Genomic DNA, 57,671 nt, shown 5'->3' on the forward strand with positions numbered 1-57,671 from the left:
ACCTTCGTTCCGTTCAGCCCGTTCCCGTAGTAACCGGAAGACCGAATTAAGTATCCACCCTGCGCCAGGAAGTCGATATCGGGTTGTCGACCCTCCACCAATGCCTCGATGATGTGATCGAAGAACCGAGAGCTACGATTACCTCGCGTCCAGATCAGTACGTTCTCGGGAGAAGCGCGCCCCTTCCGCACGCTCGGCAGCTCCTCAAACTGCCAGTCAACGAACTCTCGATCGGGGTTCCCCTCACAAAGAAACCCCCACATGTCCCAGGTGTCTGCAGTGATCCGATCTGTCTTTTCCTCCTCACTTATCTTTTGGGAGAAAATAGGGAAGGAGAATTCGTGAGAGGGAGTTGTGATGCTATATTGGGCCCTCCCATTGCCTTGCTCGTCCAAAGATATCTTACGGAGGTCAATTTCCCACTGCTCGTCCACCATCCGTCTTGTCAGAATGCGTGTAAAACTTAGAGGTGTTTGTTGGAGAGCGCCCAGACGTTCAGGTTGCATCAGATCCGATGGATCTCGCAACGAGTCCATCTGGTACGGTCGTTTGTCTCGAACCATCAAAAACGACTATGCTATCGAGTACCTAATAGTTTTTGCTCAAGGTTCCTCGATCAGTTAGCGTCAACGACACACTATGACCTACGAAGCACCGAACGCAGCGATGTGCGTTCAGCAATCAGGGTGGAGTCGTTCAACCACTCACCTCCCGTAGCCTTCTCTCCGCCCAGGCTATTCGCTGATAACGAACAAGAATTGCTATCGAGTATGGGAGGATCGTAGCGGATACACTCGAAACCCTTCTTGATCCAAACCTCCAAATTTGCCTGCCAGAACTGACCACATCCCTGTGTATGGCTCCCCCACCTCGTGGGTCGTGTCAACATTGATCTCGACCAGAACGAATACCCACGTTCAATCATCGACCAACTATTACACCCATAAGCCCGTCATAGTATATTACCATGTAAGAATAAATAGCCAACATGACCAGATTCGATAACAGCGAACATTTTTGGCATCGATCTCGGAAGGTTATATCCTGCATCACCCGAACCCCATTTGACTGTGCTAACGACAAGCACACCACCAGAATTCAAGTTCGATTTGAGGTGACGTTCGCTCACACCGAATTAAGTAATAATTCTGCGTCCGTCTTGTGAAGGCAAAATCAATAGCAGTGCTCAACGACCTGCTGTAGAAGTAAGAGCTATCCGCACAGGTGAGTGCCAGTCCTAATCTCAAAGAGGGCAGACACGCGCTATCAGTGCCGAGAATGAGCTGAGAGACAGTCTTGGATACGAAACGACCGTCGAGAAACTAGTCCCTCGAACAATCTCTGGGATGGGGTTTGAAACGCAACAGGCACAGCGGCCTGCTCTCTTCAGTTGAAGGCCGGATAGGATTTGGTATTTAGCCGACTCATGTGTTCATGTTGAAGGGGTCGGACACCTCTCCATCCAAGTCCATCCAGACGCTCTTCGTCTGGAGGTATTCGTCTAAACCTTCTTTGCCCTGTTCTCGCCCGAGACCACTGGCCTTGTACCCGCCGAGGGGAGCGCGATACGACATCACGCGATATTCATTTATACAGACTGTGCCGGCTTCGATCTCGTCACCCAACCTGTGTGCACGGCGCATATCCTCTGTCCAAACGCCGGCAGCGAGGCCATAGTCGGTATCGTTCGCCATCTGGATAGCCTCTTCCTCATCGGAGAACTTGATGACGGATGCAACGGGCCCAAAGATTTCCTCCTGGGCGACTTGCATCTCGTTATTGACCCCTGTGAGGATCGTCGGCTGGATGAAAAGGTCACCAGAGAGGTCGTCGGGTTGATCACCTCCAAACACGATCTCGGCCCCCTCCGAAGTTCCGATATCGATGTACTTTCTGATCTTGTCCCATTGTTCGGGGAACGCAACCGGCCCCATTTCAGTTTCACGATCGAGAGGATCGCCAAGTTCGATGTCATTCGCGCGGGTAACGAAGCGATCGATGAATTCGTCGTAAATCTCCTCGGCTACGAGGACACGCGAGCCCGCGACGCACGTTTGTCCCGTTGCAGCGAAAATCCCCTTAATGACGCCATTGACGGCGTTTTCTAAATTGGCGTCCGGGAAAACGATATTCGGGCTCTTCCCTCCGAGTTCGAGTGAGACAGGAATGAGGTTTTCTCCGGCCGCCTTCCCGATCTGCCGACCAACCGCTGTGCTCCCCGTAAAGGAGAGTTTGTCTACATCCTCGTGGTTGGTCAACGCCTGTCCTGCCTCCGCAGCACCCGGGACGACGTTATACACGCCTTTGGGAAGGTCCGTCTCGTCGTAGATGAGTTCAGCGAATCGGAGGGCACTGACGGGTGTGTGCTCACTGGGTTTGTGAACGAACGTGTTCCCCGCGGCAAGTGCGGGCGCGAGCTTCAGTGTCAGTAACAATAGAGGAGAGTTCCATGGCGTGATCGCACCCACGACACCGTAAGGCTCCTTTTGAGTATAGTTGAACATCTCACCGCCCTTGTTCTCGACCGGAATGACTTTGCCTTCGAGCGTATCGCAGAGACTCCCGTTGTACCGATACCACTCGCTTAGGCTCTCGATCTGCCCCTCCATCTCACGAATGAGTTTCCCGTTCTGGAGCGTCTCTAGTTGCCCCAACTCCTCGTAGTGCTCATCGAGGACATCGGCTATCTGGTAAAGGATCTCCCGTCGCTTACTTGGAAGAGTGGCCTTCCATCCGTTCTCGTACGCTCGACGTGCTGCCCTTACGGCGTCGTCTACGTCCTCTTCTCTAGCTCGAGGAACGGTAGCCCACTGTTCGCCGGTGTACGGGAAGGTCACCCCGATCCGATCATCAGTAGCGGGCTCTCGGTACTCGCCATCGATCATCACGTCGTAGTGTGTTTCGCTATTCAGCACTGCTCGTGCTTCGTCCATACAGGATAACTCTCACCTCTATACCTTTAATAATACCGGTGAGCCTATTTTAAACGCAATTTCCTCGACGAACTCGTTCGCTCTGAGAGCGTCCGAAGGCGGATGTGCAAGCTGGAGAAGAGGGCTGCAGATGAATTGCTTGCGTACGCATCTCCGACAGTTCCCGACTTTCGAGCACGAGTAAATCGCGTTTATACCGTCACGTGTTCCAACGCATACACTCAACCGATAGTATTTTGTGGATCTGTTCACCAGTCTAAACTGGCATGGACCAAACGCTTAGCGGCATTATTTCGCCAGTGTTAACACCGATCAAAGATGGTTCTGTGGCGATCGAACGTGTCTCTGACTCAGTCGAGTTTTCGCGATCATGTGGTTGTCACGGGCTCATTGCCGCGGGGACCGGTGTCCAGGAGACGGTATCGCTAACAGTCGACGAACGGAAGGAACTAATCTCGGCAACTATCGAAGCGGCCCCCAACCGACCAGTCCTGGCTGGCATTTCCCATCCATCTCAGGACGTCGCGATAGAACTCGCAACGTATGCGAAGAGTGCCGATGCAAATGGTATCCTCGCGATGCCTCCGTGGGGGCTTGCTCCAGACGACGACACCGTGGTGTCGTACTACGAGGCAATCGTTGAGTCGACGGACCTTCCAGTCCTTCTTTACAATAATCCGACAGTTACTGTAGACCTTTCACGCGAAACGATGCGGCGCATCGCGCGCCTCGAGAACGTAGCCTATGTGAAAGAAACATCTCGAAACTGGAAGAAACTTGCGTGGCTCATCGAAAACGTGGACAATGCTGGTCTGGCATCGGTATTCGGTACGATGGACGTTCTCCTGCCAGTATTGGAGGCGGGCGGTCACGGTGCGGTGATTCCAGCACCAGCTAGCACGCCAGCGATGCGAGTCTACGAAGCGTTCCAGGACGGGGACCGGGAGGCTGCCCTGGAGGCTCAGCGTGCGTTCGTCGACTTTCCACCAGCCGAGGTGAGTACTGGTCTGATGCCCGCAGTAAAGGCCGCTGCAAATCTCTCTGATGTCCCGCTGGGTCCGCCTCGGCCACCCTACCGACCAGTCTCAGAGAATGGGCGGATGGCGATACAGCGGTGGCTCGCGCGCGAGGACATCCCATCAATGTAGGGAATCTCCAGTCGACGGGATATCGCTCTTGTGACAGCCCTCTCCGAATGGACACCCACTTCGACCAGATCGCAACGATCTGCAGCTTTCCATCGATACCGCCTGGAACATCTTTTTTCCATCTCGACATTTCTATACCTCGAACCAACCCTCGCTCGGAAGTTCTCAAAGGTGGAAGTATCGTCCTCGACTAAACTGAGCTTTCGCGCGCATCGCACTCGCTACTGCCAGTACCAGTAGATTAACATACGTCGTTGAATATCGATCAGTTATGGACTCAGATGCTGGTAGCATCATTACCGTAGACGGTCGAATTGACCCTAACGCGCTCGGCGTGACAATGACGCACGAGCACCTGTTCTCCGACCTCTCGGTCACGTCGAGCAAGATCAGTTTTGAATCCCCCGTAAACAGAAAACGGTCGAAGGAATCGCTCTCACTCGAGAATCGGTGGTTCGTTCAACAGGGCGGCGGATTCCACATGGCTCCCGATCAATTGTTCCTCGACTCACTGGAGGATGCCATCGAGGAAGTTGTGAAATATTATCGACGGGGCGGCGACACCGTCGTCGACGTCACGCCGAAATACTTTGGACGCGATCCGGATGCAGTACGGGCCGTGATGCGGGAGACCGGTGTGAACATCGTCCACGGCACTGCGTACTACACAGAGGCCAGCCATCCGCCGGATATGACGGAAAAAACCATCGATGAGGTGCGGTCAGAGTTCGTCGATGACATTCGAAATGGGATTGGCTCATCCGACGTTAGAGCGGGGATTATCGGCGAACTTGGCGTGTCAGGAGAGATCCACGAGGACGAGGAGAAGGTCTTGCGGGCAGGCGCGAGAGCTGCACTCGATACGGGTGCAACGGTCACCGTACATCCGAACGGGAAGAGCCACCGACGTGACGGGACGTATCCTTCGTCGAGGTGGGGGTTAGAGATTCTGGACATTCTCGAGGATGAAGGGTTATCGGCTGAACGCGTCGTGATCGATCACATGGATCGTGCTTTCTTCGAAGGGACTGGATTAGAATACCAAAAGGAACTCGCCGAACGAGGTGCATTCATCGAATACGACGAATGGGGAATGGAGGAGCACTTTACCGTTGACTGGATCGACCGGGACTATGCACGCCCGTCAAATCTTCACCGAGTCGAGTGGGTCACGGAACTTGTGAACGACGGATACGCGTCCAATATTCTCTTTTCTCACGACAGACACCGAAAATCTCAGTTGGCCAAGTACGGTGGCAGAGGGTATTTCCACATCCTCAACGATGTGATTCCGTTGCTTTTGATCGATGAGCCTGGTCGCGAATTTGGAATCACGGAGGCCGACGTTGAGCAGATACTGATCGAGAATCCTAAGCGTATGCTAACCTTTGCTGAGCCAGAGTCCTGACGAAGGAGCAGTCCTATCTTCAATCGAAGGGTGCCTTTAGACACCCTGCTGCATCTGGCTGGTGAACGTCCTTTAACTATCAACCACTATGAACAAACCGCTCAGGTGATCACGGTTGATAGGGTATGATGTGAACGATTCGTTTGACAAAATCTAATGCACCGATGGGTGTGTAGAGCTTATTCCACCCAGACAGTTTTCCGATTGACGAACTCCTTGATGCCAGCCTCCGAAAGTTCGCGACCGTACCCGGAGTCTTTCACACCGCCGAAGGGAACGCGCGGGTCAGATTTTGTGAGTTGGTTGATATATGTACAACCGGCGTCAATGCTCGCAGCGATTTGCTCGCCGCGGTCCCGGTCTTCGGTCCAGATTGAGGCCCCGAGACCGAATCGACTCTCGTTGGCCTGCTTGATGGCATCCTGCTCGTTTTCGACCCTGAACACCGACGCAACGGGCCCGAACAACTCTTCGCTGTCGGCTGGGCACCCGGAAGGCACGTCGGACAGGATCGTCGGCGGATAGAACGCGCCATCGCCATCCAGCGGTGAGCCGCCCGTGAGTAGCGTCGCGCCCGCGTCGATACTCTTCTCAACCTGCTCGTGGAGCTCTTCCATCAGGCCTTGGCGGGCCTGTGGTCCTACGTCGGTGTCTTCGTCCATTGGGTTACCAACAGTGAGTGACTCCACTTCAGAAATAAGCTTGTCAAGGTACTCTTCGTAGACCCCCTCATGGACAATGAATCGCTTCGCTGCGATACAGGACTGACCCCCATTCATGTTTCGAGCCCAAGCACCGGTTTCGGCTGCGGCATCGAGATCAGCGTCGTCAAGAACGATGAAGGGGTCGCTTCCGCCGAGCTCCAGTACCGTTTTCTTGAGATGCTCACCAGAGGTGGATGCGACCGCCCGGCCCGCTGGACCGCTACCAGTGAGCGTCGCAGCCCGGATGCGATTATCTTCTAGTACGTCGTCCACGAGTTCCGACGAGATGAGAAGGGACTGGAAGACGTCCGCTGGGTAACCCGCCTCGCGAAACACGTCCTCGATCGCCAGTGCGCAGCCAGGAACATTCGAGGCATGTTTGAGCAGTCCCACGTTGCCGGCAGTGAGGCTCGGTGCAGCGAATCGGAACACCTGCCAGAAGGGGTAGTTCCACGGCATGACCGCCAAGACCGGACCGAGCGGATCGTACCGGGACTTCACCGTCGTCCCAGGTGGGCTTGGGTGACTGTCTTCAGCGAGGTACACGCTCGAAAACTCGGCGTAGTGGTCACAGACCCACGCGCACTTCTCGATCTCTCCGGTCGCCTGCGAGATCGGTTTGCCCATCTCGCGAGTCATCAGTTCCCCCAGTTCGCGCTTTCGGTTCCGAAGCACATCGCCCGCTTTGGTAAGGAGTTCCTCTCGTTCGCGCAACGGCGTCTCCCGCCATTCTTCGAACGCGCTCGTGGCCCGCGAGATAGCGGTTTCGACGTCGCCAGCGGTGTCCTCCTCATGCGTATCTATCCGCTCATTAGTCGCTGGATTAATCACGTCCATAAGGTGGAGTGTTCTGGCTGGATTCTTTAAGATTCACATAGCGTCCAATGTTGCTCGAGTCCGGTGATAACAATAAGGCTCGGGCCAAGTCAGCCGTGAGGGCGGACTTGTCAAGCAGTTTGGGCAGCATTTGAGCCCTATCACAAAGGCGGTAGCGAGAGTATACGAGATGAACATGAAGATAACCGTCATCGAGTGACACGTTTGGGACAGTCGCAGCGAGCGAAACCAGATGGTTTCATTTGTCATCCTACCTAAACCCACTACGCCGAAACACAAGGGGTTTATCGAGAGTCCTCGCAGTTGAGAGTGTGTTCCAGACGCGCGACCACGTCATCCAAATCGATCTTTCGGCGCGAACGGTTCATCGTGAGCGCGTCCCGGATCGGTGGCGACGGCATTTCCTTGGCGGGAAAGGACTTGGGGCTAGATACCTGTACGAGGAACTCGAGGCAAACACGGATCCTCTCGGACCTGACAACGTACTCGGCGTCATGCTCGGGCCACTCTCTGGATATCTTCCCGGTGAAACGCGATACGCCGCGATTACGAAATCCCCCCTCACCGGTGGATTCCTCGATTCGTACGTCGGCGGTCAATTCCCCGCTCGCCTCGCGGGTACCCTCCGAGACTGTCTCGGGCTCCTCGTGACAGGATGTTCCGACTCGCCGATCACGATTCAGATTGACAATGACGGTGTTGAAATAGCCGCAGCCCGCAATCTCGCCGGTTCGGATACCGAAGCCGTCGCGGAGACGTTTCCCGACGCCGCGACCGCGTGTATCGGCCCAGCGGGCGAATCGATGGCCCGATACGCATCGATTGCTTCCGATGGCGGCGATCACCACGCCGGTCGCGGCGGCGCAGGTGCCGTCATGGGCGCGAAGAATCTGAAGGCGATCATTGTCCGTGGTGATCCAATTCAGCCAAAGGGTGACCTCGAGCAACTCCGCCGAGAGTACGCCCGAACGTACCGGGACCACGACACCGGCCGCTGGCTCCGTGCAGGAGCGACGATCGAGAGTCTCGACTTCGCTGACGAAACCGGTCTACTCGCGACGCGGGGTTGGCAGGAAACGGCGTTCGATGGAAGCGACGCGATTGGCGTCGAAGCCGCCAGAGAGGCCGCACTCGAGCGGGAGTACCCCGACAGTGATACTCCTGGCGGCTTCCGAGTCCAGATTGACGACGGCGACACCGTTCCGCGAGGCGGGACGGCGATGACACTGGGCGCCGGACTCGGGATCGACGATTTCGAGGCCGTCGCGGCACTGGGCGCGCTCTGTGACCGCCTCGGAATGGACGTCATCAGCGCCGGAAACGCCGTCGCGTGGGCGATTCGCGCCACCGAGGCGGGCCACGTCGACCTCGAGGTGGGCTTCGGCGATGCCGACGCCACTAGAGAACTGATCAAACGGATCGCAGACCGGGAGGGACCGGTTGCGAACGCATTAGCCGACGGTGTCGCCGTAGCCGCGGACAAATACGGCGGCGAGGAACTCATCCCAACAGTGAAATCGATGGCGCTGCCATTGTACGATCCTCGCCGGGCCGGTAGTATGGCGCTGGCATACGCAACGAGTGACCGGGGAGCATGTCATCGTCGCGCACGTCCGTTCGAGAGGGAAGTCTTCGACGAGGAGTGGACGCTCCAGACACAAATCAGGACCGTCGTTACCGCACAGAACACCCGTTCGGTACTCTGGAGTCTCCCGACGGACGACTTCATCGGCGACGTGTTTGACGATCTCGGCGCCGAGTGGCTAGCCGAGATCGGCCGACAGTACGAGCCGAGCGACCTCTACCGACTCGGCGAACGGGTCTGGACGCTCGTCCGACTGTTCAACGTTCGCGAGGGGTTCGACAGCACAGACGATACACTCCCGGCTTCCGTTCGAGAGCCGGTTTCGGCAAATCGGGAGAGAGACGACTACGTCGATCCGGACGACTTCGAGCGGGCGCTTGAAGGGTACTACGCGGCCAGGGGTTGGGGAACGAACGGTCGGCCGCTCGTCGAGACGCTCGAGCGACTCGAGCTCGACAATGTCGTCGACGGCGAGACGCCGATCGATGAGCGACCTGTGGGCGTGAGGGCAACGAATTCCGGACAGGGTCAACGCGACGAGTGAGCCGTCGCGATTTCGAGTCACAGAAGCATGTAACCGACCGAATCACCGGAGCTGCATCTGTTCGGCTCGTTCGACCGCGAGATTGGTGATTTCGTCGACGGAGCTGTCCGACCGGTCCGCGAGAACTCTGAGCAGCATTCCGAGCTGGATCGCTGCCATCTCTCTCAACTCCTCAGCGTCCTCTGTGTCGTTGCCGAAGTAATACTCGTGGTTCCCGTCCTTATGGATGAGCCCGGAATACACCGATACTAGATCGTCGCTGGCAACTGCGTCAGCCGTTTGCTCTCGAAGTTCTTCGAAATGGGGATCTGACATCACTCGAGGAGAGGAACCGGCGCGTTCTCAACGCTTCGATACGGTGTCCTGGTATCCGAATCAGTTTCCTCTCACCCCATGCCCATCAAGTCAGAATCTGTATAACGTAGACTTCGAGAACCAACCGATGACACATCCAGTCGTCGTCTCCATCGTCGTGCTCGTGAATTAGTTCCTCATGTAATGGCGACCCGAAAACTTGAATTCACCATTAGCGCCCATGCTCTAAGCGATGGACTCCGCGCCACGTTCAAGTTGATAGCATGTGAGTCTATTCGATAGTACCCCATAGTACGATGGTCGGGAATTTTTTAATACCCACAGTCCAAAGAACGGGTATTGATGACAGAAGGTGCCGTCGGGCGAACGCCCATTATTCGTATTTCGGCAGCCCTGACAGCAGGCCGTGGTGATCGTCTCTGCGACGCTGCCCGAAACGCTGCCGATTCGTTGCCGGTCGTCCGAACAGGACCGACCGGCATTCAGGAACTCAATCCATTAGTGTTGGCAACCGACGGCGGACGGACCGCCCTCTTCTTCTCGCCGTCTCAATCTACCGTCCATGAACTCACCGTCGAACTCGAGACAAACGGCCTTCCAACGGTAGACGCCGACGCCGTCGTCGACCACGAACCCGATGTTCGAACACTTCCGATTCCGGAGACCGGCCCGTTGTCGGTCGGGCATCGGCGCGTTCTCGGCCCGTGTGGTTGGATCGATCCGCTCGTACCGACCGATTACCCGCTTTATTCAACCGAGCTAGACGCGGACACGGTCGCTGAGATCGGGGTACTCGGCCGTGGGCGGGGTGATGCCGTCGCGGACGCACCAGCCGCCGAAGCGTGGGAACAGGCCCGCGAAACGGACGGCGACCCCGTCGTCGTCGTCAACGCGAACGAGACCGATACCCGACAGCGGGCCGATCGGACGCTTCTCGCCGCCGCCCCAATCGCGGTCCTGGACGGCGTTGCGGCGGTCGCAGCGTACGTCGGAGCCGATGATGCGGTACTCTATCTGAACGAGGATGAAACAGAACTCCAGCGACACGTACGTCGCGCCGTGAAGGCGGCTTCGGACAGTCTGGCGATCGTCCCGGATATCGTCGCCGGTCCCAACGAGTACCGCGCCGGCGCACCAACAGCTGCACTGGAGGCGATGGAAGGCGCGGATCGAATCGAACCACGGATCCAGCCGCCTGCGCCGGCTATATATGGACTCTACGGCCGACCGACAGTCGTTCATACACCTCGAACGTTCGCCCAGGTTCGAGAGGCGATTCGGATCCCGAAGCGCATCAACGAGGACGAGCCGGAGCCAGGAACACGACTCGTGACCGTCACCGGTGACGTCGGCGCTCCGGCGACTATCGAACTGGATTCAAACGATACACTCGCGAAGACCCGCGACGCCGTTTCGTTAACCGGGTCGTTCAAGATGGCGTGTGTTGGCGGCGTCTTCGGCGGCATCACCACCGATTTGGATATCTCATCTACCGCACAGTCGCTCACCGCCGCGAGTCTCGGAACGGACAGCGTCGTCGAGCTGTTGAGCGATGACCGCTGTGCGGTCGCAACCGCCGGCGAGCGGGCGCGGTTCGCCTCGGAAGTGAACAGTGGCCGATGCGTTCCAGGACGAGAGGGAACGAAACAGCTCACGGAGTTGCTTCGAGAGATCTATCGGGGGTCGTTCCGGTGCGACGACATTCGGGAACTGGGTCGGGTTATGCGTCGTTCGAGCAACTGTCGGATCGGCGCCGACGCACCGCGTCCCGTGATAACGGCGATGGACGAGTTCGAACCGGAGTTCCGACGACACGCTGACGGCCACTGTCCAAGTGGGACGTGTACCGAGAAATTATGAGCATAGACCAACCGCTTCCACGAGTACCAGCCATTGACGACCAGCAGGAGCAGACACCGGCCACAGCGACGTTCGAGACTGGGACCGCGAACGATCCGCCCGTCGGGACGACCGGTGAAGAGTCTACGACGGTGACAGTCAACGGGACGTCGGTATCCGTCCCGCCTGGTTCGACCGTGATCGATGCGTTGCAGGTCGTCGACAACGAGACGGTTGCCGTCGAACCTGGGGCCGACGGCGTCGAGAGTGGTACCGATGTCCCCGCACTGTGTTACTACGACCGGGAGGGAGATGCGAGCGACGAGATCGGACCGCGAAGCGAGTGTCGCACCTGCATGGTCGAGACGGAAAAGCACGGCCTCGTCCCCTCTTGTTCGTTTCCCGCGGAGGACGGCTTGACGATCAGGACCGACACGCCCGATGCCGAGGAGAGCCGCAGCGTCAATCTCGACCTCGTTCTCTCGAACCACAACCTCCGTTGTACGACCTGCAACGGAAACGGCCGCTGTGAGCTACAGGACACTGCGATCAGCGAGGACGTCAACCACCCACGCTACGGCGTGTTCGGGGACCGTGACGAGTACGAACCGATCGATGATACCTCGTCGTTCATCCAGATTGACCGCAACAAGTGCATCCTCTGTAACCGATGCGTCGAGGGCTGTAACGATGTGCAAGTCGAGGGCGTACTCCGGATCGAGGGCCACGGCGAGGACACCCGGATCGGCTTTCAGTCGGATGCGGAGACGATGATTGACTCGGACTGTGTCTCCTGTGGTCACTGTGCGACGGTCTGCCCGACCGGCGCGCTCACCGAGAAGGGGATCGGCGGCGCCGGGACACTTCCGTTACCCGGATTCACGCACCGGAATTCCATCGGAACGGTCATCGAAACCGATACGGCGGAGACACTGGACGATACGACCGCACCTAACCGATCGCCCGACCCCGGGAGCATCGCTGCTCCTACCGAGACGTCCAGCCTCGGCGACACGACAGCAGCGAGAGTCGCTCGCTTTATGGAGACCGCCAGGAATCGTGCCACGGAACTGGCGAGCGAGTACGGCCGAAAGGCGATACTCGTCGGCGAACACACTGCCGAGAGCATTGCGACGAACACGCTGTCCGAAGGGCGTCTCTTCGATATCGCGGATTTGGTCAGCGACGTCCGCCTCGACACCGTCGACTCCGAAGAGACGACGTGTGGCTTTTGTGCGGTCGGCTGTCGGTTCGAGATGTTGGGGAAAGACGGCGACACCATCGGCGTCGAGCCGGTCGGCGAGCCGTCTGCTGCACCCGCTAACAACTTCTCGACATGCGTGAAAGGGAAGTTCGGCCACGAATTTGCGAACAGCGATCGACGACTCACGGAACCGCTCGTCCGAACCGCGTCCGGCGAGTTCGAATCCGTCTCATGGGACGAGGCGATCGAGTACGTCGCCGAGAATCTCCGCGAGGTTCAGGACAACCACGGCGTGGACGCGGTCGGGTGCCTCGCGTCGTCAAAGGGGACGAACGAGGAGGCCTACCTCGTTCAGAAGTTCGCCCGACAGGTCCTGGGGACGAAGAACATCGATAACTGCGCCCGTCTCTGTCACTCCTCGACGGTCGCTGCACTCCAGCAGACAGTAGGCTATGGCGCGATGACCAATCGCATCAATGAGGACATCGGCAAAGCCGACGCCTACCTTATCACCGGGTCAAACACGACCGAGTCTCACCCAGTGCTAGCAACGCGTATTAAGCAGAACGTCCGAAACGGGGCCGATCTGGTGGTATTCGACCCGCGAAAGGTCGGCATCGCTGAACACGCAGATCAGTACACTCGGACCAGGCCGGGCTACGACGTGGCCTGGATTAACGGGCTGATCCGATATATCATTAAACACGACCTACACGACAAGGCCTTCATCGAGCACAACACCAGACACTTCGACGACCTTCGTGAGAAGGTCCAGCCGTATACGCCGAAGCAGGTCGAAAACGTAGCTGGCGTTCGGGCGGACGAACTGCGGTCGGCCGCAGAGACGCTCGCCGAAGCAGATACCGTCGTCTTTGGATGGGCTATGGGAATGACGCAGTCCAGCCACGGTACGCAGAATGTCCTCGCGCTTGCGAACCTTGCACTCGTGCTGGGGCAAGTCGGGAAGCCGGGAGCCGGCCTCTCCCCATTTCGCGGCCAGAATAACGTGCAGGGCGGTGGCGGCGACATGGGGACGCTCCCAGGGAGCCTACCCGGCTATCAGGATCCCACTGATGACGAAGTCCAGAAGAAATTTGCAGACATCTGGGGAGACCGTCCACCTGCCGAGCCAGGTCTCACGGTACCTGAAATGTTGGCCGAAGCTCACAACGGAAACCTGCGGGGTATGTACATTGTCGGTGAAAACCCCGCCCTCTCCGAACCGGACATCAAGCACGCCGGGGAGGCCCTCAAAGCGCTTGACTTCCTCGTCGTGCAGGATATCTTCCTGACTGAGACGGCAGAATACGCCGACGTGGTCCTCCCCGCAGCGACGTCGCCAGAGAAACACGGGACGTTTACAAACACGGAACGGCGTATCCAGCGCGTTCGTCCTACAGCCAAGCCTCCCGGAAACGCACGCCAGGATTGGGCGATCACTCAAGAGCTGGCGAATAGACTGGGATATGACTGGAACTACGACCATCCCGAAGAAATAATGGACGAGATCAGCACTCTCACGCCGATTTACGGCGGCATCAGCTATGATCGGCTTGAGGAAGGAGATCAGCATGGGCTTCAGTGGCCTTGTTTCTCTGAGGACCATCCAGGAACGCCATATCTATACGATTACGAGAATGGGAACTTCAACTTCGATGATGGGCTCGCTCGCTTTGTCCCGGCTGATAGTGGTCAACCCGGTGAGATTCCTGACGAGGAGTATCCTCTTACACTCACGTCTGGTCGAGTGCTCTACCACTGGCATACGGGACAGCTCACCCGTCGCGTTGAAGGGCTTATGAGCCATGTCGGCGAGAGCTTTGTAGAGATTTCTCCCGAGCTAGCCTCCGAGATGAGTGCTGATGATGGAGACTACATTCGCGTGGAGTCCCGCCGGGGCGAGATCGTGGTCAAAGCACAAGTGACTGACCGCGTCGACGCGGGGACGCTATTCATCCCGATGCATTTCGCGGCAGGCGCGGTCAATAAACTTACACAGGAGACGTTCGACCCCCAATCAGGGATCCCGGAGTACAAAGTCTCGAGCGTCCGTGTTGAGTTACTCGGTCCGGAGACCGATGCGGACTTGCTGCAAACGCCGGATATCGGAGCGGGCAACGACTAAATCCGTTTCTTGCGGGCGGCTTACTGCACTTATCGTTTGCTCATCATCGAACGCCCTTACCAGGCAATTTGACACTGAGTACGTCGGCTGGAGACCGTGTCTAAGTCCCCTTACGCTCACGAGAATAGAGTTCTTGTATGATCTCAGAACTCACGGGTTTTTGAGGACGGCGAAGCCGCCCTAGCCGATATTAATAGTATTTTTGTCATGGTTGGAAATAGTTAGGAGTGTATATATGGGACAATACTGCCGGGTCAAATCTAGTTTTCGATGTCCAACCTTTGAACAGTGAGGAACCAATCCAGTCGTCGTATTGCTGTGTCGAGTTGCCTGAAACACGATATCTCTAATGCTTTGTTTCTTGTTGATAAAAACAGGCATTTACCGTTCTACATTCCTCATTACGGACAAGCGGACAGATTGGCACTGTCGACCGAAACCTGATCGAAACGGTGGTTCACATCTCCATAAATCGAGTCGACCGCTCCGAATCTCGTGGATTGGTAGTCGGAGAAACGGTATATATGTCTTGGTCGTGTCCCGCATTACTATTATCTAGGACGGGTTCAACAATCCATTGGTTGACAAATATCACTGGAAGGATTAAACTTGACAGTACTCTCATTAAGAAATTAAAGGCAAACAGAAATACCATCTGGTTATCTTCTGACACCGACCAAAACCATATCGAAAATTGCCATAACTGTTAGTATTCTTCACTCTTTTAGAGGGCGTATGGGCTCCAACTCAACGAGAGGGCGTACAGTCAAGTCAGACGAGACTCTGTTCGCTCTGATCAAAGAGATAAGGGAAGCAGACGGTATTAGAGTAACCGAGCTGGCGAACAATATGGATTTAGCGAAGAGTTCAGTCCACAACCATCTGTCGACGATGAGAGCCCATGGATTCGTCGTGAAACGGAATGGACAGTATCACCTTGGGTTGGAGTTTTTTAGTTACGGTCAGTACACCCGGACTGAGCGAGACGTATATTCGGCTGCTTTATCAGTACTTGACGATTTAGCGGCAGAGACAGGTGAAACAACCTGGCTGACGACTCATGAGAACGGTCGGTTAATGTACCTGGATGGGCGGGACCCTAATGCAGAGATCAATATTAACGCACTTATAGGATCGTGGGAACACATGCACGTCAATTCGGGTGGAAAGGTGATACTTGCACATCTTCCAGAAGAAGAAGTGGACAATATCATCGAACGTCATGGTCTTCCAGAAATGACTGAGAAGACAATCACTGACCGTGAAACCCTCAACAAGGAACTCAAACACATTCGCGAGAGAGGGTATGCTTTGAATCTTGGTGAAGGCGTCCGTGAGATGAACGCAGTGGCGGTTCCTCTCATTTCTCAGGATCGTGTTGAGGGTGCACTTGCAGTGGCAGGACCAACTTATCGAGTAAGTCGAGAGCGATGTGAGGGGGAGTTATTTGAGCGATTACGGGCTGCTGCAGACGATATTGGACTTAGCCTTATTTATTAACCATTTGTTTTTAGTATAGAAGGTAGGAGTGGAGTGTGATCATATTGATAGAAACCAGGTAGAATATCCGTTTAGCAGGAAATATCTAGCGATGATGATTAGAATACAATGGCACTGTCTAGTTCTGAACCTCCTCAAATGGCACCCCAAACTAACTCCACGACCTGCTCATTCCTCAAACTGGCCTAACTAGACACTGCCACTTCACGAATCACCGAAGCGAATCAGAAAGGAGGCGCGGGGAAAACAACGGACGTCATCCACACTGTCAGTGCACTTGCCGTGCGAAGACACACCCTACTCCTCGTCAACATTGACTATCATGGTGGGCTCACATGCTCGCAACACTAACATATTAACGTAATGGTGGTTTGGGTGGAATTCGCGACTCAAGGGAGAGCGCTGCAGCGAGTGTCTCGAACACAGCATGTGCTTCACGGGTCATTCTATCGCTCAGGTACTGCTTGACCGTGAGCCGAGCTCTGACGGTGGTCCCAGCAACACTGCCGATTATATCTATGCCCCACTTCTCGTCACATTCTTGATGGTCGTCTTACCGGTAGTTAGTGATTCCCGTAGACAGTAACGGTCCGTTCATCGGCGTCCTCAGCGGTTTCGACGCGAACCGGGAACTCGACTCCTGCTGGACTGGATACGTCTCGTACAGTTGCGTGTGGGGATGCTGTATGATTGGTATTGGATTCAGGGTGTACTTCGGCCAATATCGGTTACTCCGTCGCAGTCATCGACTCGTATCCGGGTTCCGACGTCGCCGACGCGGCGGTTCGGGACGAAAAAGCCTCGTCTAATAGCGTGCGTAACGATTTCGCCAGTGTGACCGACTGGAACGACGGTGTCGAGGTTGGCTGAATCGCGAACTCGAGACGAACGTTCGGTTCCTGCGGAAGATACTCCAGCGTCTCCGGCCGTCGCATCATACTTGACCCGTTCATGTAATCTCCGTACCAGCCGGTGAGCGTCGCGTTTGGGAGTCCCTTCTCAGTGATGGTTTCAATCGTGTCGTCGTCAGTTCCCACCCCACCGATGAGTGCGAGTTCGACTCGGTCGCGACAGTCGGCAGGAAGGGTCGAAGAAACGTACTGCATCAGTGGGGCGATATCTTCGTAGACGGCGACCCCGTTCCGCTCGAAAATTTCTCGTATGCGGTCTGCGACCGGATTGAGTGCGGTCGCAATTGTCGATCGATCCCCGCTTTGTAACGCCTGCTTGATCGGTGTCGGATCGACTTCTATCGTTTCGATTGTTCCATTGTATCGAGCCGCTAGTCCACGAATCATGCGCTTCAGCACCGGATTTGGTGTAACGGTCGCCACCCAGTGTGCATTTTCGGGTACGTGGATGTCCACTAATCGTGCGACTACGTAGTCGACGTTCTCCCGAACATCGTCTTCGTGCCAGAAAATCTCCTTAATACGCCCAGTTGTCCCTGACGACTGGCTTCGTACGAGGTCACCTTTCCCGTACTCTTCTGGTACTAACTTGTATGGATCAATCGACCGAAGGAGGTCGTCGTCCAGGTAGTCGAAGTTCGATCGCAGATCCGCCCACGTCTGTAGATCGGCATAGTCGATTCCCAGATCTCGCTGGAGCCGACGATGATACGGAGCCGTTTCGCCGTGGAAGACGATTCGCTCGCGAATCTCGTCCGGAATCAGCTCTCCTCCCCCGACTGTCTCTGTCGACTGCGGTGTTCGGTCACGTATTGTCATAATCACTGATGGCTTGGGCTGGAGCTGATTCAACTCGGAGATGCGTTCCGCCCTTGGTTACGCGCATCGTTAGTTGGACCGTGCGCACCTCGTCGGGATAGGGCGGCAGTTCGACTACCGCGTTCGAATTGAGGTCGGAAACGGACCCATCATCACGACCGGCGAGTGCGAGTTTGAAGCCGTACTCGCCAGCATCGAACTCCGCCGGTAACGTGTGCGTGAGGAGAACCGACGCGTCGCTCTCATCGAGTCGGCGATAAAACTCGTCGCGGGGGCACTCCCCGGGGAACGTATCCGACGGGAAGGGTGCGAACGATGGCACGGCTCCGTCGATGGCACACGTCTCGGGAAGCGCTGATGCATGTGCGACGTGATCGTGTGCGTCTGCGGCAGCTGCCAGTGCATCCGGGATGTCCTGGTTTCCAGCGAGGAAGTAGACGTCCGTCTCGAACGTGCCGAAGTACTCGTCGTATCGTTCCCGTGCGACTCGTCGAACGTCACGTCGGTCGACGAGGCTGCGGATCGACTCGAGGATGGGTTCGGTTGCGCCCGTCTCGTACGCCCGCTCGACCGTCGGCGCGAACTGGGCCACCACCGATCCGTCCGGATCGCGCCCAGGTGGCGGAGCGAACCGAAGCAAATCACCGAGGCAAATCACGCTGTCGTACGCGCCGTCGACATCGACCGGGACTTCCTGCGGTGACGCGAGCACGAGGTATCGATGCTGATCGCGTGCCGTGGGGCTCGAGGTGGTGACCGGTTGCATCGAATCCGGTACGGGCTCACCCATAGGGTCCCTCCCGGCGGTCGTCGAGGCGGCGCGGCTTTCCGGGGCCGACGTCGAGGTCGTCGACGATACGGATTCCGAGTCGCGTCGACCCCATCTCGATTGTGTCACGGAGGTGGCTATTCGTCTCGAGCAACTGCCGTCCGAGTTCCGAACCGATCGATTCGGGATCGGCACCTTCGGTTGAAGGGGGAGACACCTCGTCGACTACTTCTCCAACGGAGGACCGGTCTGCACTTTTGATCAGCAGGGTAACCACGTCCTGACCGGTTTCCTCGTCGTAGTCGACGCGGACCTGATACTCCCGGACGATCGATCGGAGCGTCGAGTGGGCGTAGATCTCTCGTTCGAACACCTGCGGCGTCAGGTTGATCGCGCCAGCGACGAACTCCTGGCCCCGGCGACGTGGTGGATCGATCGTTACCCCGCCGGAAATGTCGCACCCGCACGACCCGTCGTCCGCGTACGCTCGCGTCACGTCACCGATCGCGTACCGAACGAGCGGCATCGCCGACTCGTCGCCCGGTTCGAGGAGGTTCGTGACGGCTAACCGCCCACGCTCGCCCTCCGGAACCGGATTCCCTTCCTCGTCGACGACCTCCACGTAGACGGAGTCATGGAGAACGTGCAACCGGCCGCTCTCCGGACACTCGTACGCGAACGCGCCGGCTTCGGTGCAACCGACATATTCGACGACACGGGCGTCAAAGACCTCGCGCAGGTGTTGTTTCCGACACTCGGTAACCGGATCGCCGACTACCGTTATCAGTTCGACACCGAACTCGGATGGGTCGTATCCTTCCGCTCGCAACCGACTCCCCTTCGCATCGATGTGACTCGCGAGTCCGTGGAGGACGGTTGGCCGATACCTGGACAGCAAGTCTGCCTCTCGATCGGGTGGGTACGGCGTATTCGCGATCGGGATCGTCGTGCAACCGAGTCGTTCGAAGCCGCCTTCGCTCCCGAAACACGAGATATTCAGTCCGACGAACGGACAGTAGTTGGCGACGACGTCGTCCGTCGTGACACCGAAGTGTTCGAACCCTCGCCGAACGTCCTCGAAGATCCGATCGACTTCATCGAAACTTTTGAAGATCACCTTTGGTTGACCAGTGGTCCCGGACGTGTGGAACGGGCGTCGGACCGTTGCATTCGGATTTCGGAACCGGTGGGTTTCGGTTGCCGGTGGCTGGTTCTCGAGGACATCCTCCGCATCAACAACCGGCAGTTCCGCCATGTCTGCAGGTGATTTGATGTCGCCCGGTGTGACGTCTGTCTCGTCGAACAACTCACGATAGAATCGAGAATGCCGGTAGGCGTAATCGACAGTGGTACCGAGTTGGTCGGAGATGAAACCCCGATCACTCAGTCCGGTTGTGGTGTTGTCTATCTCTTGACTCATCTGTGCCACCCCCCGTGTCACACAGTACCATAGGGGAGTAGAAAGTTACACCTGCTGAACAGAATACGCCCCCATTCAGTGTACGGGGAACTACCCTCCATCAGAACTCGAGCGACTCCGCCTGTGCTCGATAGGCCTCGAACTCGTCTTCCGCCCACTCGTGAACGGCTTCGGAATCGGTCTCGACCAGCGCTCGAGGCATTCCCCGATCGTCCGTCACGCCGAACTGGACGTACTGATCGAGCAATCCCAGGTAGTAGGGAACTGACTCATCATACTCGTACAGTTCGAGTGCGTCGTGGTCCAGTATGGCCTCGACTCGTTCGGCGTACTCCGGGCGCGTCCGAAGCGTCTCCGCAACATCTCGAGTGACGATTAACTCGAACTGTGCTCCCCCGTGGACGGTCGCCTCAACCGCAGCATCCCACGCGTCGAGGCCCGTCATCTGAATGACGCCACGAGCGTACGTGGAGGATTTGAGTCGATCGACGTGGTAGGTCACCCAGTCGGTCGGATTCGTCGGATCGGCCTCGATGATCGTCGCGGTAGCTAGCAAGTAGGGATCGAGGTCGAACGAATCCCGCGGGATCCATTTGAGGAACGGGCGCAGTTTCCGTTCGACCTCCATCGAGTCCGTGAGCGGCGCCACCTCGTCGATCACCAGTTCGCCGAGCGGCGTGATCGCGTACGTCGGATGCGAGTTGTCGATCCAGTCGCGCTCCTTGAGCGCCTCTACATTGCGTTGAATCGTTACTCGTGACACGTCGAATCGCTCGGTCAGTTCGCGTTTGCTCAGTTCCCCTTCCTCGCGTAAGTGTTCGAGAATCTGTACTCGAACCGGCGACTGTGTCAGAAAATTAATATCCTCGACCATCCTGTCACGAGTTACCATCTGTCACGACCCCCTCCGGTCAGCATATCACCGACATCATAGTTCAATCTAATCGTTCGATAGTGGAGTTTCAGGCCAGGCTACCTTGTTCCGCCCGGTGAATCACTCCTCGTCGGCTTCCGGACGCTTCGCTGGCTCACTGGCCGAACACAGTGACCGTTCGACTATCGGAATCGTCGTCACTCTGGACCGTTACCACAAACTCGACGTCTTGCTGGACGGGGTACGTCTCGTACCCCAGCGAAATCGACTGCGTCTCACCAGAGGTGACGGTCACGGAGCGGGAAGCCACCTGCTCGTCGCCAGCGATGAGCCGGAGGCTTTGCTCGGCGTCGGCGTCGCCCGTATTTTCGACCTGGACGGTCACTTCGAGGTACTCGCCGGCGTCGACGGGAGCATTAGTGTCGGTAATCGTTACGTCGAGCTGGCCGGAGCCGGGTGACTCTTCCGCGGATTCGCCCGCGACGACCTCGACGGTGATTGCGGCCTCGTCGTCGTCGGTGACGACGTACACGGGGAACGAGACGTCTTGCTGGACGGGATACGTCTCGTAGCCCAGGCTGATTTTTTGGCTCGAACCGGGGTCGAGTGTCACCGTTTCCGAGTCGAACAGTTCGCGACTGTCACCGACGAGGAACTGGACGTCCTGCGTGACCGCTTCGTCACCGGTGTTGGTTACCGCGGCGGTAAGTTCGAATCGCTCGCCGGCCGCAACCGGATCGTTCGTTCCCGTGATTTCGACCTCGAGGGCTTCCGAGTCGCCCCCATCGTACTCGTCGGCCGGCTCGGTTTCGACACGTACGGGCTCGTCGTGACCGAAGTCCTCGAGATCGAGCACCCAGACGAGGCGCTCGTCCTCGGTCTCGGGCGTCCACCTGACGGTGAACTCGTGTGTGCCCGGTTCGAGTGCGCCAGCGGGTTCGTCGGCGGTCGACCCCTCGACGAACTCGCCCCCGGTCGCGAACTCGACGTCGTGGGGGTTCTCGTAGCGAAAGGTAACGTCGAACGCGTTACCAGCGTCGCCCCCATCCGCTGCGGTCTCGACGTCGGCGACGCTCAGTGTCGGTCGTTCCGGTCGAATCTCGTCGCGACACTCGTCGATATTGGGATTCTCGATCCGACCTTCCTCAAACAGTGGCTCCGTTCCTGACGGGGTCCACACCCCGGTGATCATCGTCCCGAACACCTCGCGCGGGCCAATTTCGTAGACGATCCGATCATCGGATTCCTCGATCGGTTCGTCGGAGGGGGGATCTCCTGTCACCTCCAGCACGATCGTGCCGGTAAACGGGGCGTCGGGACCATGCCCGTCGCCAACCGCGATCCCGTATTCGTGCCAGGTTGCAACACCGGAGGGGGCGTACCCGCTTTGTCTGGCATTGAAGTGATCGCCGTCTTCGAACGTGCCTGTCACCTCGACACGCGTGCAGGCGGGGAACTCGACTTCGAAGTCGGCCTCCCGGCCCTCGAGCGAAATGAACGCGTAATCGTATGGTGGCCTGGAGTAGTACAGCCAGTCTGCGTGGCCACCCGATTCGACGAATTCGTACGTCTCTGTCCCGGTTGAATCGTGGTGTGGAATCGCCACCAGATCTCGACTCGAATCGAGTAGTTCGTCCAGTTCGATCTCAACGTTGTCATGGGATCCGGGTTCGAGATACTCTGAGGCACCGACAACAGTTCGGCTCATCGATTCATGCTGGAGGTTCCACTCCTCTGCTGGCGGCGATAGCATGCTGTCCTCGCTCCCGTCATAAACCGTGACGAACCCTCCGTGAGAGAGTGACACAGAATCGACGGTTACTGTCTCGCCGTCGGAGGTTTGATCGGCGAACGAAATGCTGGCTTCCGGTCGTTCTCCCGTGTCGTGTTCGATACATCCTTCGATGGATTTCTCGATCGGATTCTCCACGGTGTGATCGATTTCGTCAGACGTGGACATCGGGTCTATGTCAGTGTCTTCAGAAAGTCGCACGTAATCGATATAGAACAGCGTCTCGCTCGCGTGGTGATCGTATACATCGATGCTCGTCGTACCGTCGTCAGAGAGAAGATCACTCCCGTAGAGGTAGTTTGATGCATCTGTTGCACCGGACAGATAGGACGCCTCGAGGTGGACGCCTTCAAAGTCTCCGGTGATCTCCACCTCTGTACAACTGTGGAACTCGACACCGTGCTCTGCTGCCTCGTCGACGGTCACTCGCGTCGAGTCCTCGTCATCGGCCCCGCGGACCACCACGTCAAACTCACCACTCTCGTCGATCTCGTGCGACAAGGTGACCGTCTCTGTCTCTCCGGAGTCGAGTTCGACCGTCGTTTCGTCGATCCCGGTCTTGTCTCCCACGTCCAGGACGACCTCCTCGGTGGCCCCCGTGTCCCCGGCGTTTTCGATCTCGGCGGTTACGTCGAGCGTGTCTCCCGTCTCGATCGGAGCAGTGGTGTCACTGATCTCGACGGTGAACGTCGACGAATCCGGCCGTGGTGGCTCGACCGGGAGATCGATGGCAGCAGCGTCGGTGACGAGGGCTTCTGCTTCGGGGATCGCCGAGTCGCCGCCGTCGTGGGCGGCGATGGCCGTCGTGTAGGTCACGGTATCGTCGGGCTCGACGGTGACCTCCTGGACCATGAGGTCGACCCTGTCCGCCGGCTGGCCGTTTGTGACGGCGTGGCGCGGTCCCGTCGCGCCCTCGAGGAGTGCATATGTGGCCGCGTGGTCGTCGTCGAAGACGGTCACGAACGGCAGGTCACCGCCGATATCGAACGTCTGCCACCTCCGAACGCCGTCGAACGAGTGTGTCCCGGTTTCGCTGACGTGGAATCGATATTCGCCCGACTGCCCGGCGAGATCGACCCCTCGCACGAGCATGGCACCGTCGTGGACGTGGCCCGGTGGTTGGTCGAACTGGACGGCGTCCGAGCCGAGGTTCGTCCACTCGGTCTCGACGATCGCGGCGTCTGTTTCCGCCGTCAGCGCGGCCGTGTGGGTCATGCGGAACGGCACGTCGTCGATCGTATACTCACGAACGACGCTGTATGCCACCACGTCGTCACCATCCTCGACGATCTCGAACGCCCGGGTGGAGTCGAACTGGAGGTGGCCGTCGGGCGTCCGGGGTCTGAACTGCCAGGGGCCGGCGAGGACATCCGACCCGGTACGGCCGAGCGCCGAAATGAACGTTCGTGACTCAAGATCCTCGTCGTTCATCTGGAACCAGACCCGTCCGTTCGACAGCCAGACGTCGTCGGTGCCGTCGCCGGTACGATCCTCCATTCTGATCTCGAGGTCACGGGATTCGAGCACCTCGACGGTGGTCGATTCCTCGTCGTCGCCGGTTCCTATCGTGATCTCAACCTCACCAGTATCCTCGGAACCCGTCTCGTATGTCAGTTCGATCGTCGTCTCTTCGCCACTCTCGAGTTCAACCTCCTCGGAAGTCGATTCTTGCCCGTCGACTTCGAGTGTGACGTCTCTGATTCCGTCTTCGTCACCTTCGTTCGTCACGACGGCAGTTACCTCGAGCACGTCACCCACTTCGACCGGGTCGTTCGTCTCCACGTGCTCGATCACGAACTCCGCCGCCCGGTCTGGTTCGGTCACCGTCACCGTCGTTTCCGCGGTGTCTGTCTCGACGCCGTTGTCGACCTCGACGGAGACGATATATTCACCGGCTTCCTCGAACTCCCATCCGACCGTCGGCTCGACGGTCTCGATGTCGATCTCGCCGTCACCGGTTATGTCCCAGTGATAAATCAGGTCCAAATCGTTCGGGTCCTCGGTCCCGCTCGCGTCGAGTAGTACTTCTTCACCGATGGCCGCCTCGTCGGGTTCGGCTTCGAGATCCGCTTCCGGTGGCTCGACCGGTTCGGGCTCAAGTTCGACCGAGACGTTCTCCGTCTCGCCGGCGGTCACGGTTGCCGTGAGTTCCTCGGGTTCGTGGTCTGGGGCATCGACGACGAGGTCGTAGGTACCTTCCTCGAGGTTGACTGTGAGGGGCGTCTGACCTTCGACCTCACCGTTGATCTCGACGGTCGCGTTCAAGGGCTCCGACTCAACGTGAAGCTGTCCGACGTCCGTCCCGACGACTTCAATCGTTTCGTTCCGCTGATCCTCGTCGAGGCGCGTCTGCAGTTCGTCCCGGTCGGATTCGAGCCAGACTGCGCTCCCGAGGTCGTACAGTCCCTCGGGTGCTCCTTCCTCAACAATCCACTCCAGTTCGACCTCTGCAGTCTCCCCGGGCTCAAGCGTCACCGTAGTGCCGGTCGTCCCATTGTTGTCATACGTTTCGCCGTCGGGATCTACAGCGCCGTAACCGACGAAGAAGGTGTGTTCCTGCTCTCCGGTATTGTTGACTACCGCTGTCGACTCGACCGCCTCGCCCGAAGCCACTTCGCCCTCGGAGACGTCGACAAATTCGACGGTTGCGTCGACTTCTATCTCGTGTTCGTACTCGAAGACAAGTTCGTCGTGCACATCATCGTCAGTGGATATGTCGGCGGTGTACGACGCGAGTTCAATCGTTATCATCCAATTTCCGGTTTCTACGTCGTCAGCCGGCGGCGGAAACAGCGGAACGTGATACGAAGAATCGTGCCAATCTTCTGGGACGATCACAGGACCGAATCCAACGTTCCCTGTGTCGAAAAAGATACTGTGCTCCACCGTCTGCACGGTTCCGGATTCGTGTACGGCCGTCACACTGACGACGAACTCGGCGGGCTGTGGACCCGTGTTCGAAATCCCCAGATCTGCTTGGATGTCTTCACCAGTTCGGTGGATGTCTGGATCGAAGTGCTCCGGTCCGTATTCATCGTAGAGTATACCCGAAAGGCTCGCATTATTGGGGTCGTAGATCGCGCCATCAAATTGTTCATGACTTTCTGCGATGTTGTCGTCAATCCATGTGTCCAGCTCCTCCCAGCGGTTCTGTTGCATCGGTATATCTGACCCGAACAGATAATCCGATCCTGGGATGAGATTCGCGCGGTCGGTATCTCGAAACGTATAGATGTTGCCCTCGTACTCTGCCCAGGCCATCGCATCCGTCAGAAGTATGATCTCGTAATCCCCTTCTTCGGGGTTCCAGACTACATCGTTTCCGATAGGATCAGCGTACCAACTATACCGATATATTCTCTCGTGAATTTCTGTCGAGGTATAACTCGGGAACAAGTACTGTGCTTGATACAAATGTCGAGCGTCGAACTCATTGGGTGGTTCAGTGAGTTTCTCACCATCTGAACTCCCGGAATACGGCTCGAAGAAGTTGGAATGAGCACCCTCAGCGGGATATATGTGGATACGCTCACCGGTTTTGGGAACCTGCTCCCACGGTCGTATTTCACCACCCTTATGTTGCTGAGAGGCAACATATTGTGGTCCCGATTCGTCCAACAAGATGAAAACCGGTTCTTGGTCACCGGTGTGTGCTGCTACCCTGTCTGATAAAGTACCACGGACGTCAGAGGGCTTCGGATCGTGCACGTAAACCATCCAATAGCCGATAGCGACGTACTCTTCGTCGTCATACGTGACATTGGAATGTACGCTTGTGTAGACAGTTTCCGGATAGACTTCGGGGTCCTGAAACTCCTTTAGCGTTTCAATATCGAAAGTCCCGGGATCAATATCCCCACCGCTGTCAACAAGATCTAGTAATGACGGGTTCTCAGTGGGGGAGATTACGCCGTTCAATTCAGAATTTTCTAAATAACCTTCATATCGCGTAGGGAAGAACTCCTCGTCTGAATGGAAGTGAAGAATCGGCGCGTACTGCTCCGCTAATTCCATCACGTCGGCGTCGAGATCGACGATTTCTTTATTTGTAGCGGTGATGGTCTCAGTCTCTCCGATCAACGTCGATTCGTTGTCCTGTTCTGCTTCAACCCTGACGACGTATTCGCCCGCTTCTCGAACCGTAAGCGTCGTGTGTTCCCCGCTCTCGTGAAGGAGTTCTCCAGCATCGTCACCCTTCGCGATCGTCCACTCGTACTCGAGACCATCTTGGGGAGCCTCAACGCGCATCGCGACTTTGGAACCGGTATAGGTCTCCTCGTGACCAACTTCGATATCGATGTCCAACGTCACTTCATCCTCATCATAGACGGTGATGCAGTCCGCCGGCGACTGGTCAGCAGTGGGTGTCCAGTCCTCTTCGATGTACGAGTCGACTTGGGAATCGATACAGTACTCACCGAGTTCCTCGGGGACGAACGAGAACGGGTCGCGGACGGTCAACCCATCGGTCGTTTCGACTACCTGATCATCTTCGTCGTACACGGTAACATCAATCTGATTGTCGTACCAGTCGGCGTTGACGACCCGCGGTGTTAGCGTCAACTCCTCACCCGCTACGGGGAGATCGCGCTCGTGTTCGACGTCGAAGCCCTCAACATATGGCATATTCCGCTCGAGATCCACGACCAGTGTCTCACCTCCGGCAGCCGTCTGTTCGCTGCTGTGCCAGAACTCGTCGCCGACGTACGCTTCGACGCGATACGCGCCTGCAGGGACCATCTCCCACTCGACTACCCCCTCCTCGTCCGTCACTTTCCGCTGGTCCGTCACCTTTGGTTCATCCCAATCTTCTTCGTACAGGATTACCTCCGCGTCGGCTACCGGCTCTCCGTCCTCGTCGACGACCGTGAACTCGAGGTCGATCACCTCGTCCGGATCGCGGGGATCGAACTCGACCTCGGTCGTCCTGTTTTCTTCGACCGTCACGTCCGTCTCGACTGGTTCGACGTCGTACCCCTCCCGCGGCTCGATCGCGACAGTCCGCTCGCCCGCATCGACGAGTGCCTGTCCTTTCCGGTTCAACTCCACATCTTCGCCGTCGACCAGCACTCGATACTCGTACAGCGGTACCGTCTCGCCGGCCTCGTCGAGGACTTCGATTTCGAGAACCCCGGTGTCTTCGGGTACGATCTGTGCAGAGACGTCCCTCGTACTCCCGCTTTGGACCGTGATCGGTTCGAACTCGGTCGTTCCATAGCCATCCGCGTGGATGACGAGGTCGTGCTCGCCGGGCTCGAGTTCGAATCTGGCCCGTCCGTCCTCACCGGTCTCGGCCGTCTCGTCGCCCAACTGAACCGTCGCGCCTTCGATCGGTTCGCCGACGAACTCGTAGCCCTCGATCGTGCCCTCGTCCGAGACGGTAACAAATACCGTCCCCGGTTCGGGGTCGTCCGTCCGGAACGTTTCGACCTCGCCTGTATCGGTCCCGACCGACGTTTCGGCGATCGCCTGAAACTCGTACGTCGTCCCCGGCTCGAGCCCGTCGACGTCGTAATCGAAGACATCCGCGAACCCGCTGGCGCCGCCTCGTTGGGTCGTCTGCCAGTCGTCCGCACCTTCCGGTCTGTATCTGAACCAGACTTCCACACCGTCGTCGCTACCTTTGTCTTCCAATGCTCCGACTAGCGTCGCGCTTTTCTCATCGACGGATTCCGCCGATCCGGTGGAGACTGTGGGCGGCTCTGGTTCCTCGACGGTGACGATCCAGGCGACCTCCGCACTCTGTCCGGATTCATCGTAGACGACCGCGCCGATGTTATATGCGCCGAGGTCGTCGAACGTTCGACGCCACGAAACGCTGTCGGAACTACCGCTCGCCGAGGTTCTCTCGATGAATTCTCCGTCGACGTACCAGTCAACTCGGTCAAGCTCTCCGTCGGGGGCCTCGATGTCGGCGGTGAACGTCACCTCCTCCCCCTGGTCGACCGTCGGCCGTTGTTCGGGGTTGGTAATTTCGATCGTCGGCGAATTTTGCTCTCTTACTTCGATTCTAATCGATGCACGTCCTGCCACATCTGCCCCATTGATAGCCGATACTATCACCTCGTAATCCCCTGGATTAGTAGGTCGGAACGATGTAACGGGCCGACTGAGGTGTAACAACTGGTCGTCACTCGAATTGGGCGACCCCTGGGCTACTGTCCACTCATACTCGATATCTTCCTCAGGGTCTTCTACGCCAAAAACCACGGTAGCACCGACTTCAGTGATGTCTTCTCTTCGAGGGGGCTCTATATTGATATCATGCGCACCAAATTCTGTACCAAGGGCGGCACTGAATCCGCGCATGAAAATGCCCTTAGTAAAACCGATCCATTCAGAGATCGTTGCCGCCAATCCCCCTCCAACGGCGAGAAACTTGCGACGCCGCATAGATGAAACTGTGCTGAGAGATTACTTAGTCACATCCAGTGCCCGTCTAACACCCCTTGTTCATCAGACAAGGGGTGTTCTGGCGACGCGTACAGCGGCTCGCTCGAAGGCAACCGCCAGGTGTTTTGCACAGACTGGTTTGGAGATACCTCGCCGGTCACGCTGGGACGCACCCCACCGTTGCTACCCGGGAAGATCTGGAGACGCTCTCGATGACCTGCCTTCGGACGTGGATCCTCGCTCATCGCGTTTCGACCTCCATCGAACGTCACCGACACACCCCTAAAGGCTCCCCATCGTCGTGCGTATTGCCGGTAGGGCGAGAACCGCGTTCGAGACACCCCCTGTCTGATGAGCGGGGGATGTCTCTCGTTCAGCGAATGTAATTAACTGGACCAGTCGCGGCAGTATCGACCGGGCGACACCAGGGCCATTCCGTCGCCAGTTCCATGAGTACGGGCGGACGAGGAACGCGGTGTGACGGCGCATGACGACCGGAGGGGCCCGTGGGAGACGACTACACCACGACAGGGGCAACCAACGATGCTCATCATTACAATCAGTGACACCCGACGACGATACCTGAAGGGGATCGCGGCGACAGCAGCGGCGGCGACGGGCCTGTTTGACATAACCGCTTCACCGACCGGGGCCCAGGAGACCAGAGGTGGGCCGATCATCCTCCTCGGACTCGATTCCGAACTGACTCCCGCCAGTCCGGATCACGGAACGCCGCAGGAACACGCGGACATGGTCGAGGCGCTGCTCGGGGACGTCACCAACGAGAACGACGGCATCCTCGTCATCGGGGCCAAGTCCGAGGCCACCGCCCAACGGTACTGGGGCGCGGTTGGCGAGGCGGTAGACGAGGACGTCACCTTCGTCAATGGCGCTGAAGACATTGCGAACGCGACCTTCGACGGGTACGCGATGGTCGGCGTTGCGAGCAGTGATTATCAGCTCGAACCGATCAGAGAGTGGGGCGATCCACCAGAGGGACTCACCGATGAAGAAAACGAGGTGCTCGTCGAACGGGGGGAGGACCTCGCGGAGTTCGTCAACTCGGGCGGGGGACTGTTAGGGAACACCCAGGATGGAATGACCACTCCCTATGGATACGTCGACCCCCTCGGCGAGTTCGAGATCGTCGTCGGCACCGACGGAGAGGGATATGTGGACATTGAGGTATCGGACGAGGGTGAAGCCATCGGACTCACGCAAGAAGGTATGAGTGGATGGTGCTGCTGGCACGACGTCTTCCCGGAATTTCCTGACTTCTTCGATGTGCTCATTTACAATCGAGAAGTCGGCTCAGAAGGCGAAAATGAGGCCGCTGCCGTCGGTGGAGTCGTCATCATCCCTGTCGAGGTGGCGATCAGTATCGATGGACCCGACGAAACTGAGATCGGGGCGTCAGAAGGATTCGATGTCCGTCTACAGAACATTGGGGACGAAGAGACACCCGAAACCGTTCACGTCGAGTTCACGCTCACTCGAGAGGACGGGATCGAAGACGGTGATGTGATACTTGAGTACTCCGACGAGGACGACGAGTGGATTGCCATCGAACTACGTGAGGATAACGGGTCACTATCGGGAACCTACGGACCAGCCAATGGGTTTTCGCTGCCGGAGGACTACGACGAGACGATCGAGATTCGCTCTACCTTCGAGGTGGCCGACGACTTCACCGTCGAAATCGATGTCAGAGGGGTTGGCGCTGAGGGGGAACATTACGCGAACGTAAGTACGACAGTGACAGTAACCGCAGAAGTTGAAAGGCCAGGTGGTGAGATGAGGAACTGGCCGGACAGTTGTGAGGAGATTTCAGAAGAAGAGGGATCTGTCTTGTCGGTGGATGGCTCGCATTACCAAGGGATACTATCGCCGGACAGTCAAGATGCCATACAACTAGATATGGATGACGGCGAATTCGCCGCAGTAACAGCGCGATTTGAGATGTCTGAGGAGTTGCAACTACGCGATGACGGTGATGCCTCTATCTCAACTATTGACGGGGACCCGATTGACCAGCTCGAAAGTGTCGAACAACGCACTTATCGTGGCGACCGAATCGGGTATAGATTTTATGAAAGTGGCGACTACGAATTCCTGCTTTTCTCAGAAGTAGACATTCCATGCATAGAACTATCCACGGCAGACGATAGTGCGGGATCGTGGTCGCTTGCGCTCGCGGCGGGAATCGATGAACCGCCAACGATTGACGAAACCCGACCGTTGAGCGCAAAGACAACTGAGACCCGTGGACGCGGTAAATAATCAAGCATCAATATTTACGACCAGCCAAAGCTCGCTCCCTGAGCCAAATTAAGTTTCTCAACGAGAATCGACCTCTGGTGAACTTTGTCACGTCAAACAGTTCGGCACAATCATACACTGGGGTTATCTCTTCCCACTATCCATTTTAACACCAGGTTCAAATGTGGCGTATGTTCATCGTCTATTGGTTGGCCGTAAATACTCGGCACAGCTTCGAACTGCATCGCTCGGAACTCCGTTGATGACTGTTTTGAAATCAGCCCTTACGACACGCCGACTCGAGCGCTAGTGGCCCAGAACGGATTTTTCGTGTGATGGTTCTGATAGCATACAGGGTGTGTACGGACTACAGGCCCCGAACAGTGTGCAGCAAGTGATCTTACCAATATCGAGGTCCAAGCAGACACAAGGAACTCGAGCGAGCGGAGGAATTTCCTCCTTTCAAAGGCGGCAACTGGTGGGTCACACAATGAAGTACGAGAAAGACACCTGCCCGGAGGCGATCGATGTGGAGCAAGCCAATGACAATGAAGGGGACGAACATCGAGACGATGCAATTCGGTCACGACGATCCTTTCTCGGTCATGGCGCACTGCTTTTCACCGGAGGATCGCTCGCGGGACGAAGACGGCCTATAAACAATTCGAGGGCGACAACCAGGGTCGAATCCCTTCTCCCATTTGCCGAAGAGTTGAGTGATACAGACACGTTCGCAGATTCGTTAGGGCTGGTTGTCGGGTCGACACAGGACGATGCGATCATTACCCCGGACCGACGAACTGGCGACCTGAATCTGCACACCGCTGCCGAGGGCGCATATTGGGAACGTGGGATCGGCGGATCCGCCAGTGCGGGCCGGTTATTACTCGCTACGGAGTGGACCGCTCCTCACGCCGGGCCGGTTACCGTCTCATCGGAGTATACGTTCACCGGGAACGTTCGTCAACTCCGGGATTCCACTCAGTTCCGGAACGCAGTCAACAAAGTCGAGTTATACGCACGATTGGCTGTTCGAGATTTGACGACCAACGAGGTCAAAACCGAAGAAGCCGTCATGGTGGATCGCGTCACCCCGGAATTGAATGCCCTCGCTCACGACGGGCTCGTCGCTTATCTCGAGGCGCTAATCGGTGAAGTGATACCGTTTCCGTTCGCGGATACCCTCGTCACAGAGACGATAGTCGAACGCCCGGATACGGACATAGACGAACCGATCACCGGCGATGGTTCCCTCTCAGTAGTGTTTTCTGCCGATCAAGGCCATACCTACGAGATCCAACAGTGGTTCGAGGGATACACGGCAGTGGTCTGCATTGGCGGGACTCCCGTTGAAGCAAGCCTATCTTTCGAGCCGACCGTCCAGGATGTGTATCTCGAAGAGGGCGACCGAGAGGGGTGGCTCGACGTCTCGATTCTCGAGACGAACGACCCGCTTCCGGCCGGCGACCCCCTCGAACTGACCGTCGAAGTGATAAACGCGGGGAGTCAGCGAGTCACCCGAGACGTGCAGTTACTGGTTGGCTCGGATCGCGAGGTGATGGAGACACGGACGACGGAATTCGGCCCGGAAGAGACACGAACGCTTACGATAGGCTATGACACCTACCCAGTTCAACAGGATGTCGAGTTCCCCGTGTACGTCGTGACTGGCGACGACGAAGACGGACGCATGGTCGAGGTCTTCGCGGGCGGTGCCAGGCAAATCGACGTGGAAATCGTCGACGCAAACGACCCCGTGAGCGGCGGTGAGTTCCTCGAAGTGACCGCCCGAGTCCACAACACGAGCGATCGACAGGCCACCGAGGAGGTTCAGTTCCTGGTCGGTGGCGACCGAGAGTTGATGGAGACACAATCGGTGGATCTCGACCCTAGCGAGACCCGAACACTGACGATGGGATACGAGTCCTACCCGGTCCAGCAACCCGTCACCTTCCCCCTGTACGTCGCGAGCGGTGGCGACGAGGATCGACGCATCGTCGAAGTAACCGCCGCCAACGACTGACCAGCCCTTTGCTCATGACTGACCAGAAGGCACCGCCACGATGGCCTATCGAGGGTCGTGAACCCCACCCAGATCGTCTCTCGACTTCTCGTACTCGGCCTCGGGGGTGGATGCAGTCGACGAGGCGGCGCGTCCTCGGCCAAATCGCTGGCGTCGTGAGCGGTGCGGGCGTCGTCGGCTGCATGGATGGGGTGGAAGGTGCCCCTACCGACACAGAAACAGCGCCTGAGGCGGACGGTGGCCCGGGTACCGCGATCGCCGGTCTCCCGCTCGTCGACGCCCACACACATCTTATCCCGACTGAAACGCTAGGTCGAGAGCCTCTCGATGCAACACAGTTGGTGGCATGGATGAATCGACACGGCATCGATCGGGCCGTCGTTCTGGCGCTGGATTCCCCTGAGTCGTATCCCGTGATCGCACCGAGCTGGTGGGTGCTCGAGGAAGTCGCAGCCCATCCCAACCGACTGATCCCGTTCTGTACGGTCGACCCACGGACGATCGTGTACGGGGAAGACGTCCTCGAGGAACGGATCGAGCGAAGCGTTGAACACGGGGCTCGAGGATTCGGCGAGCTGAAACCCGGCCTGCGGGTCGACGATCCGCGCCTCGAGTTGATCTACGAGTTCTGTGCCGAATACGGCCTTCCGATCCTCTTTCACGCTGACGACAAGGCCATGCTGGATGACGTCGGCTTTCCACGCCTCGAGCAAATCTTCGCGTCGTATCCCGACGTCGACTTCATCGGGCACGCGATGGGGTGGTGGGCGCATATCTCTACGGACGTCACCGCCGCCGACCTTGGCGGCTATCCGACGCGACCGGTCGACCCGGGCGGTCGAGTTCCAGAATTGCTGGCGGCCTACGACAACGTGTACGGGGACCTCTCCGGTCGATCCGGCTGGAACGCACTGATTCGCGACGAGACGTATGCCCAGGAGTTTCTCGAACGACACCACGACAACCTGGTCTTCGGAAGCGATTACCTCTTTCCCGGTCACGAAGTACCGAACGTCCAGTTGTTCGATCGATTCAGTCTCGAGCGCGACGCCTGGGCCGACATCCGGTATCGAACTCTCGAGTCCCTGCTTCGCTAAGACGCACGAACCCAGAGCCACGCAACCAGGTGGAATACGGAAGCCAATCAGAAACATGAACCGGTCACAGTCCCCGTGGACGTCGCGCCGACACGTTCTCCGGGCCGGGATTGGAGCAGGGGCGTGCGGGCTGGTGGGTTGTCAGCGATTCATCCGACGAGGCTCCGACTCTGAGATCGACGGGGACGCAGGTGACACAGTGGCCACTGGCGAGGGCGACTGGCCGGCATTTCAGGCCGACGCCGCGAACACCGGCCACAATCAGGTCGCGACCGGCCCGACCGACACAGCCGAGGAGCGCTGGCGTTTCGAAATCGGCGGCTACGTGGGCGGGCCGGTAGTGGCCGGTGGCATCGTCTACTTCAGCTCAACCGACGGCACCGTGTACGCGCTGGACGCCGCGAGTGGAGCGTCGGTGTGGGAGGAGCCTCTCGAAACGGAGGGCGGGATATTCGGGAGTCCGTTACTCGCTAATAGCACGGTCTACGTGGGTGCTCGTGGTGAGGCCGACGTGTACGCGCTGGACGCAGCCACCGGCGCGGTTAACTGGGACATCGAGATAGCGGGAAGCGTATACGGCAGTCCGGCAGTGACCGACGGAACCGTATACGTCTGCGCGATGGGGTATAGCGAACTCCTGGACATCAACGTCTACGCGCTGGACGCGGCGACGGGCGACCCGATCTGGGAGACGCCGTTCCAGGTGGAAGACTCGATACTAAGTACCCCAGCGGTGGCCGATAGCACCCTCTTCGTCGCGTCGACCGATTCCCGTGTGTATGCGCTCGACGCAACGAGCGGCGAACCGGTGTGGGACGACCCCTTCGAGGCGGGAGACGAGGTGAACAGTAGCCCGGCGGTCGTCGACGATATCGTCTATGTCGGGAGTAACGATAGCCACGTCTACGCACTGGACGCCGCGAGCGGCGACCCGGTCTGGGAGATTCCCTTCGAGACGGGAAATGCAGTGCTCGGGAGTCCGGCAGTGGCCGATGGCACCGTTTATGTCGGGAGTAACGACAGCCACATCTACGCACTGGACGCGGCGAGCGGCGACCCGGTCTGGGAGACCCCGTTCCAGACAGCGGACAGGGTACCCGGAAGCCCAGTGGTAGTCGATGAAGTCGTCTACGCCGGGAGTACGGATACGAACGTGTACGCGCTAGATGCGGCGACGGGAAACTCTGTCTGGGAAGCCCCATTCAAGACCAAGGGTGCTGTGGCCAGCAGTCCAGCGGTCGCGAACCGCACCCTCTATGTCGGGAGCTGGGATGGAAACGTGTACGCGATCGAGTGACCGCGCAGGCGAGCATTTAGCCGTGTCTGATCAATAGTCCCGATACCATTTTGATGAAGAACAGATCAAAACCGACAGCGAGAAAAAGTGGTTGTACGCCGCAATCAATACAAAATCGAGGCTATTACTCGAAACCGACGTGTAGTGTCGCTACGGGACTGACCCGTCGCGACGCTCCTATACCGATTCACCGAGAAACACAATCTCGACGAGACAAAGTTTCTAGTCAATATTGACAACCGCGTGTCCACGACCGCGAGGAGGGCACAGATGACCGCTCTCGACGGGATCACCGTCGTTACTGAACCGAGTCGCGAGTACCTCAACCAGCGACAGCTGGTGGATTATCGCTCGAAGCGCGAGAGCGGTCTCACGTGGCTGCTGACGTTCGAAAAAGCCCCGGATCAGGTCGAAGGGTACGCCCGGACGACCGTGACCGTGAGCATATCGACGTCGCTGGACGGATTCGATGCCAGGCCGAACGACAGCCCGGAAAATGCGCCGAGAGACAGCGGTGAGGGGCTTCACGAGTGGATCTACGACTGGAGAGCTGGCGCGCGCAGTACGACCTCGAGAGAGGTGAGACGAACGACGACGACAAGATCGTCACGGAGCTGAGCGAGAACGTGGGTGCGGTCGTGATGGGACGGCAGATGTTCAGCAACGACGACGATCCGTGGGGTGACGAGCCGTTCGAGGGCCCTGGGGTTCGGATCCGCCATTTGGCGTGCCGGTATTCGTCCTCACGCGCCACCCTCACGACCCGCTCGAGATAATTACTGACGGCGACGTCGATCCGCCCCTAATATATAATATGAGATATGGAAACATCTATCAGCCACTATTTGGTTGAACAACCTGACACATGTTCGATGAAACGGCATGGACGAGCGAGGAACAGGAGACGAAACGCGTCGAAACGGAACTGGAGCCGAAGACGATCGACGAACTCGACCTGACGGCGATTCGTCGCGGTCCAGTCTCGAAGTTCGCACTGGCGTTTCTCGTCGGCTTCGTCTTCTTCCTGGTTCCCGTCCCCTGGGACGGTCAGATTACAGTCCCGTTCGATATCGTGGTCAGTTGGATTACGGAGTCGTTCCCGATGATTGCAGGGACTTTCGCACTCACGCTCATCCTTGCAGGCGGGCTGTTGACGACGCTTGCCGAACTTCGCAAACGTGGCGTCCTGCCCATCGGTGAGGGTCGTGCCAAGCAACTGACGCTGCCCTACTGGGAGACATCGGCGCCGTTCTGGTTCTTCCGGGTTGTCGGTGCCGTGCTCGCGCCGTTTCTGTACCTCGAGGTGGGACCCGAGTGGCTGATCGCGCCGGACACAGGCGGCCTCGTCTGGGGAACGCTCATTCTGAGCGTCGCAGTAATCATCCCAATTGGCGCTATCTTCATCAATCTCTTCGTCGAACTCGGCGGCCTCGAATTTGTCGGGACGATGGCTCGGCCGATCATGCGGCCCCTGTTCCAGATCCCTGGGCGGGCGGCACTCGACAGCGTCGCCTCCTGGGTCGGCTCCTACAGTGTAGGGCTCTACGTCACGCGGAACGTCTTTGAACGCGGCGAGTACTCGAAACGGGACGTCTACATCATCAGTACGTGTTTCGCGACGGTGTCGATCGGCTTCGTCGGTGTCGTCGCCGCGACCGTCGACCTGCTCGAGCTGTTTCCAATCATCTTCGTGGCATATCTGATCTGTATCGCGATCACGGCCTTCATCCTGGTTCGCCTCCCGCCACTGGCGAACGTTCCCGACGAGTACATCGCCGAGCCGAGCCCCGAGGTTCCCTTCCGTGGCTCGCCGGGTGATTACGTCCGATTCGGCTTGTCGGAAGCGGTCGAGAAGGCCGAAGAGGGAGGTACCATTGTCGGCGCATCAATTCGTGGCTTCGTCGACGGGCTTAAACTCGCCGTACTCATCTTGGGCACCATTCTCTCTATTGGCCTCGCCGCGGTCATCGTCGCCGAGCGGACGCCGACCTTCGATATCCTTGCCCAACCGCTCGTGCCGATCATCCAACTGCTCGGCATTCCGGACGCTGAGGTCGTCGCGCCAGCAACGATCATCGGCATCACCGAGATGTTCATTCCGGCACTGCTGGTCGCCGAAGCCGATGCGATGGCCCGCTTTTTCATCGCCGTGCTTTCGATCTCTCAGCTGATTTTCTTCTCGGCGGTCGGGCCAATGATGATGGACATGTTCAGCGACATTCCGATCCGGTTTCGCGACCTCGTCTTGCTGTTCATCATGCGGACAATCATCCTTATCCCGATTATCGCGGCCATGACGCATCTCGTCGCGGCACTCGGCTTGCTCTAACTGAGCACCGACTCATCCGGTTCGAATTACCCCATATATTGAATGCTCGATCGTTCAGTATAGATACGAGATGAGGGACGTGATCAATTCCGTTCGTGACTGTTCCGATACTCTCCTGGGCGGTCGAACTAATCCGCCCAAGACGATTCTGGATCACCTCAGGGTCGTCACCGTGCCACGCAGCAAGATAGAACGCCGAGTCGCTCGTATCGAGTCCGAAAAACCGACCAACGATGTATGCGACGGCCTCCGCTTCGACCTCGCGCTTCCGCCGTTCGTCCTCATCGTCGACGTCGAAATGGAGCAGCGCGTGAGCGTACTCGTGAAAGAGCGTGACCGCGGGGTTGGCCTGGTTCGGGCGGGCTTTCGCCTCCACGATCGGCGTGAAATCATGGATATCTCGCTGTTTGCAGACGCCTTTCGCGTCGCCGTGGGCCCACTCGTCAGCGTCGATAATGCGAACCGACACGCCGAGTTCATCCGCTGCCTCTGTGAGTACAGGGACGAGGACCTCGGCGTCCCCCGTCGCCTCCGTTTCTAGCTCGGGAAGCGGTTCTCCCTCGGTCTGCGAGACGTCGAAGACAGCGGTCGGATTGAATCCCACGAGGCCTTTCGACCACTCCTCGGGTGGCCTTTCGTCGTAGTCACAGTCGCTGTCCTCGTGGTAGCTGGGCGAATTCTCGCATTCCGGGCACTGTTTCGTGATGATCGGTGCCCAGATCCAGATCGCCTGTTCACCCTCCTGGACGTACCGGTCGAACTCGTTCCGCCGGTGTTGAAGGCGGCGACCTTCGTCGCCTCGGGACACTGGAGGTTGATGAGCAGCGTGTTGCGATGGGAATAGTCGTGGAAACGAGTCTGGACGTCGAGCCACTCCTGGAACTCATCACTGGCCTGCGCTGCATCAACGTCGTCAACGAGGTCGTCGATCCACTGTTCGATCGTCCTGTGCATCTCGTCTTTTCGTGTGTCGGTCTCCTCGAAGGAGGCCGACGAGTCACTGGTCGTAGCCATAATTGTCGAGAATTCACGTTACAGCGACCGCTTCAATTCAGCCCGCGCCGCACGCTTCTGGGGCGCAGAAAAACAACTCGTGGCGGCGGCTACCGGAAGGCGCCTTTCTTATCAGCGAAGCCAACTGTGACGAGGTATTCGAGAAACGAGTCGAACTGGTCGACGTCACTGAGCATGTCGGTCGCGAGGTGGCATACCCACTTGATTGCCCACCGGATTCGCTGGCGCACGCCGTACCACGAGAGAGCGGTGACGGCGATTCCCGTCGAGATGATGAACCCGGCAGTGGCGACGTGCAGATGGCTAATGTAGTACGCCAGCGTCGGATTCAGGCCGGCTTTCGTCATTCCGTCAAGCGTACTAACTCCGAGTTCGAAGCCGCTTCCCACGAAGTTCAACACGAGGAATACGATCCCGTATCCGATGAACGCAACTCCGGCGAGCGCCATCAGCAGGGATCCGTTCCGGAGCGTTGCCTCGAGTTCTGTATCCGTAACGAGATGGCCGACCAGAATCCTGCGAAGACGGATCGGGGCCAGGAGTACCTCCCCGACGACACCGGCGATCGGAACGCCCAGTACTGGACGACCGATCAACGCACGCAGATCCTCAACTACGTCACCCAGCGTCTTGACTAGGCACTCGACGGGAAGATCGACGTCGACCCCGATATCGCGTACCGTGATCGAACGATGGTGGTTCTGCTCGCGAAAACCGGGGCTCGAGGTGCCGAACTCTTCAACGACCTCAAGGACCGGGAACGGACTGGCGTCACCTGGGGCGACGTCGACCTGGAGAACGCGGTCCTGTACGTCTTCGGGAAGGGACGCAAACACAATCAGGAGGTACCCCTCCCCAAGTCCGCCCGCGAGACGCTGTCCCGGTGGCGACGGAAGGCCAACCCACCGAGTGACGACTGGCCGATATTCCCCAGCTGGAGCTACCGGGCGCGACGGAAGAAACTCGAGGACGAAATCGGCTTGAAAGTAGTGTCGGTCCGCTTCGAGGAACGGGGTGGTGTACTGCAAACCGAGTTCCTCAACCAGCTGCTCGAGGAGTATGAGGTTCTGCCACCGGCGATCTCGAAAGAGCGCGCCCGGCAGATCATGAAACAGCTGACCGACGAGGCGAACATCGAAGTCAACGACCGTCACGGCTACCTTACCCCACACGGCGCTCGTCGGCGCCTTGGGGCCGACCTGTACGCGGCAGGCGAGTCCGAGCGCGCACAGGATGCACTTCCGGCACAACTCAATCGAGACCACTCACGAGGCCTACAGCCACCTTAACACGAAAGATACCGCCGAAACGATCGACAAAGTACTCGAGAAAATTGAGTAGCATCTATAGTCATCAGACAATCTGGCACTGTCTAGTTTAGCACCTCCATCGGTGTCTGTCCGTTGAGTGACTGGTACGATCGTTGTATGTTATAGTGGTGTAAGAAATAATCAAGTGCATCTCTGACCTTCGCTCGACTTTCCACCCACGAATTATGGAAGTGGTCAACTTGAATTATAGCGTATGAAACCCCTTTTCGATGAGGTTTCTCTCAACGGAGTCGAGCTGACCGCTCACTCTTAATCGAAATAGGGATGCCAGATAACCATAGCCATCGACGAGAAATTCTGTGTCGGAGAACTCGTGCTTCTCGGTCAATCGGTAAAGGAACGCAGCGGCTAGATCGGTGCCTCGCCGTCCAAAGACTGCGACATCGAGTAGCAACCAGAAGTCGAGATATATTGCAGTATATGTCCAACACAAGTCGACGCTGATCTTGACAATGATTTTATGAACGGTGTCCACAAGGATTTCGCCCTTGACGGGTCTGGAACGCTGTCAGCTAGCCGATGCACTTCTTGCCAGATCGCCTGGTGGGACCGTTCAACGCCGAGCAAGCAGAGAATCGCTTGTGTCTTTCGAAGCGGACACCCAGTCGCGTGGAGGCGGACGGCGAACTCCGTAGCGGGCGTCGTCGTCCGCTCCACAAAATCTCATTCAATCCAGCCGCCACAACCAATGAAGCGGGCAATTTTCGCCATAAACCAGCTGAAAATCACCCTGCCCCATCCTTCAGCCTTAATTAAACACGATCATCTCACCAGACAGCACCCCGTCTGTGCGACGCGATCGGCGAAGTAGCCGCTGGCCGTAGATGGAGGGGCCGCGGGTCCGTTACAAAAGTATGCCTGTAAAGGAGAATCGCGGCTGTATTCGGTGTCGCTGAACTGACTTGTGGAGCAAGTATTGGCCACCTGGAGACTAACCAGCCGAGTAGGAAATGGGTTCGGTTCACCTGCAACGGATCCGAAGAGGCCGTTTTCAACCGCATCTCTCGAACAGAGTGAATGGACAAGTGAGCATCCGACATGTTCTAACAGCCTGACACGAAGGCGATTTCCGTTCGGCATCACTGAACACCCTTTCTCACGCGTACATGATGTTCAGTTCGATGACGTTGGCGGCGTCAAGCAGGCGCTCGGTGATGTCGTCGTCGATGCGGTCGGACTTCATGCGGCTTGTTGGCCCAGAGACGCTGATGGCACCGAGGATGTCACCGTCGCGGTGCTGAATGGGTGCAGCGACACATCGGAGGCCGTCGAGTCGCTCGGCCATGTCTTGGGCGTAGCCCTGGTCGCGGACGGTCGCCAGTTCTTGGCGAAGTTCATCGCGGTCAGTGATGGTGGTGTCCGTCCGTCGGGGCAGTCCGTGCCGGTCCAGTACTTCCTCGATGCGTTTTTCAGGTAAGTGTGCGAGGATGGCCTTGCCGAGGGCGGTACAGTGGAGGTGGAACCGCTTGCCTGCGTAGGTATCCAGTTTGACGGCCTGGTCCCCCTGCGTAAGGTAGAGGTAGACCCCTCGTCCGTACTCCTCGGTCGCGAGATTGGCGAGTTCGCCGGTTGACTGTGCCAGTTTGTCCACTTCCGGCTTGCCCTTCTCGTAGAGCGGCTGGCGACTCCGCGCGTGGGCCCCCAGTTCCAGGAATCGCAAGCCGACCTTATAGACGTCGTCGTCTTTGACGACGTACTCGTTTTGCCTGAGCGTATCGAGGTGGTTGTGGATGGTGCTCTTGGGGAGGTCGAGTTCGTCAGCCAGCGTAGTGACCCCGAGCCCGTTGTGCTCCTTGAGCGTCTCGAGTATCTGCAGCGTGCGTGCCGACGACCGTACGAGGTTGTCTGTGGCCATGAGTGTAATATTGGTTCGTACACCATGAATCTTGTTCAGTATCAGTGAACATGTATTATTTTCCGCATGAGTGAACATCACTGGCTGTCTGCTAGCCGCCGTCCGGGGGATGGCCGGAGCCGAAAGACTCTACCGACACGAGAGAGCATGGCTAGTCGTATGCCTCCCGAGTACCAGAACTACGTAGCTGGGTCGTGGAGCGACGCTTCCACGAGCGAGACGCAGACAGTGGTCAATCCCGCGGACACGACCGACGTTGTCGGCGAGATACAGCAGTCGAGTTACGAAGACGCACAACGAGCGATCAACGCAGCACAGGACGCCCAAGCGGACTGGGCCGCGCTGCCAGGACCTAAGCGCGGCCGGATCCTCCGGAGCACAGCCACTCGGATGGCCGAGCGCAAGGAGGAACTGGCCGAGACGCTCACCCGCGAGGAGGGCAAGCCGCTCTCAGAGGCGACCGGCGAGGTCCAGCGTGCCATCGACATCTTCTACTACTACGCGGAGAAGGCCCGGGATTACACCGGCTCGCGACGCCAGTCCAGCAGCCGAAACGCCGACCTCTACACCATTCACGAGCCGATCGGTGTTGCGGGATTAATCACACCATGGAACTACCCCATCGCCATTCCGGCCTGGAAGATAGCGCCAGCCTTGGCGACGGGTAACACTATCGTCTTCAAGCCCGCCGGTCCCGCGCCGATGGTCTCGCGGAAGGTCGTCGAGTGTCTTGACGAGGTGGGCCTGCCCGACGGCGTCCTGAACTACGTCACTGGTCCGGGCAGCGAGGTTGGCAACGAGATCGTCACGAATGACGGGGTCGACGCCGTCTCGTTCACGGGCAGTGCCGCCGTCGGCAATGCGGTCTACCAGGACGCCACCGAGGGCCAGAAGCGCGTCCAGTGCGAGATGGGCGGAAAGAACCCGACCGTCGTAGCACCCACCGCGGACCTAGACGTTGCCGTCGACGCTGTGGCCGGCGGCGCCTTCGGTGGCACGGGCCAGGCCTGTACGGCCTGTTCCAGAGCGATCGTTCACACTGACGTGCACGACGAGTTCCTCGACCGGGTTGTCTCAGCCGCGGAAGACCTCGAGGTCGGCCCCGGCCTCGAAGACTACAATGTCGGCCCGCATGTCAACGAAAGCGAACTCGAGAGCACACTCGATTACGTTGAGGTCGGTCAGACTGAGGGCGCCACGCTGGAAACCGGCGGCGAGAAACTCGAGGGCGCCCGGTTCGAGAACGGCCACTTCGTTTCGCCCGCCGTCTTCTCCGGCGTCGAGTCGGACATGCGCATCGCCCAAGAAGAGATTTTCGGTCCGGTACTCAGCGTCATCGAGATCGAGAGCCTCAGGGAGGCCGTCGAAGTGGCTAACGACGTCGACTACGGGCTGTCCGCTAGCATTGTCACGGAGGACCACTCGGAGGCCGAGCGGTTCGTCCGCGACGTTGAGGCGGGCGTCGCGAAGGTCAATGAGAAGACGACCGGGCTGGAACTGCACGCCCCCTTCGGCGGCTACAAGCAGTCCTCGACGGAAACGTGGCGCGAGCAGGGCGAGGCCGGTCTAGCGTTCTACACGATCACGAAGACCGTCTACGACAACTTCTGACATTCCGGTCTTAGACCGTGACGACGTCGTTTTCGAGCGTACCGATGTCCTCGATAGTTATCTTGACGACGTCGCCATCTGCGAGCGTGAAGTCGTCCGGCGGAACGAGCGCGGTGCCGGTCATCAGCACCGCGAAGTCGGGCACAACGTTGTGCTTGCGGTAGGTGTCGACCAGTTCCTCGCAAGTCCGGGCCATCTCCGCCGTGGAAGTGGCGTCGGTGACGACCGTCTCGCCATCGCGGTGAATCTCCAGAGTCATCTCAAGGTCATGCGGGTCCTCAACGACTGACGGCGACGCGATCGCTGGGCCGATGGCGGCACAGCGGTCGTAGACTTTCGCCTGAGGAAGGTACAGCGGGTTCGTGCCCTCTATGTCCCGGCTGCTCATGTCGTTGCCAATCGTGTAGCCAACTATCTCACCGTCGTACAGGACGAGTGCCAGCTCCGGTTCTGGAACGTCCCACGTGGAGTCACCACGGATTCCCACCGCCTCGCCCGGCCCGACTGTCCGGCTAGGGGTGGCCTTGAAGAATATCTCGGGGCGATCGTTGTCGTAGACGTCGAGGTATATCTCGGGCATTCCGCTCTCGGCCTCCCGGGCCTGCTCGCTTATTTCGTAGGTAACACCGCACGCCCACACCTCTTCGGGAACGACGGGGGTCAGGGGGTTGGCCAGCGATTCGTTTCCGACGAGTCGATCGGCGTCAGCGATGAGGCGACGCGTCAGTTCGTCGATCGGCTCGCCGGCGATGTCGGCAGCCACGGCTAGGTCCTCGTAACCGCAAATTGCGTCACGTGCTGTCGACAGGTCGTAGACGCCGTCACTGGTATCGACGACGAGCCGGGCGCTGGCTGCGCCCGGAAGGCGGTAGTACCACATACACGGTCCAATACTCGTCTGGGCAATAAATTTTTCCCGAGTTCGTTGGATCTCCCCACAGACCGCCACCGCGTCCTCGGTCGACGATGACTGGGATTGACGGGTCCTGGTGCGACAGGCCGTGCAGTACTGGGTCGCGCGACTACCACAACCTACATATTGGTATACCCTGTACCAGTATCGCATGGAGCTCATCAATACGAGCGACGCACCGCGTTACAGTGGCAGCTCCCAGGGAATTGTCCGTGGAGACAGGGTCTACGTCGAAGGCCAAATCGGTCTCGACCCGGCCGACCTCAACGACCCAATCGAACCGGTAGCCGCGAGCGACGTCGACGACCTGGTCAACGGCGACATCAAGGCACAGACGAGCCGGACAATAGACAACATCGAGGCTGTTCTCGAGGAAGCGGGGACGAGCATCGACAACGTCGTCAAGGCAGTGGTGTTCCTCGACGACAAGGAGGAGTTCGACGCGATGAACGAGGTGTACGCCGAGCGGTTCCCCGAACCTTACCCGGCCCGGTTCGCCGCTGAGGTAGACCTCCCTGTGAAGGTCCAGATCGTCGCCATCGCTGCCCTGCCGGGCGAGAACTTCGAGGTGATCGAGACGCGGGACGCAATTGACTACGACCTGCCGCTTTCGCAGGGCTACACGCTCAACGACACGGTCTATGTCCAGGGGATGGTCGGCGTCAAGCCTGAGAAGATCGACCCCGACACGGGCAATGTCCCGATGGCAGACCTCTCAAACCGCGTCGAGGACGACATCAGTGACCAGACGCAGTGGGCGCTCACCAACATCAAGAACATCCTCGGGGCTGTCGACACCGAGCCGACACTCGACGACGTGATGAAGACGATGGTCTACCTCGACGACAAGGACGTCTTCTTCGAGATGAACGAAAACTACTGTGACGTGCTGAACGAGCCCCGGCCCGCGCGGCGGTGCTGGGAGATCAGCAGCCTCTTCACGGGGATCGAGATCGTCGCGACGGCGGCCCGCGAACCCGGATCGGCCGAAGTGATCCGTACCCACGACGCTCTGCAGTACTCCTCGGGCGGCCGGGAGTACACTTCCCAGGGCTGGACAGTGGGCGATACGGTTTACGTCCACGGCATGGTCGGCATCCCGCCGGAGAACCTTGACCCTGACACCCACGTTGCACCGATGGAGGACATCGAGAACCGCCTGGTCGAAGGCGGTATCGAGGAGGAGATGCGCGTCTCTATCGAGAATGCGGCGGCCGTACTCGAGGAGGCCGGTGCCAGCCTGGACGACGCCGTGAAGGTGGGCGTCTACTTTGACGACATGGACGCCGACTTCGAGGGAATGCAGCGCATCTACAAGGAGTACTTCTCCGAGCCCTACCCCACCCGGTACATGTACGAGGCGGAGATCTTCTCCGCGGTCGAAATCGAGGTCGTGGCGGAACTCTGAGGCGGAGCTGCGGGCGCCAGTGGAAGCTGCCGCCAGGCTACGCTCGTCCGACCAAAGTTTAATATCGGTGGCAGTCCCTGTTCGGGGTGTATGCGACTGCAAGACAGCGCCGCGGTCGTCACCGGTGCGGCACGAGGCATCGGCGAGTCCATCGCCCTGCGACTCGCCGAGGAGGGGGCCGACGTGGTTCCCGTTGATGTCCTCGACGGCGTGCACGGGACGGCAGACGAGATAAACGAGATGGACGAAGCGTCCGCCCGGGCGGTCCAGGCCGACATCTCCGACGAGACCGAGGTTGAGGCGATGGCCGACATCGTTACGGAGGAGTATGGCCAGGTGGACATCCTGGTAAACAACGCCGGTATCCGGAAGTACGGCCCGATCACCGAGGCCAGTGAGGAGAGCTGGGACGACATCATCGGGGTGAACCTGAAGGGCTACGCCTTCTGCAGCAAGCACCTCATTCCTCTGATGGCCGAGACAGACGGCGGGTCGATCGTTAACGTCTCCTCGATCCACGCGGAGGTCGGCCGTCCCGGAATGGCCCAGTATGACGCCACCAAGGGCGCCATCGTGGCGCTCACCCGGGCGATGGCCGCCGACCACGGTGACCAGGACATTCGCGTCAATGCCATGCTTCCTGGGCCGGTGATGACGGACTTCCACGTCGAGGAGCGCGGAATGGACCCCGCGAAGAAAGAACCCTACGAGGGCGGCCCAGGCATCATGGAGCGCTGGGCCGACCCCAGTGAGATCTCCGACGGCGTGCTGTTCCTCGCCTCGGACGCCTCCTCGTTCATGACGGGACGGGAACTGCTCGTCGATGGTGGCCTCGGCTTCGAGTTTGATATCGCATGACGACGATACTCGTCACTGACTATGACTTCCCGGACCTAGCCGAAGAGCGGGCGGTCTTTGAGGGCACCGACGTCGAGATCGTCGAAGGGCAGGCGAAGACGGCGGCGGACGTCGCGGACCTGGCTGCTGAGTGGGAGGCCGACGCCCTTCTCAATCAGTACGCGCCGGTCGACGCGACGGTGTTCGAGGCCGCGCCATCCGTCCGCGTCGTCGCACGGTACGGCCGCGGCGTCGACAACGTGAACGTCAACGACGCCACCGACCACGGTGTCTTCGTAGCCAGCGTTCCGGCCTACTGCACTGACGAGGTGTCGACCCACGCGCTGGCCCTGCTGCTGGCCTGCCAGCGCAACGTCGTCGGTTACGACCGGTCGATAAAGTCCGGCACTTGGGACTGGACGGAGGGGAAGCCGATGCGGCGACTCTCTAGCCAGCGCCTCGGCCTGGTCTCGTTCGGCGGCATCGCCCGGCAGCTTGCCGAGCGTGCGCAGTGCCTGGACCTTGAGGTGGTCTCGTTCGACCCCTACGTCGACGAGGACGAGATGCGCGCGGCCGGCGTCGAGCCGCTCGAATTTGAGAGGCTCCTGGAGACCAGCGACGCCGTCTCCGTTCACGCACCCTTGACCGAGGAAACTCACCACCTATTCGACGCTGACGCCTTCGCCCAGATGCGGGAGACGGCGTACCTCGTCAACACCGCCCGAGGCGGGCTAGTCGATGAGGACGCGCTGGCCGACGCCCTCGAGGCGGGCGAACTGGCCGGGGCCGGTCTGGACGTGCTGACCAACGAACCGCCAACCGACTCGCCGCTGGTCGGCCGGGAGGACGTGGTGCTGACGCCCCACGTGGCATGGTACTCCGAGGACTCCCGCGCTGAGTTACAGCGCCGGACCGCCGAGAATGCTCGGGACGTCCTCGCCGGCGAGGTTCCGGAAGGCGTCGTCAACCCCAAAGTTACCGGGAAGTAGCCCGCTGGTCGGGGCCGAGCAGTGCGGGATCGCGGCCCCAACATTCATTACCACCGACGCGGCAAGCGAATACGTATGGAGATAACTGAAGTTGAACCCATCCCTCTCGAGAGTGCAGTCGGAACCGTCTCGATGCAGGGCGGCAAAGCGGCTTTCGAGGCCACTGTCCGCCCGGTACTCGTTCGCGTCCACACCGACGCCGGCCACGTCGGCCTTGGCGAGACCTATTTAGACGACCCGACCGGCGACAAGGCTGCCTGGAACGCACAGGCGATGCAGGCGCTGGGTAACCACCTCGTTGGCGAGGACCCTCGAGACGTCAGCCGGCTCTGGCACGAACTGTACGTCCACACCAAACGCTCAGGCTCCTACCGGGCGCTGTCGGCCCTCGACCAGGCGCTGTGGGACATCAAGGGCAAGGCCGCGGACGTACCCGTCTACGAACTACTTGGCGGTCAGGTCAACGAGATCGAGGCCTACGCCACGTTCCCGCACAAGAAGTCCGCCGACCAGCTCATTGAGGACGCCGGCTGGCTGGCCGACAAGGGCTTCCCGATGATGAAGATCGTCGGCGGCGACGGCGTCGCCGACGACAAGGAGCGTATTCCGAAGATAGCGAAGAACATCCCAAACGACATCTCACTGGCCGTCGACACCAATACCTCCTACAACTTCACGCAGGCCCTAGAGGTTGCCGAGGTCGCCAGCGAGTACGGCCTAGACTGGTTCGAAGAGCCGCTGCCTCACACCGACTTCGAGGGCCAGGGCAAGCTTAACGACCGTGTCTCGGTGCCCATCTCGGGCTACCAGAACCACGTCACCCACTACCCCGTCCGACAACACCTCCAAGCCAACGCCATCGAGATCTATCAGCCTGCACTGGACTACTGTGGCGGCATCACGGCAGCTCACCGCGTCGCGACCATCGTCGAGGGCTACGGCAAGCAGTTCGTCCCCCACGCCTTCGGGCCGGTGGTCAACTACTCGGCCAGCCTCCATGTCGCCGCGGCCAGCGCCGCCTGTGACCTCATCGAGTTCGGCGTCTACGCCGACGACATCGACGACCCCGGCCGGTACATCGCCAGCCCCTACATCGAGAACCAGGAAGACCTCTCGGTGCAGGACGGCGGCGTCATCGAACCGCCGGCGGAACCCGGTCTGGGCGTCCAGGTTGACGAGAACAAACTCGAAGAATACCGCGCGGACTGACCACCGACTGCAACGACTGCCCGCAGCCGGCCGATCACTCGTACTGGACGTCCCAGTTCACGTCGCAGGCCTCCATCTCGACCTCCCGCTTCTGGTACGCGACCGTGGTGTCCATCGTCACTCGCGACCCGCCCTCGACCGCCTCGACCCGGAGTGAGAACGACTCCTGGCTGCCACAGCAGCCGATGTCAGTGAACTCGTCCCACTCGTTGCCGACCGCGACGCGGTCGTGGGCCCGGCGAAGGTACTGCCGGTAGTAGTCCTGGTGGATACGACGTTTGGCGTGGTCGGACAGCGACGAGGGATAGGAGAGGACGACGTGGGTAGCGACGTCGTCGGCTGATGAAGGTACGTCCGTTGCCATAGCAGTCATTGGCGCCCGAACCTCTTGAGTCTCTGGACCGTGCGCACCAAGGAGACGCGTCCGTCGAACCGAGCGGGCCGGCAGGGCGCGCGGCGGTCGCCCCTGGCAATAGCTTTATGTTCTATGGCGGACGCATGTGGTGTACGAACTTCCGCAAGCACCAGAGATGGCAACCAACACCCACACACAGACAGAGACAGACGCAATGACGGTCCTCGAGACGGCGGGCCTAGAGGCCGGTTACGACGGCCTAAAGATCCTCCATGGCGTAGACTTCGTCGTTAATGACGGCGAATTTCTCGCGATCATTGGCGCCAACGGAGCCGGTAAGAGTACGCTCATCAAGGCCATTATGGGCCTGGCCGATCGGATGGGGGGGTCAATCAGCTATATGGGCAAGGACATCACCGACCTCAAACCACACGAGGTGATGCGTCAGGGCATCGGTTACGTCCCCCAGGGCCAGAATATCTTCCCCTCGCTGACGGTACGCGAGAACCTCAAGATCGGCGCCTACACGCTCGACGAACTCCCCGAAGACCGCCTCCAGGCCGTCTTCGACCGCTTTCCCATCCTCGAGGAGCGCCTGGACCAGCGGGCCGGTTCGCTCTCCGGCGGCCAACGCCAGATGGTCGCCATCGGGCGGAGCCTCATCACCGACCCCGACCTGCTCATCCTCGACGAACCCAGCGCAGGTCTCGCGCCGGACATCGTCGCCGATGTGTTCGACCGCCTCGACGCCATCAACGACGACGGCAAGACGCTCGTCGTCATCGAGCAGAACGTGAAGGTACTGCTCGAACACTCCGACCTGGGCTACGTGCTAGCCCAGGGCGAGGTGCGGATGCGCGACGACAGCGCCAGTTTGCTCGCCAACGACATCGTCCAGGACGAGTACTTCGGCCACTGAGACGGCGGCGTCGCGCTCCGTCCCATGAGTTTATGAGCGGTGGGAAGAGACTGTTAGAGACATGGGTCCGACTATCACCAGCGTCGAGTGTATCGAATTCAGTTACCCCGTCGTGGACGTGGGAACCGACGGAAGCGGGTTCAACCTTATCTACGAGCCGGGTGCGACCCTGGAGAGTACGAAACTCGCGCTCCGCGTCGAGACTGACGCGGACATCGCCGGCGAGTACGTCCTCTCGACGTCGACCTCCCCGGCCCAGATAGAGACCTACGCCGACTACCTGGTCGGCCGGGATGCCCTGCGGCGCGAGCGCCACTGGAGCGAGATCAAACGCGGCCTCCGGAAGTACGACCGGATGGGCATCGGACCGCTCGACGTCGCACTCTGGGACATCGCCGGCAAACTCTACGACGCGCCGATTCACGAGCTGCTGGGTACTTACCGCGAGCGGCTTCCCGCCTACGCCTCGACGTACCACGCCGACGACGCCGGCGGCCTGGACTCTCCCGAGGCCTACGCCGACTTCGCCGCGCAGTGTCGCGACCTGGGCTACGCCGGGTTCAAGATCCACGGCTGGGGCGGCAGCGACGCCCACCGCTCGGTCGAGAAGGAAATCGAGACCATCAACGCCGTCGGCGAGCGCGTCGGCGATGACATGGCGCTGATGACCGACCCGGCCTGCGAACTCGAGACGTTTGCCAACGCGCTGGCAGTGGGGAAGGCCTGCGACGAGCAGGGCTTCTTCTGGTACGAGGACCCCTTCCGCGACGGCGGGGTCTCCCAGCACGCCCACCGGAAACTGCGCCAACTGATAGACACGCCGCTGCTCCAGACCGAACACATCAGAGGGCTGGAGATCCACACCGACTTCGTCGCCAGCGAAGCGACGGACTTCGTCCGAGCCGACCCGGAATACGACGCCGGCATCACCGGCGCCATGAAGGTCGCCCGAATGGCCGAGGGCTTCGGCCTCGACGTGGAGTACCACGCGCCGGGACCGGCCCACCGTCACTGCATGGCGGCGACGCGCAACAGCAACTTCTACGAGATGGCGCTGGTCCACCCCGAGGTCGAACTCCCTGCGCCGCCGGTCTACGATGACTACGCCGACGGTCTCAAGGCCGTGGACGCCGACGGGACCGTTCCCGTCCCCGACGGGCCTGGACTGGGAGTCTCCTACGATTGGGACTACATTGAAGAGCGGGCCACCGGAACTGGCTGGACGTGCGAGTAAGCCCGACAACGGGGGGTCGACTACCCCCCCCCCCACATTAGACCAAAAATTTAATACCCTTCTCGACTGAGTGGGTGGTATGCGAGAGCGTAGCAATAGGCGTGAGATTCTCACAGCGGTAGGTGCAATGGGGACGATCACACTGGCGGGCTGCCAGGTCGGCCAAGAAAGCGGCAACGGTGGCGGTGAAGACGGCGGCGGTGACGGTGAAGACGGCGGAGATGGCGGGTCCACTGACGGGGGGAGTGGGCCTGACGAGATCACGGTCGGCGCGACGAACTTCCTGACCGGTCGGTGGTCAACGCTGGCGCCTCCGATCAACCAGGCCAACGAGATCGTACTCCAGGAGATCAACGAGGCCGGTGGCCCGATGGGTGCCGAGTGGAAGATCAACCAGCAGGACAACGAGAGCGGCGATCCGCAGATCCAGCGAGAACTAATGCAACAGTGGTCGAGCGTTATGGAGGTCCCGTTCATCTCGGGCATCAACTCCACCGGTATGGAGGCCAACTGGGACTTCATAGAGGAGCTGACCACGCCAGTCATTTCCACGTTCGGGAGCACGTCGTTCAAAGACGACAAGGGTGGCGACCAGGGGACGCCGGACGATACCTCTGACGACGGTGCCTGGGTCTGGCGGACGACGCTCAGCGACAGCAACCTGACCATCGGCTGGGTGCTCCGGATGAAGGACCTCGGGATGGAGAACATCGCGGTGATGCACAATCCAGACCCGAACTCCGTGTCCGTGGCCGACGGGCTCGAATCGGCAGTGGAGGTAGTCGAAGGCATCAACGTGGCCACGCGGCACCAGTACCCCGTAGACAACGTGAACCTCCGTCAGGAGGTCAGTCAACTGTTCGACAACAACGACTTCGACGGCTGGTTCTTCTCCGGCGGCATCCCGCAGGCCGTTCAGGCCATCAACGCCTGGGTCGAAGGCGGGTTCTCGGACACGCCACTCGTGCTGGCAGAGGACATTCAGACGCAGGAACTCGCTAACCAGGCTGGCGACGTGGTCCCAGACGACGCGGTCGTGACGTCGGGGACGTCGGCCCCAGCCGGCCCGGCACAAGAGCACTACAACGAGCTCGGTCAGGAAATCCACGGGGACGACTTCAACCCGGCGCCGTTCGCCTACAGTCGATACGACTCGATGATCGTCGGCGCACTAGCGATGATCCGCGCAGAGTCGACCGACCCCGAGGAGGTCCACAAGAACATCGGTCCCATCGGCCGTGAGGGTGGGACGGAAGTGACGACGTACGCCGAAGGAAAGGAGGCGCTGGAGAACGGCGAGGAAATCAACTACCAGGGCAGCCTCACCACGTGTGACTTCAACGACTTCGGCGATGTCGCCGGTGCGGTGGCGATCATGGACCTCGCGGATGGCCAGTGGGAACAGGTCGAGACGATCACCGGCGAGCGCATCAGCGAATTCCTGGGTTGAGACGCCTCTCTATTACACTATATTCATGGTAAACATTATCGAACTACTTGCTCAAGGCCTTGCACTGGGGTCGTACATCGCAATCGCCGCGATCGGGTTCACGCTCATCTACGCGATCGCGGACATGATCAACTTCGCCTACGGCGAGTACATGACGCTGGGTGCGTTCATCGGGCTCTTCCTCAGCCAGTCCGGTCTCGGTGTTGTCGCGAGTTTGATCATCACTATCCCGATGACAGCCGTGCTCGGCTACGCGCTCGCTCGCGTGTTTTTCACGCCGCTTCAGGAGTCCGGGCCAATCCCGCTGTTGCTGACCTCAATCGGTCTCGGATTCATTTTACAGAACACGTTCGCGATCGTCTGGGGCAACGAGACGCGGGTCTTCCGCGGCCTCCAGGGCCGCTACGACGTACTCGGCGGCAGCATCTACTTCGACCAACTGTTCGTCATCGCGATGGCCGTGATGACACTCGCGGCCGTCCACCTACTACTCCACCGGACGGACATCGGGCTAGCGATGCGGGCGACGAGCGACGCCGAAAATCTCGCCAGCATCAGCGGAATCAACCCCTTCCGCATCCGCCGACACGTCTGGCTGATCGCGTCCGGACTCGCCGGCCTGGCCGGGTTGTTGCTTGGCATCCAGAGCACCATCAACCCCTACACCGGGTTCAGCGTAATCCTGATCGTCATCGCAGCCGCCATCCTCGGCGGTGCAGGGAGTGCGTACGGTGCGATGGTCGGCGCGTACGTCGTCGCATTCACCATCACGCTTGCGAGCGCCTTCCTCCCTGGTGACCTCGGATCGTTCGGTCGGGCGATGGCGTTCTTCGTCCTGATCGTCGCGTTGCTCTTCCGTCCAAGCGGCATCGCGAACGTAGAGGTGGAAGCATGAGCGACCGGGTCGCAGAGGAGAGCGGCGGACACGGTGTCGGCGGAATACGTGACCGCGCAGGCGTGTTCACCTCGGACGCCTCCAAATTCGGCGTCGCGGCGCTGATGATCCTGGTACCGCTCGTCCTGATCACGACCGGTACCTACGTCGGTTACCCCAGCATACTGATCCTCGTACTCGAGGTGGGCGTGCTCTACCTGCTGTACTCGCTCGTCATCCTCGGGCTCAACCTCCAGTACGGCTTCACCGGTCTCGTGAACTTCGGTCCAGTCCTGTTCTTCGCGCTCGGGATGTACGGGACCGCCATCCTCACGGCCGAGAATGCATACCGCGGCGCCTCCTACGGCATCACCTGGCCGATCGGGCTGCTCGGCGGTATTCTCCTCGCCGGCATCATTGGCGTGGTCATCAGCCTTTCGACAGTCCGTCTCCGTGAGGACTTCCTCGGTATCGTCACGCTGGCGGCCGCGGAGATATTCCACACCGCCACGCTCACACTGGGGTACCTCGGGAGCAGCTTCCCCATCTCCGGGTCACCGCGAATACTCCACGACGCCACGGTGACCACGAAGACCGCTCACCTGGCGTACTTCCTCATCTACGGCGCCATCCTACTGGTCGCCTACACCGTCGCCAACAGACTCGTAAAATCGCCGTACGGCCGAACGATGCGGGCCATCCGCGCCGACGACACACTCGTCGAATCCGTCGGGAAGAACCCGATGCGGTACAAGATCGTCGTGTTCACGTTCGGCGCGATTCTGGCCGGGTTGGCCGGCGGCATGTTCACCCTGTTTGGCGGGTCGGCCAACCCCACGTCGGCGGCTATCATCGTCACGATGATCGTGTGGGTCGGCATGCTGATCGGCGGCCCCGGCAATAACCTCGGCGTGCTCGGCGGGCTGGCGATCGTCATGGGCATCCAGCTCACCACCCGGTGGTTGAATGTCTACCTGCCTGTCTCCGGATCGGTGTTCGGGTCGCTTCGACTGATCGTTCTCGGTGCCCTACTTATCCTGATCATTCGCTACAAGCCCGAAGGACTCTGGGGCGACGCCGACAGACTCGGGAGGTACGAGTGATGGCGCTGCTTGAAACCGAAAACCTCACGAAGCGGTTCGGCGGTATCACTGCCGTTGATGGTGTCGACCTAGAGGTGGAGTCCGGCGAGGTTGTGGGCCTCATCGGGCCGAACGGCGCCGGCAAGACCACAATGTTCGATTGTCTCACGGGCTTCCAACAGCCCACCGAGGGCCGGGTCCGGTTCGACGGCCAGGACGTCACCGACGACTCCCCGGCGACCAGGGCCCGTCACGGCATGGTGCGCACCTTCCAGCTGACGAGAGAGTTGACGACGATGACGGTCAAGGAGAACATGCAGGTCGCCGTTCAAGACCACCCCGGCGACAACTTCTGGCGGGCCATCCGCCAGGGGCCAGAGGTCCAAGCATTCGAGGACGAGGTCGAGGCCACGGCCGACCGGCTATTAAAGGAAGCCAGCATCGAACACATGGCCGAGACGTACGCCGGGAATCTCTCGGGCGGCCAGCGGAAACTACTCTCGGTAGCGCGCGCCATGATGGTTGAGCCGGACTTGTTCCTGCTCGACGAGCCCTTCGCCGGCGTCAGCGGCGAGAACCGCAAGCGCATTATCGATTACGTCACCGGCCTGAACGAGCAGGGCAAGACGTTCGTCGTCATCGAGCACAGCCTCGGCGACCTGATGGAGTTGGTTGACCGCATGGTCGTGCTCAACGAGGGTCGCATCCTAGCCGACGCCACACCCAAGGAGGTCGTCGAGAACGATGCGGTGATCAGCGCCTATATGGGAGAACCTCTGGAGGAATCCACGAGATGACGATCTTCGAACCGCGACAGGCCGGTCTCTTCGAGCGCCTGCCGAGCGACGTGGATGTCGCGCTGCTTACCCCCGGCCCGTCGCTGCTGTACCTCACCGGGTACGACTTCAACCGGACGGCCTGGGGCCAGGACTCGCCGTTCCTGTACGTCCTTACTCGCGACCTGGACGGGGCCGTCGTCCTCCCCGAACTCGAGATGGAACGGGCCGAGCCGGCTCTCGACGCAGAGTTCTATCCCTACGGCGAGGACGGCGACGACCCTATCGACGCAGTGGAGCGCGTGACCACCGACTACGGGGTCGACGTGCCGCTGGCCGTTGAGTACCGGACGATGCGCCTCCAGGAGTATATACTCCTAGACAGCATCGCCGACCTGGCCGACACCGCCGATCTCGGCGCGGCTGTCGCCGACCTCCGGAGCCGAAAGGACGGGCAGGAACTCAAGCTGTTCCGGCGGGCCTGCGAGCTCACCGACGAGGTGCTTGGCGAGACGCTCCAAGACGTCAAGCCGGGGATGCAAGAACAGACCATCGACGGCATGCTCCGGACACGGGCGCTCCAGAGTGACGCCGACGCCTACGGCTCTGGCGTCGTCACCTCCGGACCGCGGACAGCGATCAACTACACCGAGACGACCGACCGTCGCATCGGTCAGGACGACGTCGTACTCATCGACACCGGCATCGTCTTCGCCGGTTACTACACCGACGTGACGCGAACGGTCGCCGTCGGTGACCCCGATGGCCCGTTCGAGGAGATGCACGCCGTCGTCCGCCGGGCGGCCAGGCAAGCACGTGAGGCTGCAAAACCCGGCATGACGGCTCACGAACTCGACGCGGTGGCCCGCGACGTTATCGAGGAGGCGGGCTACGGAGAGGAGTTCGTCCACGGACTGGGCCACGGTATCGGCCTGGACTCCCACGAGGCGCCGGTCCTTGAACGTGGCAACGACACCGTCCTCGAGGCCGGCAACGTCATCACCATTGAACCCGGCATCTACCGCCAAGGCGTCGGGGGTATTCGCATCGAAGACGATGTCGCCATCACCGAAAACGGCGCCGAAGTGCTCACCTCTCTCGGGAGGTCCTTTGATGGCGTATAATACAAAGCACCCGCCAGGATTGGTGGCGGATCGACGTTAGGTACTGCCACGGAACGGTTCAGATCGAGCGCCTCGCTGTCCGCCATCGCTCGCCCGACTCTTCTTCATTCGAGTCCACTTTCACCACATCCTGAAGTTTCGCCCCAGTCACAACGTCGTTGACACACTCGACGATTACTCACACGACTCTTTCATTATGTCGCCAGCTACGCTGAGAAACTCGCTGGATACCGTGAGCAAGAGGCAGGCCTTCGGAAAAGGAAGAGAACAATTAGCTCAAGGAGCAGCCAGAGTGTCCAGAATTACTACATGAAGCGGGCGAATTTTGTCCTGATTAATAGATCCCAAGCTCTTGATTCCGTGTGACGAATAGGTTTTTGTGTCGGCAATCCTTTTTAGCTCTATGATACGGCGATTATTCCATATGTATATAAAATATGTCATGTGTAAAACCCATGTCATATCGTGTAGGGGTTGTGATCTGATTCGTTCTCCGGATAAGATAAGTACAGAGTGTACCAGATGCGACTGTTCAGAGCTTTCCATATATCCGCTCTCACTGTGA

The 57,671-nt window shown here is 59.2% G+C and carries 39 protein-coding genes and 3 pseudogenes (1 of these 42 running past the window's edge); 27 read left to right on the forward strand and 15 right to left on the reverse strand.

Translation table 11 applies throughout. The annotated features are described in order from the left end of the window. Window positions 1–437: the start of a hypothetical protein gene (locus ACFQO4_RS00560; protein ID WP_500259073.1), read on the reverse strand. 1,144 nt of this gene lie to the left of the window's left edge; only the first 437 of its 1,581 coding nucleotides appear in the window; its start codon is at window positions 435–437; its stop codon lies beyond the left edge, outside the window. Between the two features lie 987 nt (window positions 438–1,424). Then, window positions 1,425–2,933 (reverse strand): aldehyde dehydrogenase, encoded by a 1,509-nt coding sequence (locus tag ACFQO4_RS00565; protein WP_500259074.1) that lies wholly within the window; start codon window positions 2,931–2,933, stop codon window positions 1,425–1,427. A gap of 266 nt (window positions 2,934–3,199) precedes the next feature. Between ACFQO4_RS00565 and ACFQO4_RS00570 the strand changes: the two genes are divergently transcribed. Beyond that, the gene (locus tag ACFQO4_RS00570) at window positions 3,200–4,081 is read left to right on the forward strand and encodes a dihydrodipicolinate synthase family protein (protein WP_500259075.1); all 882 of its coding nucleotides are present in this window, start codon (window positions 3,200–3,202) and stop codon (window positions 4,079–4,081) included. Between the two features lie 271 nt (window positions 4,082–4,352). Next, window positions 4,353–5,489 carry a phosphotriesterase family protein gene (locus ACFQO4_RS00575; protein ID WP_500259076.1) on the forward strand — a complete coding sequence of 379 codons (1,137 nt, stop codon included), beginning with the start codon at window positions 4,353–4,355 and terminating at the stop codon, window positions 5,487–5,489. A 179-nt stretch (window positions 5,490–5,668) separates the two neighbouring features. Here ACFQO4_RS00575 and ACFQO4_RS00580 read toward each other — a convergent pair whose 3' ends face one another. Beyond that, entirely contained in the window at window positions 5,669–7,030 is a 1,362-nt protein-coding gene (locus ACFQO4_RS00580) for an NAD-dependent succinate-semialdehyde dehydrogenase (protein WP_500259077.1), read from the reverse strand. 311 nt (window positions 7,031–7,341) lie between these two features. Here ACFQO4_RS00580 and ACFQO4_RS00585 point away from each other — a divergent pair, with 311 nt between their 5' ends. Then, window positions 7,342–9,159, forward strand: a complete 1,818-nt coding sequence (locus ACFQO4_RS00585; protein ID WP_500259078.1) for an aldehyde ferredoxin oxidoreductase family protein — start codon at window positions 7,342–7,344, stop codon at window positions 9,157–9,159. A gap of 42 nt (window positions 9,160–9,201) precedes the next feature. Here ACFQO4_RS00585 and ACFQO4_RS00590 read toward each other — a convergent pair whose 3' ends face one another. After that, window positions 9,202–9,474 (reverse strand): DUF8113 family protein, encoded by a 273-nt coding sequence (locus ACFQO4_RS00590; protein WP_500259079.1) that lies wholly within the window; start codon window positions 9,472–9,474, stop codon window positions 9,202–9,204. 342 nt (window positions 9,475–9,816) lie between these two features. Between ACFQO4_RS00590 and ACFQO4_RS00595 the strand changes: the two genes are divergently transcribed. The 4 genes and pseudogenes from ACFQO4_RS00595 to ACFQO4_RS00610 form a co-directional block, all read left to right on the forward strand. After that, the gene (locus ACFQO4_RS00595; protein WP_500259080.1) at window positions 9,817–11,334 is read left to right on the forward strand and encodes an NADH-ubiquinone oxidoreductase-F iron-sulfur binding region domain-containing protein; all 1,518 of its coding nucleotides are present in this window, start codon (window positions 9,817–9,819) and stop codon (window positions 11,332–11,334) included. After that, on the forward strand, window positions 11,331–14,642 hold the full coding sequence (fdhF, locus tag ACFQO4_RS00600) for a formate dehydrogenase subunit alpha (protein WP_500259081.1): 3,312 nt from the start codon (window positions 11,331–11,333) through the stop codon (window positions 14,640–14,642). Before ACFQO4_RS00595 ends, fdhF begins: the two co-directional genes overlap by 4 nt. Before the next feature lie 735 nt (window positions 14,643–15,377). Continuing rightward, window positions 15,378–16,142 (forward strand): IclR family transcriptional regulator, encoded by a 765-nt coding sequence (locus ACFQO4_RS00605; RefSeq protein WP_500259082.1) that lies wholly within the window; start codon window positions 15,378–15,380, stop codon window positions 16,140–16,142. Between the two features lie 210 nt (window positions 16,143–16,352). Next, window positions 16,353–16,484: pseudogene (locus tag ACFQO4_RS00610) on the forward strand (ParA family protein); the annotation flags it as partial. A 386-nt stretch (window positions 16,485–16,870) separates the two neighbouring features. Here ACFQO4_RS00610 and ACFQO4_RS00615 read toward each other — a convergent pair. The 5 genes from ACFQO4_RS00615 to ACFQO4_RS00635 all read right to left on the reverse strand — a co-directional run bounded on the left by ACFQO4_RS00615 (window position 16,871) and on the right by ACFQO4_RS00635 (window position 28,760). Continuing rightward, entirely contained in the window at window positions 16,871–17,872 is a 1,002-nt protein-coding gene (locus tag ACFQO4_RS00615; RefSeq protein WP_500259083.1) for a hypothetical protein, read from the reverse strand. Then, the gene (locus tag ACFQO4_RS00620) at window positions 17,859–18,662 is read right to left on the reverse strand and encodes a hypothetical protein (RefSeq protein ID WP_500259084.1); all 804 of its coding nucleotides are present in this window, start codon (window positions 18,660–18,662) and stop codon (window positions 17,859–17,861) included. Before ACFQO4_RS00620 ends, ACFQO4_RS00615 begins: the two co-directional genes overlap by 14 nt. Continuing rightward, window positions 18,655–20,061: a phenylacetate--CoA ligase family protein gene (locus ACFQO4_RS00625; protein ID WP_500259085.1), complete on the reverse strand. Its 1,407-nt coding sequence runs from the start codon at window positions 20,059–20,061 to the stop codon at window positions 18,655–18,657. The genes ACFQO4_RS00620 and ACFQO4_RS00625 overlap by 8 nt, the downstream gene beginning before the upstream one ends. A 100-nt stretch (window positions 20,062–20,161) precedes the next feature. Further along, the gene (locus ACFQO4_RS00630; protein ID WP_500259086.1) at window positions 20,162–20,953 is read right to left on the reverse strand and encodes a helix-turn-helix transcriptional regulator; all 792 of its coding nucleotides are present in this window, start codon (window positions 20,951–20,953) and stop codon (window positions 20,162–20,164) included. Window positions 20,954–21,089: 136 nt separating this feature from the next. Beyond that, entirely contained in the window at window positions 21,090–28,760 is a 7,671-nt protein-coding gene (locus tag ACFQO4_RS00635) for a DUF7282 domain-containing protein (RefSeq protein WP_500259087.1), read from the reverse strand. 903 nt (window positions 28,761–29,663) lie between these two features. Here ACFQO4_RS00635 and ACFQO4_RS00640 point away from each other — a divergent pair. The 6 genes from ACFQO4_RS00640 to ACFQO4_RS00665 all read left to right on the forward strand — a co-directional run bounded on the left by ACFQO4_RS00640 (window position 29,664) and on the right by ACFQO4_RS00665 (window position 38,125). Continuing rightward, on the forward strand, window positions 29,664–31,400 hold the full coding sequence (locus ACFQO4_RS00640) for a hypothetical protein (RefSeq protein WP_500259088.1): 1,737 nt from the start codon (window positions 29,664–29,666) through the stop codon (window positions 31,398–31,400). A gap of 1,018 nt (window positions 31,401–32,418) precedes the next feature. Further along, the gene (locus ACFQO4_RS00645; protein ID WP_500259089.1) at window positions 32,419–33,402 is read left to right on the forward strand and encodes a hypothetical protein; all 984 of its coding nucleotides are present in this window, start codon (window positions 32,419–32,421) and stop codon (window positions 33,400–33,402) included. A 110-nt stretch (window positions 33,403–33,512) separates the two neighbouring features. Next, complete coding sequence (locus tag ACFQO4_RS00650) at window positions 33,513–34,499, forward strand: amidohydrolase family protein (protein WP_500259090.1); 987 nt, start codon at window positions 33,513–33,515, stop codon at window positions 34,497–34,499. A gap of 199 nt (window positions 34,500–34,698) precedes the next feature. Then, window positions 34,699–35,796 carry an outer membrane protein assembly factor BamB family protein gene (locus ACFQO4_RS00655; RefSeq protein ID WP_500259091.1) on the forward strand — a complete coding sequence of 366 codons (1,098 nt, stop codon included), beginning with the start codon at window positions 34,699–34,701 and terminating at the stop codon, window positions 35,794–35,796. A gap of 270 nt (window positions 35,797–36,066) precedes the next feature. Further along, the gene (locus tag ACFQO4_RS00660) at window positions 36,067–36,414 is read left to right on the forward strand and encodes a hypothetical protein (RefSeq protein ID WP_500260487.1); all 348 of its coding nucleotides are present in this window, start codon (window positions 36,067–36,069) and stop codon (window positions 36,412–36,414) included. A gap of 247 nt (window positions 36,415–36,661) precedes the next feature. Continuing rightward, window positions 36,662–38,125 carry a YjiH family protein gene (locus ACFQO4_RS00665; RefSeq protein ID WP_500259092.1) on the forward strand — a complete coding sequence of 488 codons (1,464 nt, stop codon included), beginning with the start codon at window positions 36,662–36,664 and terminating at the stop codon, window positions 38,123–38,125. Between the two features lie 88 nt (window positions 38,126–38,213). Here ACFQO4_RS00665 and ACFQO4_RS00670 read toward each other — a convergent pair. Continuing rightward, window positions 38,214–39,139: pseudogene (locus ACFQO4_RS00670) on the reverse strand (ImmA/IrrE family metallo-endopeptidase); the annotation flags it as partial. Window positions 39,140–39,228: 89 nt separating this feature from the next. Continuing rightward, window positions 39,229–39,588 carry a hypothetical protein gene (locus ACFQO4_RS00675; protein WP_500259093.1) on the reverse strand — a complete coding sequence of 120 codons (360 nt, stop codon included), beginning with the start codon at window positions 39,586–39,588 and terminating at the stop codon, window positions 39,229–39,231. Window positions 39,589–39,639: 51 nt separating this feature from the next. Between ACFQO4_RS00675 and ACFQO4_RS00680 the strand changes: the two genes are divergently transcribed. Together ACFQO4_RS00680 and ACFQO4_RS00685 are read left to right on the forward strand one after the other, a co-directional pair. Next, complete coding sequence (locus ACFQO4_RS00680) at window positions 39,640–39,777, forward strand: hypothetical protein (protein WP_500259094.1); 138 nt, start codon at window positions 39,640–39,642, stop codon at window positions 39,775–39,777. A 54-nt stretch (window positions 39,778–39,831) separates the two neighbouring features. Then, window positions 39,832–40,428: a tyrosine-type recombinase/integrase gene (locus tag ACFQO4_RS00685; protein ID WP_500259095.1), complete on the forward strand. Its 597-nt coding sequence runs from the start codon at window positions 39,832–39,834 to the stop codon at window positions 40,426–40,428. Between the two features lie 83 nt (window positions 40,429–40,511). Here the strand turns inward: ACFQO4_RS00685 and ACFQO4_RS00690 are convergent. Further along, window positions 40,512–41,127: pseudogene (locus ACFQO4_RS00690) on the reverse strand (transposase domain-containing protein). Window positions 41,128–41,566: 439 nt separating this feature from the next. After that, window positions 41,567–42,325 (reverse strand): IclR family transcriptional regulator, encoded by a 759-nt coding sequence (locus tag ACFQO4_RS00695; protein ID WP_500259096.1) that lies wholly within the window; start codon window positions 42,323–42,325, stop codon window positions 41,567–41,569. 159 nt (window positions 42,326–42,484) lie between these two features. Between ACFQO4_RS00695 and xacF the strand changes: the two genes are divergently transcribed. Continuing rightward, window positions 42,485–43,936, forward strand: a complete 1,452-nt coding sequence (gene xacF, locus ACFQO4_RS00700) for a 2,5-dioxovalerate dehydrogenase (protein ID WP_500259097.1) — start codon at window positions 42,485–42,487, stop codon at window positions 43,934–43,936. A 10-nt stretch (window positions 43,937–43,946) separates the two neighbouring features. Here xacF and ACFQO4_RS00705 read toward each other — a convergent pair whose 3' ends face one another. Beyond that, the gene (locus tag ACFQO4_RS00705; protein WP_500259098.1) at window positions 43,947–44,816 is read right to left on the reverse strand and encodes a fumarylacetoacetate hydrolase family protein; all 870 of its coding nucleotides are present in this window, start codon (window positions 44,814–44,816) and stop codon (window positions 43,947–43,949) included. Between the two features lie 184 nt (window positions 44,817–45,000). Here ACFQO4_RS00705 and ACFQO4_RS00710 point away from each other — a divergent pair, with 184 nt between their 5' ends. The 4 genes from ACFQO4_RS00710 to ACFQO4_RS00725 all read left to right on the forward strand — a co-directional run bounded on the left by ACFQO4_RS00710 (window position 45,001) and on the right by ACFQO4_RS00725 (window position 49,292). Beyond that, window positions 45,001–46,257, forward strand: a complete 1,257-nt coding sequence (locus tag ACFQO4_RS00710; protein ID WP_500259099.1) for a Rid family hydrolase — start codon at window positions 45,001–45,003, stop codon at window positions 46,255–46,257. Between the two features lie 90 nt (window positions 46,258–46,347). After that, window positions 46,348–47,115: an SDR family NAD(P)-dependent oxidoreductase gene (locus ACFQO4_RS00715; protein ID WP_500259100.1), complete on the forward strand. Its 768-nt coding sequence runs from the start codon at window positions 46,348–46,350 to the stop codon at window positions 47,113–47,115. Then, a complete protein-coding gene (locus ACFQO4_RS00720) occupies window positions 47,112–48,083 on the forward strand; it encodes a C-terminal binding protein (protein ID WP_500259101.1) in 972 nt (323 codons plus the stop codon). Before ACFQO4_RS00715 ends, ACFQO4_RS00720 begins: the two co-directional genes overlap by 4 nt. Before the next feature lie 75 nt (window positions 48,084–48,158). Beyond that, complete coding sequence (locus ACFQO4_RS00725) at window positions 48,159–49,292, forward strand: mandelate racemase/muconate lactonizing enzyme family protein (RefSeq protein ID WP_500259102.1); 1,134 nt, start codon at window positions 48,159–48,161, stop codon at window positions 49,290–49,292. A gap of 34 nt (window positions 49,293–49,326) precedes the next feature. Here ACFQO4_RS00725 and ACFQO4_RS00730 read toward each other — a convergent pair whose 3' ends face one another. Next, complete coding sequence (locus tag ACFQO4_RS00730) at window positions 49,327–49,656, reverse strand: DUF7968 family protein (RefSeq protein WP_500259103.1); 330 nt, start codon at window positions 49,654–49,656, stop codon at window positions 49,327–49,329. 205 nt (window positions 49,657–49,861) lie between these two features. Between ACFQO4_RS00730 and ACFQO4_RS00735 the strand changes: the two genes are divergently transcribed. The 7 genes from ACFQO4_RS00735 (at window position 49,862) to ACFQO4_RS00765 (ending at window position 57,106) form a co-directional block, all read left to right on the forward strand. Further along, on the forward strand, window positions 49,862–50,566 hold the full coding sequence (locus ACFQO4_RS00735; protein ID WP_500260431.1) for an ABC transporter ATP-binding protein: 705 nt from the start codon (window positions 49,862–49,864) through the stop codon (window positions 50,564–50,566). 61 nt (window positions 50,567–50,627) lie between these two features. Continuing rightward, window positions 50,628–51,800 (forward strand): enolase C-terminal domain-like protein, encoded by a 1,173-nt coding sequence (locus ACFQO4_RS00740; protein WP_500259104.1) that lies wholly within the window; start codon window positions 50,628–50,630, stop codon window positions 51,798–51,800. 79 nt (window positions 51,801–51,879) lie between these two features. After that, window positions 51,880–53,250: an ABC transporter substrate-binding protein gene (locus ACFQO4_RS00745; RefSeq protein WP_500259105.1), complete on the forward strand. Its 1,371-nt coding sequence runs from the start codon at window positions 51,880–51,882 to the stop codon at window positions 53,248–53,250. Between the two features lie 25 nt (window positions 53,251–53,275). Next, on the forward strand, window positions 53,276–54,145 hold the full coding sequence (locus ACFQO4_RS00750; protein ID WP_500259106.1) for a branched-chain amino acid ABC transporter permease: 870 nt from the start codon (window positions 53,276–53,278) through the stop codon (window positions 54,143–54,145). Further along, on the forward strand, window positions 54,142–55,227 hold the full coding sequence (locus ACFQO4_RS00755; RefSeq protein WP_500259107.1) for a branched-chain amino acid ABC transporter permease: 1,086 nt from the start codon (window positions 54,142–54,144) through the stop codon (window positions 55,225–55,227). The genes ACFQO4_RS00750 and ACFQO4_RS00755 overlap by 4 nt, the downstream gene beginning before the upstream one ends. Next, a complete protein-coding gene (locus ACFQO4_RS00760) occupies window positions 55,227–56,003 on the forward strand; it encodes an ABC transporter ATP-binding protein (RefSeq protein WP_500259108.1) in 777 nt (258 codons plus the stop codon). Before ACFQO4_RS00755 ends, ACFQO4_RS00760 begins: the two co-directional genes overlap by 1 nt. Beyond that, window positions 56,000–57,106, forward strand: coding sequence for a M24 family metallopeptidase (locus tag ACFQO4_RS00765; protein ID WP_500259109.1), 1,107 nt, complete (start codon window positions 56,000–56,002; stop codon window positions 57,104–57,106). The genes ACFQO4_RS00760 and ACFQO4_RS00765 overlap by 4 nt, the downstream gene beginning before the upstream one ends. Window positions 57,107–57,671 lie beyond the last annotated feature (565 nt).

The sequence above is a fragment of the Saliphagus sp. GCM10025334 genome, assembly GCF_042663485.1.
Classification (GTDB): Archaea; Halobacteriota; Halobacteria; order Halobacteriales; family Natrialbaceae; genus Natronosalvus.

Coding starts and splice junctions, on each gene's coding strand:
- ACFQO4_RS00750 (WP_500259106.1), top strand. CDS start 53,276: ATGGTAAACATTATCGAACTACTTGCTCAAGGCCTTGCACTGGGGTCG.
- ACFQO4_RS00685 (WP_500259095.1), top strand. CDS start 39,832: ATGGTGGTTCTGCTCGCGAAAACCGGGGCTCGAGGTGCCGAACTCTTC.
- ACFQO4_RS00705 (WP_500259098.1), bottom strand. CDS start 44,816: ATGTGGTACTACCGCCTTCCGGGCGCAGCCAGCGCCCGGCTCGTCGTC.
- ACFQO4_RS00640 (WP_500259088.1), top strand. CDS start 29,664: ATGCTCATCATTACAATCAGTGACACCCGACGACGATACCTGAAGGGG.
- ACFQO4_RS00630 (WP_500259086.1), bottom strand. CDS start 20,953: ATGGTAACTCGTGACAGGATGGTCGAGGATATTAATTTTCTGACACAG.
- ACFQO4_RS00570 (WP_500259075.1), top strand. CDS start 3,200: ATGGACCAAACGCTTAGCGGCATTATTTCGCCAGTGTTAACACCGATC.
- ACFQO4_RS00725 (WP_500259102.1), top strand. CDS start 48,159: ATGGAGATAACTGAAGTTGAACCCATCCCTCTCGAGAGTGCAGTCGGA.
- ACFQO4_RS00710 (WP_500259099.1), top strand. CDS start 45,001: ATGGAGCTCATCAATACGAGCGACGCACCGCGTTACAGTGGCAGCTCC.
- ACFQO4_RS00590 (WP_500259079.1), bottom strand. CDS start 9,474: ATGTCAGATCCCCATTTCGAAGAACTTCGAGAGCAAACGGCTGACGCA.
- ACFQO4_RS00625 (WP_500259085.1), bottom strand. CDS start 20,061: ATGAGTCAAGAGATAGACAACACCACAACCGGACTGAGTGATCGGGGT.
- ACFQO4_RS00675 (WP_500259093.1), bottom strand. CDS start 39,588: ATGGCGCTCGCCGGAGTTGCGTTCATCGGATACGGGATCGTATTCCTC.
- ACFQO4_RS00720 (WP_500259101.1), top strand. CDS start 47,112: ATGACGACGATACTCGTCACTGACTATGACTTCCCGGACCTAGCCGAA.
- ACFQO4_RS00565 (WP_500259074.1), bottom strand. CDS start 2,933: ATGGACGAAGCACGAGCAGTGCTGAATAGCGAAACACACTACGACGTG.
- fdhF (WP_500259081.1), top strand. CDS start 11,331: ATGAGCATAGACCAACCGCTTCCACGAGTACCAGCCATTGACGACCAG.
- ACFQO4_RS00615 (WP_500259083.1), bottom strand. CDS start 17,872: ATGACAATACGTGACCGAACACCGCAGTCGACAGAGACAGTCGGGGGA.
- ACFQO4_RS00575 (WP_500259076.1), top strand. CDS start 4,353: ATGGACTCAGATGCTGGTAGCATCATTACCGTAGACGGTCGAATTGAC.
- ACFQO4_RS00745 (WP_500259105.1), top strand. CDS start 51,880: ATGCGAGAGCGTAGCAATAGGCGTGAGATTCTCACAGCGGTAGGTGCA.
- ACFQO4_RS00730 (WP_500259103.1), bottom strand. CDS start 49,656: ATGGCAACGGACGTACCTTCATCAGCCGACGACGTCGCTACCCACGTC.
- ACFQO4_RS00680 (WP_500259094.1), top strand. CDS start 39,640: ATGGCCGACCAGAATCCTGCGAAGACGGATCGGGGCCAGGAGTACCTC.
- ACFQO4_RS00660 (WP_500260487.1), top strand. CDS start 36,067: ATGACCGCTCTCGACGGGATCACCGTCGTTACTGAACCGAGTCGCGAG.
- ACFQO4_RS00595 (WP_500259080.1), top strand. CDS start 9,817: ATGACAGAAGGTGCCGTCGGGCGAACGCCCATTATTCGTATTTCGGCA.
- ACFQO4_RS00695 (WP_500259096.1), bottom strand. CDS start 42,325: ATGGCCACAGACAACCTCGTACGGTCGTCGGCACGCACGCTGCAGATA.
- ACFQO4_RS00605 (WP_500259082.1), top strand. CDS start 15,378: ATGGGCTCCAACTCAACGAGAGGGCGTACAGTCAAGTCAGACGAGACT.
- ACFQO4_RS00580 (WP_500259077.1), bottom strand. CDS start 7,030: ATGGACGTGATTAATCCAGCGACTAATGAGCGGATAGATACGCATGAG.
- ACFQO4_RS00735 (WP_500260431.1), top strand. CDS start 49,862: ATGACGGTCCTCGAGACGGCGGGCCTAGAGGCCGGTTACGACGGCCTA.
- ACFQO4_RS00760 (WP_500259108.1), top strand. CDS start 55,227: ATGGCGCTGCTTGAAACCGAAAACCTCACGAAGCGGTTCGGCGGTATC.
- ACFQO4_RS00715 (WP_500259100.1), top strand. CDS start 46,348: ATGCGACTGCAAGACAGCGCCGCGGTCGTCACCGGTGCGGCACGAGGC.
- ACFQO4_RS00765 (WP_500259109.1), top strand. CDS start 56,000: ATGACGATCTTCGAACCGCGACAGGCCGGTCTCTTCGAGCGCCTGCCG.
- ACFQO4_RS00650 (WP_500259090.1), top strand. CDS start 33,513: ATGCAGTCGACGAGGCGGCGCGTCCTCGGCCAAATCGCTGGCGTCGTG.
- xacF (WP_500259097.1), top strand. CDS start 42,485: ATGCCTCCCGAGTACCAGAACTACGTAGCTGGGTCGTGGAGCGACGCT.
- ACFQO4_RS00665 (WP_500259092.1), top strand. CDS start 36,662: ATGTTCGATGAAACGGCATGGACGAGCGAGGAACAGGAGACGAAACGC.
- ACFQO4_RS00740 (WP_500259104.1), top strand. CDS start 50,628: ATGGGTCCGACTATCACCAGCGTCGAGTGTATCGAATTCAGTTACCCC.
- ACFQO4_RS00620 (WP_500259084.1), bottom strand. CDS start 18,662: ATGGGTGAGCCCGTACCGGATTCGATGCAACCGGTCACCACCTCGAGC.
- ACFQO4_RS00755 (WP_500259107.1), top strand. CDS start 54,142: ATGAGCGACCGGGTCGCAGAGGAGAGCGGCGGACACGGTGTCGGCGGA.